47 protein-coding genes and 1 tRNA gene (2 of these 48 only partly in view) are annotated in these 49,495 nt (G+C 57.7%); 23 read left to right on the top strand and 25 right to left on the bottom strand.

Translation table 11 applies throughout. The annotated features are described in order from the left end of the window. Window positions 1–879, top strand: the 3' portion of a protein-coding gene (locus ACR3E6_RS05825) for a GMC family oxidoreductase (protein ID WP_480486254.1). Its footprint begins 741 nt before the window's first position; only the last 879 of its 1,620 coding nucleotides appear in the window; the start codon falls outside the window, past its left edge; the stop codon is at window positions 877–879. A gap of 5 nt (window positions 880–884) precedes the next feature. Here the strand turns inward: ACR3E6_RS05825 and ACR3E6_RS05820 are convergent, their stop codons facing one another. Further along, window positions 885–1,730, bottom strand: a complete 846-nt coding sequence (locus ACR3E6_RS05820) for an SDR family oxidoreductase (protein ID WP_171635245.1) — start codon at window positions 1,728–1,730, stop codon at window positions 885–887. An 88-nt stretch (window positions 1,731–1,818) separates the two neighbouring features. On the opposite strand from ACR3E6_RS05820, the gene ACR3E6_RS05815 reads away from it, so the two are divergent. After that, a complete protein-coding gene (locus ACR3E6_RS05815; protein WP_171635247.1) occupies window positions 1,819–2,451 on the top strand; it encodes a class I SAM-dependent DNA methyltransferase in 633 nt (210 codons plus the stop codon). A gap of 57 nt (window positions 2,452–2,508) precedes the next feature. Here ACR3E6_RS05815 and ACR3E6_RS05810 read toward each other — a convergent pair whose 3' ends face one another. Next, window positions 2,509–3,264: a class II aldolase and adducin N-terminal domain-containing protein gene (locus ACR3E6_RS05810; protein ID WP_171723960.1), complete on the bottom strand. Its 756-nt coding sequence runs from the start codon at window positions 3,262–3,264 to the stop codon at window positions 2,509–2,511. A 112-nt stretch (window positions 3,265–3,376) separates the two neighbouring features. On the opposite strand from ACR3E6_RS05810, the gene ACR3E6_RS05805 reads away from it, so the two are divergent. From ACR3E6_RS05805 to ACR3E6_RS05785, 5 genes are all read left to right on the top strand, one after another. Beyond that, window positions 3,377–4,246: a LysR substrate-binding domain-containing protein gene (locus tag ACR3E6_RS05805; RefSeq protein WP_480486251.1), complete on the top strand. Its 870-nt coding sequence runs from the start codon at window positions 3,377–3,379 to the stop codon at window positions 4,244–4,246. A gap of 108 nt (window positions 4,247–4,354) precedes the next feature. Beyond that, window positions 4,355–6,157, top strand: coding sequence for an adenine deaminase (gene ade / locus ACR3E6_RS05800; RefSeq protein WP_480486249.1), 1,803 nt, complete (start codon window positions 4,355–4,357; stop codon window positions 6,155–6,157). After that, a complete protein-coding gene (locus ACR3E6_RS05795) occupies window positions 6,154–7,617 on the top strand; it encodes an AMP nucleosidase (RefSeq protein ID WP_171635253.1) in 1,464 nt (487 codons plus the stop codon). Before ade ends, ACR3E6_RS05795 begins: the two co-directional genes overlap by 4 nt. A 130-nt stretch (window positions 7,618–7,747) precedes the next feature. Next, the gene (locus tag ACR3E6_RS05790) at window positions 7,748–8,035 is read left to right on the top strand and encodes an HU family DNA-binding protein (protein ID WP_117871130.1); all 288 of its coding nucleotides are present in this window, start codon (window positions 7,748–7,750) and stop codon (window positions 8,033–8,035) included. Window positions 8,036–8,355: 320 nt separating this feature from the next. After that, complete coding sequence (locus ACR3E6_RS05785; protein WP_480486247.1) at window positions 8,356–8,874, top strand: CHAP domain-containing protein; 519 nt, start codon at window positions 8,356–8,358, stop codon at window positions 8,872–8,874. Window positions 8,875–9,075: 201 nt separating this feature from the next. Here the strand turns inward: ACR3E6_RS05785 and ACR3E6_RS05780 are convergent, their stop codons facing one another. Continuing rightward, window positions 9,076–10,272 carry a BCCT family transporter gene (locus ACR3E6_RS05780; protein ID WP_480488099.1) on the bottom strand — a complete coding sequence of 399 codons (1,197 nt, stop codon included), beginning with the start codon at window positions 10,270–10,272 and terminating at the stop codon, window positions 9,076–9,078. A 182-nt stretch (window positions 10,273–10,454) separates the two neighbouring features. On the opposite strand from ACR3E6_RS05780, the gene ACR3E6_RS05775 reads away from it, so the two are divergent. Then, entirely contained in the window at window positions 10,455–11,342 is an 888-nt protein-coding gene (locus tag ACR3E6_RS05775; protein ID WP_171635254.1) for a DMT family transporter, read from the top strand. Here ACR3E6_RS05775 and ACR3E6_RS05770 read toward each other — a convergent pair. Beyond that, complete coding sequence (locus ACR3E6_RS05770) at window positions 11,318–11,839, bottom strand: glutathione peroxidase (protein ID WP_171635255.1); 522 nt, start codon at window positions 11,837–11,839, stop codon at window positions 11,318–11,320. The genes ACR3E6_RS05775 and ACR3E6_RS05770 overlap by 25 nt on opposite strands. 145 nt (window positions 11,840–11,984) lie before the next feature. On the opposite strand from ACR3E6_RS05770, the gene msrB reads away from it, so the two are divergent. Both msrB and msrA read left to right on the top strand, forming a co-directional pair. Continuing rightward, complete coding sequence (gene msrB / locus ACR3E6_RS05765) at window positions 11,985–12,431, top strand: peptide-methionine (R)-S-oxide reductase MsrB (protein ID WP_480486245.1); 447 nt, start codon at window positions 11,985–11,987, stop codon at window positions 12,429–12,431. Beyond that, entirely contained in the window at window positions 12,431–12,943 is a 513-nt protein-coding gene (msrA, locus tag ACR3E6_RS05760) for a peptide-methionine (S)-S-oxide reductase MsrA (protein WP_480486244.1), read from the top strand. Before msrB ends, msrA begins: the two co-directional genes overlap by 1 nt. Window positions 12,944–12,982: 39 nt before the next feature. Here msrA and ACR3E6_RS05755 read toward each other — a convergent pair whose 3' ends face one another. From ACR3E6_RS05755 to ACR3E6_RS05720, 8 genes are all read right to left on the bottom strand, one after another. Then, complete coding sequence (locus ACR3E6_RS05755) at window positions 12,983–14,986, bottom strand: hydantoinase/oxoprolinase family protein (RefSeq protein ID WP_480486242.1); 2,004 nt, start codon at window positions 14,984–14,986, stop codon at window positions 12,983–12,985. A gap of 72 nt (window positions 14,987–15,058) precedes the next feature. Then, the gene (gene queG / locus ACR3E6_RS05750; protein ID WP_171635259.1) at window positions 15,059–16,096 is read right to left on the bottom strand and encodes a tRNA epoxyqueuosine(34) reductase QueG; all 1,038 of its coding nucleotides are present in this window, start codon (window positions 16,094–16,096) and stop codon (window positions 15,059–15,061) included. Window positions 16,097–16,171: 75 nt separating this feature from the next. Continuing rightward, window positions 16,172–16,837, bottom strand: a complete 666-nt coding sequence (gene fzlA, locus ACR3E6_RS05745; RefSeq protein WP_171635778.1) for an FtsZ-binding protein FzlA — start codon at window positions 16,835–16,837, stop codon at window positions 16,172–16,174. A 58-nt stretch (window positions 16,838–16,895) separates the two neighbouring features. Beyond that, the gene (gene mtgA / locus ACR3E6_RS05740) at window positions 16,896–17,630 is read right to left on the bottom strand and encodes a monofunctional biosynthetic peptidoglycan transglycosylase (RefSeq protein ID WP_480486240.1); all 735 of its coding nucleotides are present in this window, start codon (window positions 17,628–17,630) and stop codon (window positions 16,896–16,898) included. 39 nt (window positions 17,631–17,669) lie between these two features. Then, window positions 17,670–18,584 carry a Hint domain-containing protein gene (locus ACR3E6_RS05735; protein WP_209835597.1) on the bottom strand — a complete coding sequence of 305 codons (915 nt, stop codon included), beginning with the start codon at window positions 18,582–18,584 and terminating at the stop codon, window positions 17,670–17,672. Between the two features lie 180 nt (window positions 18,585–18,764). Beyond that, window positions 18,765–23,297 carry a glutamate synthase large subunit gene (gene gltB / locus ACR3E6_RS05730; RefSeq protein ID WP_480486237.1) on the bottom strand — a complete coding sequence of 1,511 codons (4,533 nt, stop codon included), beginning with the start codon at window positions 23,295–23,297 and terminating at the stop codon, window positions 18,765–18,767. Beyond that, on the bottom strand, window positions 23,294–23,731 hold the full coding sequence (locus ACR3E6_RS05725; protein ID WP_152459664.1) for a GFA family protein: 438 nt from the start codon (window positions 23,729–23,731) through the stop codon (window positions 23,294–23,296). Before ACR3E6_RS05725 ends, gltB begins: the two co-directional genes overlap by 4 nt. Window positions 23,732–23,755: 24 nt before the next feature. After that, window positions 23,756–25,189 carry an NAD(P)-dependent oxidoreductase gene (locus ACR3E6_RS05720; RefSeq protein WP_171635269.1) on the bottom strand — a complete coding sequence of 478 codons (1,434 nt, stop codon included), beginning with the start codon at window positions 25,187–25,189 and terminating at the stop codon, window positions 23,756–23,758. A gap of 230 nt (window positions 25,190–25,419) precedes the next feature. Between ACR3E6_RS05720 and ACR3E6_RS05715 the strand changes: the two genes are divergently transcribed. Further along, the gene (locus tag ACR3E6_RS05715; protein WP_480486235.1) at window positions 25,420–26,223 is read left to right on the top strand and encodes an undecaprenyl-diphosphate phosphatase; all 804 of its coding nucleotides are present in this window, start codon (window positions 25,420–25,422) and stop codon (window positions 26,221–26,223) included. On the opposite strand, the gene ACR3E6_RS05710 is transcribed toward ACR3E6_RS05715, so the two are convergent. Beyond that, complete coding sequence (locus ACR3E6_RS05710; RefSeq protein WP_209835594.1) at window positions 26,224–27,207, bottom strand: complex I NDUFA9 subunit family protein; 984 nt, start codon at window positions 27,205–27,207, stop codon at window positions 26,224–26,226. It lies immediately after the preceding gene. A 201-nt stretch (window positions 27,208–27,408) separates the two neighbouring features. Between ACR3E6_RS05710 and ACR3E6_RS05705 the strand changes: the two genes are divergently transcribed. Then, window positions 27,409–27,495: transfer RNA gene (locus ACR3E6_RS05705), tRNA-Leu, on the top strand. Between the two features lie 498 nt (window positions 27,496–27,993). On the opposite strand, the gene ACR3E6_RS05700 is transcribed toward ACR3E6_RS05705, so the two are convergent. Both ACR3E6_RS05700 and ACR3E6_RS05695 read right to left on the bottom strand, forming a co-directional pair. Beyond that, a complete protein-coding gene (locus ACR3E6_RS05700) occupies window positions 27,994–28,896 on the bottom strand; it encodes a class I SAM-dependent methyltransferase (protein WP_480486233.1) in 903 nt (300 codons plus the stop codon). 562 nt (window positions 28,897–29,458) lie between these two features. Continuing rightward, window positions 29,459–30,271 carry a viperin family antiviral radical SAM protein gene (locus ACR3E6_RS05695; RefSeq protein ID WP_480486232.1) on the bottom strand — a complete coding sequence of 271 codons (813 nt, stop codon included), beginning with the start codon at window positions 30,269–30,271 and terminating at the stop codon, window positions 29,459–29,461. A gap of 159 nt (window positions 30,272–30,430) precedes the next feature. On the opposite strand from ACR3E6_RS05695, the gene ACR3E6_RS05690 reads away from it, so the two are divergent. Further along, window positions 30,431–31,132 carry a hypothetical protein gene (locus ACR3E6_RS05690; protein ID WP_480486230.1) on the top strand — a complete coding sequence of 234 codons (702 nt, stop codon included), beginning with the start codon at window positions 30,431–30,433 and terminating at the stop codon, window positions 31,130–31,132. Window positions 31,133–31,447: 315 nt separating this feature from the next. Next, entirely contained in the window at window positions 31,448–32,536 is a 1,089-nt protein-coding gene (locus tag ACR3E6_RS05685) for a hypothetical protein (RefSeq protein ID WP_480486228.1), read from the top strand. A gap of 201 nt (window positions 32,537–32,737) precedes the next feature. Here the strand turns inward: ACR3E6_RS05685 and ACR3E6_RS05680 are convergent, their stop codons facing one another. From ACR3E6_RS05680 to ACR3E6_RS05670, 3 genes are read right to left on the bottom strand one after another with little or no spacing between them, the layout of a single operon-like run. Further along, window positions 32,738–34,231 carry a heme biosynthesis HemY N-terminal domain-containing protein gene (locus tag ACR3E6_RS05680; RefSeq protein ID WP_480486226.1) on the bottom strand — a complete coding sequence of 498 codons (1,494 nt, stop codon included), beginning with the start codon at window positions 34,229–34,231 and terminating at the stop codon, window positions 32,738–32,740. 10 nt (window positions 34,232–34,241) lie between these two features. Further along, window positions 34,242–35,600, bottom strand: coding sequence for a COG4223 family protein (locus ACR3E6_RS05675; RefSeq protein WP_480486224.1), 1,359 nt, complete (start codon window positions 35,598–35,600; stop codon window positions 34,242–34,244). A 54-nt stretch (window positions 35,601–35,654) separates the two neighbouring features. Then, the gene (locus tag ACR3E6_RS05670) at window positions 35,655–36,368 is read right to left on the bottom strand and encodes a uroporphyrinogen-III synthase (protein ID WP_480486222.1); all 714 of its coding nucleotides are present in this window, start codon (window positions 36,366–36,368) and stop codon (window positions 35,655–35,657) included. Between the two features lie 98 nt (window positions 36,369–36,466). Here ACR3E6_RS05670 and tsaD point away from each other — a divergent pair, with 98 nt between their 5' ends. The 5 genes from tsaD to ACR3E6_RS05645 all read left to right on the top strand — a co-directional run bounded on the left by tsaD (window position 36,467) and on the right by ACR3E6_RS05645 (window position 40,691). Next, entirely contained in the window at window positions 36,467–37,564 is a 1,098-nt protein-coding gene (gene tsaD, locus ACR3E6_RS05665; RefSeq protein WP_210093109.1) for a tRNA (adenosine(37)-N6)-threonylcarbamoyltransferase complex transferase subunit TsaD, read from the top strand. Next, window positions 37,561–38,523: an NAD(P)H-dependent glycerol-3-phosphate dehydrogenase gene (locus ACR3E6_RS05660; protein ID WP_480486220.1), complete on the top strand. Its 963-nt coding sequence runs from the start codon at window positions 37,561–37,563 to the stop codon at window positions 38,521–38,523. Before tsaD ends, ACR3E6_RS05660 begins: the two co-directional genes overlap by 4 nt. Before the next feature lies 1 nt (window position 38,524). Beyond that, a complete protein-coding gene (locus ACR3E6_RS05655) occupies window positions 38,525–38,794 on the top strand; it encodes a YciI family protein (protein WP_171116638.1) in 270 nt (89 codons plus the stop codon). Further along, window positions 38,794–39,216 carry an EVE domain-containing protein gene (locus ACR3E6_RS05650; RefSeq protein WP_480486218.1) on the top strand — a complete coding sequence of 141 codons (423 nt, stop codon included), beginning with the start codon at window positions 38,794–38,796 and terminating at the stop codon, window positions 39,214–39,216. Before ACR3E6_RS05655 ends, ACR3E6_RS05650 begins: the two co-directional genes overlap by 1 nt. Window positions 39,217–39,377: 161 nt before the next feature. Further along, on the top strand, window positions 39,378–40,691 hold the full coding sequence (locus ACR3E6_RS05645) for a hypothetical protein (RefSeq protein WP_480486216.1): 1,314 nt from the start codon (window positions 39,378–39,380) through the stop codon (window positions 40,689–40,691). Between the two features lie 217 nt (window positions 40,692–40,908). Here ACR3E6_RS05645 and ACR3E6_RS05640 read toward each other — a convergent pair whose 3' ends face one another. The 4 genes from ACR3E6_RS05640 to ACR3E6_RS05625 all read right to left on the bottom strand — a co-directional run bounded on the left by ACR3E6_RS05640 (window position 40,909) and on the right by ACR3E6_RS05625 (window position 43,960). Then, window positions 40,909–41,250: a DUF2853 family protein gene (locus ACR3E6_RS05640; protein WP_171171577.1), complete on the bottom strand. Its 342-nt coding sequence runs from the start codon at window positions 41,248–41,250 to the stop codon at window positions 40,909–40,911. Between the two features lie 140 nt (window positions 41,251–41,390). Further along, window positions 41,391–42,140: an extensin-like domain-containing protein gene (locus ACR3E6_RS05635; RefSeq protein WP_480486214.1), complete on the bottom strand. Its 750-nt coding sequence runs from the start codon at window positions 42,138–42,140 to the stop codon at window positions 41,391–41,393. Between the two features lie 13 nt (window positions 42,141–42,153). Then, window positions 42,154–43,542 carry an adenosylhomocysteinase gene (ahcY, locus tag ACR3E6_RS05630; protein ID WP_171116646.1) on the bottom strand — a complete coding sequence of 463 codons (1,389 nt, stop codon included), beginning with the start codon at window positions 43,540–43,542 and terminating at the stop codon, window positions 42,154–42,156. 103 nt (window positions 43,543–43,645) lie between these two features. Continuing rightward, the gene (locus ACR3E6_RS05625) at window positions 43,646–43,960 is read right to left on the bottom strand and encodes a hypothetical protein (protein ID WP_171635301.1); all 315 of its coding nucleotides are present in this window, start codon (window positions 43,958–43,960) and stop codon (window positions 43,646–43,648) included. 206 nt (window positions 43,961–44,166) lie between these two features. On the opposite strand from ACR3E6_RS05625, the gene ACR3E6_RS05620 reads away from it, so the two are divergent. After that, window positions 44,167–44,760 (top strand): HD domain-containing protein, encoded by a 594-nt coding sequence (locus ACR3E6_RS05620; RefSeq protein WP_171635303.1) that lies wholly within the window; start codon window positions 44,167–44,169, stop codon window positions 44,758–44,760. 51 nt (window positions 44,761–44,811) lie between these two features. Next, window positions 44,812–45,525: an SGNH/GDSL hydrolase family protein gene (locus ACR3E6_RS05615; protein WP_480486212.1), complete on the top strand. Its 714-nt coding sequence runs from the start codon at window positions 44,812–44,814 to the stop codon at window positions 45,523–45,525. A 78-nt stretch (window positions 45,526–45,603) separates the two neighbouring features. Here the strand turns inward: ACR3E6_RS05615 and ACR3E6_RS05610 are convergent, their stop codons facing one another. The 3 genes from ACR3E6_RS05610 to ACR3E6_RS05600 form a co-directional block, all read right to left on the bottom strand. Beyond that, on the bottom strand, window positions 45,604–45,975 hold the full coding sequence (locus ACR3E6_RS05610; protein ID WP_171635307.1) for a VOC family protein: 372 nt from the start codon (window positions 45,973–45,975) through the stop codon (window positions 45,604–45,606). Between the two features lie 101 nt (window positions 45,976–46,076). After that, window positions 46,077–46,631, bottom strand: a complete 555-nt coding sequence (locus ACR3E6_RS05605) for an ActR/PrrA/RegA family redox response regulator transcription factor (RefSeq protein ID WP_152459641.1) — start codon at window positions 46,629–46,631, stop codon at window positions 46,077–46,079. 80 nt (window positions 46,632–46,711) lie between these two features. Next, the gene (locus ACR3E6_RS05600) at window positions 46,712–47,338 is read right to left on the bottom strand and encodes an SCO family protein (RefSeq protein WP_171723984.1); all 627 of its coding nucleotides are present in this window, start codon (window positions 47,336–47,338) and stop codon (window positions 46,712–46,714) included. A gap of 90 nt (window positions 47,339–47,428) precedes the next feature. Between ACR3E6_RS05600 and regB the strand changes: the two genes are divergently transcribed. Together regB and ACR3E6_RS05590 are read left to right on the top strand one after the other, a co-directional pair. Continuing rightward, a complete protein-coding gene (gene regB, locus ACR3E6_RS05595; RefSeq protein ID WP_171635312.1) occupies window positions 47,429–48,826 on the top strand; it encodes a sensor histidine kinase RegB in 1,398 nt (465 codons plus the stop codon). A 66-nt stretch (window positions 48,827–48,892) separates the two neighbouring features. Beyond that, window positions 48,893–49,495 carry the start of a PAS-domain containing protein gene (locus ACR3E6_RS05590; RefSeq protein WP_480486210.1) on the top strand. The gene runs 906 nt beyond the window's last position, so 603 of the gene's 1,509 nt are visible here — the first part of the coding sequence; it begins with the start codon at window positions 48,893–48,895; the stop codon falls past the right edge of the window.

The following is a 49,495-nucleotide window of genomic DNA, read 5'->3' as shown; positions in this document are numbered from 1 at the left end:
ATCACAATTCGGGCGAAACGCGAAGTCCTGCTGTGCGCAGGGGCCTTGAAAACGCCGCAACTGCTTCAGGTTTCAGGTGTTGGCGCAAAAAGCGACCTTGATCCGCACGGAATCGCGGTTCACCACGAGCTGCCTGGCGTGGGACGAAACTTGCAGGATCATCTGGATTTCGCGTTGATCTTCAAAACCACAGACACCGACAATTTTGGTATCGGCCCGGCAGGGGCAGCGCGGTTGTTGCGACATATTCAACGGTGGAGCAAGACGGGCGTCTCGATGGCGGCTACGCCATTTGCCGAAGGCGCAGCGTTTCTGAAAACCACGCCCGATCTGGAGCGTCCCGACATTCAGCTGCATTTCACCATCGCTATGGTCGATGACCATGCCCGCAAACTGCATTACGGGTACGGGTATAGTTGCCATGTTTGCAAGCTGCGGCCGGAAAGTCGGGGGGCCGTAGGCCTGAACAGCGCAGACCCCACGGCGGCGCCCGCCATCGATCCGGCGTTTCTGTCGGACAAACGCGATCTGGAAACCATGATCAAAGGAGCGCGAATGGCGCGGGATATCCTCAACGCGCCGGCTTTGGCCAAGTACCGGCACAAAGAGCTTTTCGGCACTGATACCGCCCAGACCGATCAGGATTGGGAGGAGCACATCCGCGCCCGCGCCGACACGATCTATCACCCCGTGGGCACCTGCAAAATGGGCGCGGACGAAATGGCGGTCGTCGACCCCCAGCTTCGCGTCCGCGGGCTTGAAGGCCTGCGGGTCGTCGATGCCTCGGTGATGCCGACATTGGTGTCGGGCAATACAAACGCACCCACCATCATGATTGCCGAAAAAGCGGCGGACATGATCAAAGCGGCGGCGATGTAAAGACGCTACTTGCCTTTCATCAGGGCTTCCAGCCCGACACGGTAATTGGGATAGATCAGATCAATACCCAGTTCTTCCTTGATCCGGTCGTTTCGAACCCGCTTGTTTTCGTTGTAGAAACTGCGCGCCATCGGCGTCAGATCGGCGTCGTCGAACCGGACCGCAGGAGGCAGGGGCAAACCCTGCAACTCGGCTGCGTATCCTATGACATCCTGCGGCGGGACCGGTTCATCGTCACATACATTGTAGATGCTTCCCGGATTCGGCTTCATCATCGAGGCTTCCAGGATCTGCGCGATGTCTTCCACATGAATGCGCGAAAACACCTGCCCCGGTTTGATAATGCGCCGCAATCCACCACGCTTGAGCTTGGAAAACGGACCGCGCCCCGGCCCATAGATACCCGCCAGACGGAAGATGTGAACAGGCAGGCCCGGAATGGCCGACCATTGCTCCTCGGCCAGCATACGCCATCTTCCGCGCTTGGCGGTCGGTGTGGGCGGCGTGTCCTCATCCACCCAGCCACCCTGATGGTCGCCATAGACGGCCGTTGTCGACAAGTAGCCCACCCAATCGAACTGACCGGACCGCTTGGCGATTTCATCGCCCAGCACCGCCAACACTGGATCACCCGCTTCATCTGGCGCCGTCGAGATCAGCAAATGGGTCACCCCATCAAGGTTCGGTGCCTCACCCGGCCAGATCAGCGACTCGGCGCCAGAGGCCCGGATTGCATCCGTCCCTTCACGGTCTCGCGTCGTGCCAAATATTTTCCAGCCCTTCGGGGCAAGGTTTCGGGACAGGGCCTGGGCAGAATAGCCATGGCCGAATGAAAAGAGCGTCTTGGTCATGCCCCTTTGATGATCTGCGTCGTACCGGGATGCAAGCGCCGCATGGACGCACTTGAATCGAATCTTCGATTGCGCCTTTCTGTTGGCCATGAGCAAAAAAACACCTGACCTGCATTCGGCCTATGCGCTGAGTTCTCCGGACGAGAACAGACAGCTCTATGCGGAATGGGCAGGAGATTATGATGACGGTTTCGCCGCGCGCGAAGATTATCAGCTTCACACCCACACGGCACGGGCATTTGTCGGCGCGGGCGGTCAGGGGCCCGTTCTGGATGTCGGAGCAGGAACCGGCCTGTGCGGCGCGGTGCTGTCGGCGCTTGGCGTCGGACCCATTGATGCAACCGACATCAGCGCAGAGATGCTGGATCAGGCGATGCGCAAGGATATTTACCGGGACGCGATCGAGGCTGATCTGACACAGGGCATCCCCGTTCCGCGCCACAGCTATTCCGGCATAGTTTCATCCGGCACGTTCACACATGGTCATTTGGGCCCCGAGGTGTTGCCCGCGCTGTTACGCGTGGCCCGGCACGGGGCGCAGTTTGCCCTTTCGATCAATGCGCGCCATTTCAAGGAACTGGGTTTTGCCGACGCTTTCCGTGAATTGGAACAGGATCAGATTCGCAACCTGACCCTGCCCGAAGTCCGCATATACGGAGATCTCGCGGCTGGCCCCAACAAGGATGACACCGCTTTGATCGCTTTGTTTGAACGGGTTTGAAACCGGTTATTCGGATACAATCAGGCCACCCGCCTCGACCATGCGCATCGCTTTGCCTCAGGTCGCGTAGTCCGAACTTTCAGAATCAAGGATCGCTTTGATCTCACGCAGGTGCGCTTCGGCCTGATCGGGATAGTCGTCCAGCTCTTGCGCTGTTTTTTCGGCAATCTCATCCGACAAGACGCGCAGGGGCAGCCCGGTCTGCAAGGCACGAATATAGGTTTCGGCCGCGCGTTCGAAATAATACAGCCTGTTGAAGGCATCCGCAGGGTCGCTGCCGATGACCAGAACACCGTGATTGCCCATGATCATGACCTTCTTCCTGGGATCGGACAGCATCCCGGCGCAGCGCTCACCCTCGCTTTCAAAGGCCAGACCTCCGAATTCTTCATCTACCACGTAACGGTTGTAAAAGGTCGCCGTGTTCTGATCGATCGGCGGCAATGAACTGTCGGCCAAAGAGGCCAGAACAGTCGCAAAGATCGAATGCACATGCATGACGCAACGCGCATGCGGGCAGTGGCGGTGGATTGAACCGTGCAGCCCCCAGGCCGTCGGGTCCGGCGCGCCAGGTTGTTCCATCACATTCGGGTCATTGGCATCCAGCAACAATAGATCCGAAGCACGAATGCGCGCAAAGTGCACCTGATTGGGGTTCATCAGAAATTGCGTGCCGTCATCGTTGACCGCCAGGCTGAAATGGTTGGCAACCGCCTCATGCATGTTCAGCCGGGCAGTCCAGCGGAAGGTGGCGGCCATATCCACGCGCTCGGACCAATGGTCGATATTGGGACGAAGACTGGTGAGGCTCATGCTTGGCTCCTTTCGCGGCTGGTCGTGGCCAAACCTGCATGGGGCCTGGCAGTTTGACCAACGAAAAAAACGCAACTATCCCATTAGCTGAACTTATGCCAAGGTTATGTAGATGCAGAACTCGCTTCCTCCGCTGGGCTGGTTGCGCACTTTCGAAGCCGCCGCGCGCCATCTCTCGTTTACCGGCGCGGCACGAGACCTGAACATGACGCAAAGCGCCGTCAGCCAGCAGATTAAATCTCTGGAAGGGCATCTGGGGCAGCCACTGTTTCTGCGCCGCCCCAAAGCTCTGGAACTGACCGAGGCCGGAATCACCTATCTGCCAGTCGTGCGAGAGGCTTTCCGGACACTGATGCGCGGAACCCGGGCGGTTACCGGTGCGCAACCAAACGCGATTCAAGTGCAATGCAACATCAGCTTTGCCGTCAACTGGCTGGCCCCGCGCCTGCCGGCATTTCGGGCGGAACATCCGCATGTTCAATTGAACGTCTTCACCGAGCTTTGGGAACCGCGCGAAATGGCCGAAGGCGCAGCGGTCGAGATTCGGTTCTCGCTTCGTCCGTCCGACACGGTCCGAACCGAAATTCTGCGCACCGAACACTATTATCCGGTCTGCGCACCAGACTATCCGGTATGCTTGGAAAACCTCCAGGAACAGCCACTTTTCGACTGCTCCAACTTGCTGTCCAACTGGCCAAGCTGGGCGGAAGATCAGGGTCTGAATTGGGGAAATCCGACGATAACCTACGCGACGACCTATCTGGTTTGCCTGTCAGCGGTCATGGCTGGCGGTGGCCTTTGCCTGGCACATGACACGATCGCCAGTCATCTGATCAAGCGCGGTCAGCTGGTCGCGCCGTTCAAGCACCGTGCGCGAATGCCCGAGTCCTACTATCTGCTGCTGTCCCCGCAGGCCGAGGACACACCCGGCGCCGTGGCCTTTGCCAACTGGATGCGGCGTGAGATCGGGTCTGAGGTGTAATAGGAAACGCACGCGCAAGAACCAAAAGACGTGCCCAACATGTATGAGGAATCCCCAACATCGAAGAACCGGGGTTGCACCCGCTGACGCATTCGTGAAAGTTGAGCCATGGAATACACACCTTTCCCAAGCTGGCCCGATGTCGCCCCCAAATTGATCGCAGTTGCAGCCGGACGCGAGGCGGCGGACATGGTCATTCAGGGCGGAGCCTGGGTGAACGTACACAGCCGCGAATTGCTGCCGGATCATTCTGTGGCGATTGTTGCCGGGCGCATAGCATTCGTCGGACCGGATGCCTCGCATTGCGTGGGGCCGGATACGGAAATCATCGAAGCACAAGGGCGCTACATTCTGCCCGGCTTGTGTGATGCGCATATGCATATCGAATCCGGGATGCTCACCCCAGCCGAATTCGCCCGTGCCGTCATCCCGCATGGAACGACCAGCATGTTCACCGATCCGCATGAGATCGCCAATGTGCTGGGTCTGGACGGCGTGCGCATGATGCATGACGAAGCCATGATGCAACCGGTCAATATTTTCACTCAGATGCCATCCTGCGCGCCTTCCGCACCGGGGTTGGAGACGACGGGCTATGAGATCACGCCCGAAGACGTGGCCGAGGCGATGAACTGGCCGGGTATCATCGGGCTGGGCGAGATGATGAATTTCCCGGGCGTGATCCATGGTGATCCCAAGATGCTGGCCGAGATTGCAGCCACTCAACGGGCCGGGAAAACGGTCGGAGGGCACTATGCTTCGCCTGATTTAGGGCCTGATTTTGCGGCTTACGTGGCGGGTGGCCCGGCGGATGATCACGAAGGCACGTGCGAGGCCGACGCCATTGCACGGGTTCGGCAGGGGATGCGCTCGATGATGCGTCTGGGATCGGCCTGGTATGATGTGGAAAGCCAGATTACGGCCGTGACAGAAAAAGGGCTGGATCCGCGCAACTTCATTCTTTGTACAGATGACTGTCATTCCGGCACATTGGTGAATGACGGGCATATGAACCGCGTCGTGCGCCATGCCATTGCTTGCGGATGCGACCCCCTGGTCGCGCTGCAAATGGCCACGATCAACACGGCAACGCATTTCGGGCTGGAACGCGAGATCGGTTCCGTTACTCCGGGGCGGCGGGCGGATATCATCCTCAGCTCGGATCTGGCCGAACTGCCGGTTGAGATGGTGATAGCCCGCGGGCAGGTTGTCGCGGAAAACGGTGCAATCAAAGTGGATTGTCCACATCTGAACTGGCCCGAAAAATCGCGCCATACCGTTCATCTGGGGCATGCGCTGACGTCGGCCGATTTTGAGATCAAGGCACCGGAAGGGGCCAACAAAGTTCAGGCCAACGTCATCGGCGTGGTGGAAAACCAGGCCCCGACCAAGGCGTTGAAGGCCGAATTGCCGATCATAGGCGGGCTGGTCGAGGGCGAAGGCGAGGTGTGCCAGATCGCGCTGGTCGAGCGGCACCGGGCCACCGGGGGCGTCACCAACGCTTTTGTTTCGGGCTTTGGCTATCAGGGAAAAATGGCCATGGCCTCGACCGTGGCGCATGACAGTCATCACATGATCGTCGTCGGTACGGACCGCGATCAGATGGCGCTGGCCGCCAACCGTCTGGCCGAAGTGGGCGGTGGCATCACCTTGTTCCGGGACGGGCAGGAACTGGCGCTGGTCGAACTGCCGATCGCAGGCCTGATGTCCGACAGTCCCGCCGCCGAAGTCGCGGCCAAGGCCGACAGGATGGTGCAGGCGATGCAGGACTGCGGCTGTCATCTGAACAACGCGTACATGCAGCATTCGTTGCTGGCGCTGGTCGTGATTCCCGAGCTTCGAATATCGGATCTCGGGTTGGTCGACGTACGCACATTCGAAAAAATAGAACTTCTGGAACCATTGGCATGACGACACTCCTGACACCACAAGCACCCGCGCCAGAACAGTTTACCGATCCCGCCGCCGCTGTCGCCCGGTTGGAAGAGCTGTACGTGCAGGCGACCAATTTCCTGTGCGACAGCTTTGCGGACGCCATGGAAAATGGGGCACCTGCCGCACGATTCAGAGCCTATTATCCGGAAATTCGCATCAGAACCTCGACCTATTCCCAAGTCGACAGCCGCCTGAGCTTTGGCCATGTGTCTGAACCTGGTGTTCATGCCACGACGGTGACGCGCCCGGATCTGTTCAGATCCTACCTGACCCAACAGATTGCCCTGTTAATCAAGAACCATGGTCAGCCTGTGACAATTGCGGCGTCGGACACACCGATTCCGGTGCATTTTGCCGTGGCAAACAATCCCGATCTGGTCGTGCCTCATCAGGGCGCAGCCGACTTCACCCTGCGCGATGTGTTTGATGTTCCGGACCTGACAACCACCAATGATGACATCGTCAATGGCGTGCATGTCCATGAGGATGCTGTTGGGCCCTTGTCCCTTTTCACCGCCCAGCGCGTGGATTATTCGCTTGCCAGATTGGCGCACTACACCGCCACCGATGCAGGTCACTTTCAGAATCACGTGTTGTTTACGAACTACCAGTTCTATGTCTCGGAATTCGAAAACTACGCTCGAGAACAATTGGCGGACCCTGCCAGCGGCTATACCAGCTTTGTTTCAACCGGCAATGCCGAAATCACGGACCCCAAAGCACCTATCGAACAACCGTTGAAACTGCCGCAAATGCCGACCTATCACCTGAAGCGCAAAGATGGTTCGGGGATTACTTTGGTGAACATCGGTGTTGGCCCATCCAATGCAAAAACCGCCACCGACCATATCGCCGTTCTGCGCCCGCACGCGTGGCTGATGGTTGGCCATTGCGCCGGGTTGCGCAATACGCAGGCATTGGGCGATTTCGTTCTGGCCCACGCCTATCTGCGCGAGGACAAGGTCCTGGATGACGATCTGCCCGTCTGGGTGCCGATCCCGCCTCTGGCAGAAGTTCAGGTGGCGCTGGAACACGCCGTGGCCGAGGTGACGGAACTGGAAGGGTATGAGCTTAAACGGATCATGCGGACGGGCACTGTGGCCTCGGTCGACAACCGAAACTGGGAATTGCGTGATCAGTCCGGCCCGGTCCAGCGACTCAGCCAATCCCGGGCAATCGCGCTGGATATGGAAAGTGCCACCATTGCCGCGAACGGCTATCGGTTCCGCGTTCCGTATGGCACTTTACTGTGCGTGTCGGACAAACCCCTGCACGGAGAATTGAAGCTGCCGGGCATGGCGTCTTCGTTCTATACCACTCAGGTCAGCCGACATCTGGCCATCGGCATCAAAGCGATGGAGCATCTGCGCGGCATGCCGTTGGAGCGTTTGCACAGCCGGAAACTGCGCTCCTTCGACGAAACGGCCTTCCTCTGACGCAAAAAAGCAACGTTTTCCCCATATTTTTAGGGGTTTCAGCGCTACTATTCGTTGTGTTTGGCCACAATATCCCGTTACAGTTACGCGGTGAGGCCCAATAGATCGGGCACGTTAAGGAGACCAAGAAATGGCAAAGCCTATGACAAAGACTCAGCTGGTTGCTGCTCTCGCTGAGGAAATGGGAACCGACAAGAAATCCGCAAACTCTGCGCTGGAGGCCATCACCGGCCTGATTACCCGCGAAGTTTCGGCCGGTGGCGCAGTGACCCTGCCCGGCGTCGGCAAAATCTACTGCCGCGAGCGGCCCGAGCGTCAGGTCCGCAACCCGGCCACTGGTGAAACCTTCACCAAGGAAGCCGACAAGGTTGTGAAAATGACCATCGCCAAGGCACTGAAAGACAGCGTAAACGGCTGATTTCAACTTTTTAGCCAACGATAAAGGGCCGCCTTTGGGGGGCTCTTTTTTCTATCGTCTTGAATATTCTGTGCCTGCGGGTTTTGAACCCGTTTCGCACAACATATTTCGGCCCGGTATTCGCCACCAAGGTGAGAATGCGCCTTCAAGGGCAGCCATTGACCTGAACCTGGGTCAGAGAACTGGCAAAATCTTGCCGTGGTGTTTGCGGGCCTCTTTTCAAGACTTGTCTGATCACCTTACAACTTCGTCAGTCTTCGAACCGGCAATGAAATATCTTGCAAAACAGCGTCTGTAAAAAGAAAACAACTTGGCCGCGCTTGTCCGGCAGCGCCCGTTCCGCGATTGCGGTGGGTCTTATCACTCTTGTCTCTGCCTGCGCGCAAAACACCACCAATGCGAATCTCGACCCTGAACGCCAGTTGATGGCGCTGCAAGAGGTCTCGAAAAAGCGGGCCAGAGGGCAAAGAGTATGGTGCGTGCCCTACGCCCGAGACCTCAGCGGTATTGAAATTCGCGGCAATGCGAAAGACTGGTGGGGACGGGCGCAGCAAGTGTTTGAGCGCGGCAAGGAACCGGTTGTTGGTGCGGTTATGTCGTTTCGGGCGACCCGAGGAATGCCCCTGGGCCATGTGGCTGTCGTATCCGATATCGTCACCGACCGGGAAGTCATCGTGAATCATGCCAACTGGCACCGAAACAAGGTGTCGTTGAAGATGGGCGTCAGGGACGTCTCCAAAAACAATGACTGGACGTTGGTTCGGGTTGAAAGCCAACCGGGCCACTACGGCAATCCCTACCCGGTAAACGGGTTCATCTATCCGGCGGTTGACGAATAGCCTTGCCCAACTTCATTTCACGGGCGAGTTGATCGCAGCGCGGGCAACATTCCTTTTGATCGTACCGTAAAGGCAGCCGCCGCCCGGGTTGGGATGTCGCGCGGTTGAAAAGCCCGCAGATTGTCCAAAGCTGCGATATTGTCGGTAAAAATAGAAACGGGCACCAGAGGTGCCCGTTTCTGTTCCGTGTCTCTGGTCCGGTCAGTGGACCGTTTCAACCTTGTGGAAGTCCAGATCACGATCTTCTGGCATCGAGTCGATGCTCAATACCTCTTGGCGTTTGGTGATCAGGATATAGACGACGCAAGCCAGATACAGTCCAACCACGACTGCTCCGATCCACTGGATTTGCAGCCATTGGCTTTGGAACAACAGGGTCAGGACAAACAGCAGTGCGACGTTGCCCGCCACGTAGATCGCCTTTCCGAACCGCTCGACGGTCAGGTTCAGGTTGTCTGTGTACAGACGAATCAGCGAGTCCAATGAGTTGATTACGAACGTCACACCCACGATCACCATCGCAATGTTGGTGATGCCAGCGGTACTGATGCCGTTCAGGTGGTAATAGTAAAGAACGGTGAACCAGATCCCCAGCGGGATCGACGGGAAGATCAACAGCGCCGCCAGCAACTGCCACGTGGTCAGGCCACCCACAAAGCGCGACGTAAACTGTCCGATCATGATCGACCATGCAAACCACCAGAACAGGTAGAACGCGTGATAGTCGGTCAATGGCAGGACGAACTTGTGCAGGTTGGCGAAATAGGCGCCGATATTTCTGCCGGTTTCCACAAACCCGGTCACGCCCATACCTGCGGCTGCCCACATGCCCAGAATCAGGGCAAGGAACAAAAAGGTCGAACCGACGGACAGGATGCGAACGTATTTCAGATCGGTCGAGGAATAGGCCGCCGCCAGAATGACGACAAACACGATGATGTAGAAGGTGGTAACGACGGATTCACCATCGCCGACCTCGGGCAGATAGCCGGGCAGGTAGATCAGGAACAGGCTGGCGGTGAAGGCACAGGTGCCAATGATCACCACGTTGTTGATCAGCTTGACCAGCGGGATCTCAAAGAACTTCACGCGGGGTTCGATCACGCAGAAGTAGAAGGCCGTCAGGAAATAGAAGGCCCAGATCAGAAAACCCCAGAATCCGAACTCGATCGCCAGCGGGTTGGCAAAGGCATAGGCCGGGTCATCGGCGTATCCTCCGAATTCGGTCAGTGGAAACATGATCAGGCCGACATCCAGGCCGGATGTGAACAGAATCGCGATGAACGTGAACAGATGAACCGGTGTCACGCCGACACAGCGCAGGTTCCACCATTTCACGACGAAGAAAGCGACCAGCCCCAATGCCAGCAGGACGCCGAACGATAGAATGTACTCCAGAAGCACCGACAAACCTCCCTTGATATGTCAGGTCCTGCCGCCGATATCTTTAATTGGCTAGTCAATCAATATAAACATGCGCAAGACTTTTCTTGCATCACGCATGTGTCTTTTTTGACGCGCACCGCTTGCGACCGATCCCAAAATCAGGAACAGTCCGCGCAAAGTGACAGGGGGTCTCCATGGATCTGCGCGCCATAACCATGGGGCTGACATTTGCCCTGATCTGGTCATCCGCCTTTACCTCGGCGCGTATTATCGTGGCGGATGCGTCCCCCCTGTTTTCGCTGGCCTTGAGGTTTCTGATCTCTGGTGTTCTGGGGGTCATGATTGCCCGCGCGATGGGGCAAAGCTGGCACCTGACCCGAAACCAGTGGCGCGCAACGATATTGTTCGGGATCTGCCAAAATGCCCTGTATTTGGGTCTAAATTTTTATGCGATGCAAACGGTCGAGGCTTCGGTCGCGGCCATAATCGCATCCACCATGCCCTTGTTGGTGGCGCTGGCGGGGTGGTTGATTTTCGGCGAAAAGCTGCGGCCACTGGGTGTTTTGGGTCTGTTCGCCGGTTTCGCCGGAGTCGCCCTTATCATGAGCAGCCGGATCAGCGCGGGCGTTGATATGTTCGGCGTCGCGCTTTGCGGTGTGGGTGCTCTTGCCTTGACCTTCGCAACGTTGGCCGTTCGCGGTGCAACATCCGGCGGGAATTTCATGATGGTCGTTGGCCTGCAGATGCTGGTTGGTTCAGCCGCGCTGTTTGCGGCTGCTCCGGTCTTTGAAACCATTTACATCCACCCGACGTTGCCACTGGCGCTGGCCTTTACCTACACAACCCTTTTCCCCGGTTTGCTGGCGACATTGATCTGGTTCCTGCTGTTGGACCGGATCGGAGCCGTACGAGCCGCCACCTTCCACTTTTTGAACCCCGTGTTCGGGGTCACCATCGCGGCGATCCTGCTGGGCGAGAAACTCGGCGCCATGGATGCGGTTGGCGTCACCGTTACAACCCTTGGCATTCTTGCGGTTCAGCTTTCACGCCAACCCGTTCAAGGCAGCAAAGCCTCGACCTGAGACAGCAGTTTGCGGGAATCGGGTTTGACATTTGACCCGAAGGTCGCTGCGACCTCACCCTCAGAATTGATCAGGATCTTGTTGAAGTTCCACTTGGGCGTGAACCCGGTCTGCGCGGCAACGGCCTTGTAGAACGGGTGAGCGTCAGCCCCTTTGACCGGAGTGATATCCGTCATCGGCAGGGTCAGCCCATAGTTCATCTCGCAGAACTGTTTCACCTCTTCCGCGGACCCAAGTTCCTGATTAAACGAATCCGACGGAACCGCAAGAACGACCAGCCCTTTGCCGGAATAGTCCTCATGCACCCTTTGCAGAGCCTTGTATTGCCCGGTAAACCCACACTGGGACGCGGTGTTGACCACCAAGATGGGTTGGCCGCGCCACTCTTCGATGGCCAATGTGCCTCCGTCGATCGAGTCGAACTCACCGGTCAGCGGCGCCGCCTGAACGGCGCGGCCCAGCAATATCAGGGCAGTCAAAAGCAGCAATCTCATCATGTCTTGTCCTCCCTTTTATTCAGATACGCGTGACTTTGTTGTTCAGATCACTTGCACGACTGCGAGAGCGGTTTGAAATATCGCTTTGCTTTCCACCCCGCAGCCCCCAGATAATGGCGCAAACACTATTTCAGCCGGAGGATCCATGACTCGCTATACCAAAGACCCCACGGCCATTGCTGCGCTTTCGCCCGAAGAGTTTCACGTCACCCAGCGCAGTGGTACGGAACGTCCGGGCACCGGGAAATACCTGAACAACAAGGAACCCGGCATTTATGTGGATATCGTATCGGGTGAACCGCTGTTTGCCTCGACCCACAAATACGAATCCGGGTGTGGCTGGCCCAGTTTCACCAAGCCGATCGTGCACGAACATGTCGAAGAGTTCCGCGATACCACGCATGACATGATCCGGACCGAGGTTCGTTCGAAACACGGCGACAGCCACCTGGGGCATGTCTTCCCGGACGGTCCGCGTGAACATGGCGGTTTGCGGTACTGCATCAACTCTGCCTCGCTTCGGTTCATTCATCGGGATGAGATGGAAGCCGAAGGTTATGGCGAATACCTGACTCATGTGGAGGATATCTGATGACCGAGCAACGCGCTGTACTGGCCGGGGGCTGCTTCTGGGGGATGCAGGACCTTATCCGCAAAATGCCTGGCGTGTCGCGTACGCGTGTCGGCTATACCGGCGGTGACGTGCCCAACGCGACCTATCGCAATCACGGCACCCACGCGGAAGGGATCGAGATCTGGTTCGATCCGTCTCGGATCAGCTATCGCGACCTGCTGGAATTCTTCTTTCAGATCCATGACCCGACCACGGTCAACCGTCAGGGCAACGATATCGGCATGAGCTATCGATCTGCGATCTACTACGCGGATGACACCCAGAAACAGGTGGCCTTGGACACCATCGCCGACGTAAATGCCAGCGGCTTGTGGCCCGGAAAAGTCGTGACCGAGGTCGAACCTGTCGGAGACTTCTGGGAAGCCGAGCCAGAGCATCAGGATTATCTGGAGCGGATTCCGAACGGCTATACCTGCCACTTCCCGCGTCAGGATTGGGTCCTGCCCAAACGCTCAAGCGCAGCAGAATAAAGCACCACCTGCCCGGCCCCTCTGAAGCTTTAAGGGGGGCTAGCCTGCGGCCACCCTCGGGCGCCCGCTTGCCTCGACCGTGATCAGGGCCTCGACAAAAACGTCCTTTGCCTCGACTCGCGCGGTTTTGATGTCACGATCCACGATCACGCGAATGTCTTCTGCGCCGGCTTCTCGTACTGCGCCCTCTGCTTCGGACATCAAAACCTTTTCCAACAGGGCCAAGGCGTCCTCTGACGCGGCGAAGTCCTTCGGGCCATCCTCCAGATGCACACGATATCGCCCTTCCGCCGGGGATGTGACCGTGCCCGAGCGACGCAGGGTCAGCCGCCCCACGACAGCACCAATCGCATTGGCCACGCCCGCATGTTCCGGCAGGATCATTCGGCAGTGCAGCCGTTCACCCACCGCAGGGTAATAGCTGGGGGCCGACGCCCCAAGGCCAACCACATCCACATTCAAAGCAGCGCTCAGCGACAGCAACCCACGGTGTTGTGCCAACCCGCGCTGTGTCAGCACATGACGCGCCAAGTCTTGCGAAGGCAGACCAAAACCAACCTGCTCTTCGTCAAAAGCAGCCTCTAACAAGGTCAAACTGGTCTGTTCCGTCAATTGATCCACGATCATCTGTGCCAACGCTTCGGGAGAGTTTGCCAACATATCCCCTGACCCGACCCGTTGGCGTGCCATCAGTTCCAATGCCTTGCGCGCCGCATCGACATCCCAGGCACGAACCCGCCCCAACACGTGGCTGGCATCAGATGGCGTAACCCCAGACACCTGGATGATTCCGCGATCGACCAGGCGCATCAGCGCCCCGTTCTCCATCCGCGACCGCAGCAAGGCGCTCAGGGGCAGAACGCGATCTCCCAGCCTCTCCAGCAGGCTTTCTTCCCGCGCACCGACTCCTTCGGCATGGATGCCGGGCACGCGGCGGGCAAAACGCGTATCATGCTCGCCCACAGTCGTGGCCCGCAATTGTTCATCCAGTACTGAATGCACAACGTCGGGCGCTTCTGACGCGATCAGCGAAACGGGCAACACGCGACGCGGGCCCAGGAACACACCGCCCCGCAACCCTTCGGCCACAACATGCACCTGGCTGTCACCGCCCAGACCGTGGGTTCGCATCGCCACGGCTTCGACCATGGTGCGAAACCCACCTACCTGCGCCCCGGCCGGATCGATCGCGGGCTTTCCGTCCCGGATAAGCGCCACATCAGTGGTCGTTCCCCCGATGTCCGAGACCAGCGCATTGTCCGCTCCGGTAAGCCATCGCGCCCCGACGATAGAAGCCGCAGGCCCGCTCAGAATAGTCTCGATCGGCCGTTCCCGGGCCTGTTCCGCACTCATCAGGGCGCCATCGCCGCGCACCACCATCATCGGCGCCGAAATTCCCAGCGCATGCAGTTGATCCTGTGCACGCCCGATCAATCGGTCGATCATCCCGATCAGCCGCGCATTCAGCACAGCCGTCACCGCGCGTTTCGGACCATTGAGCTTGGCGGACAAGTGATGCGAACAGGTCACCGGCGCCCCGGTCCTTTCCGAGATTATGCGCGCCGCTTCCAACTCATGCACCGGGTTGCGGGTGGCGAACTGAGCAGCAACCGCGAATCCGGAAATTCCCTTATGCGAATCCAAAAAGGCCTCAAGCGCTGCGACATCCAAGGCGGCAGCTTGCCCACCGGAATGGGTATGCCCACCGGCAATCACCAGGGCGGGATCGCCCTTCAGCGCCTCTTTGAGCCCGTGTTTTTCAAGATCACTGTCCTTGAACCCGATATAGATCAACGCGACACGGCCACCCTGCCCCTCGACCAGAGCATTCGTGGCCAGCGTCGTCGACAATGACGCCATCGAGATCTGATCCGCCGTGACCTGCGCCTCTGCCAGCACAGACGAGATCGCCTTGCCCACACCAATCGCCAGATCCGCCCGGGTGGTCAGCGACTTGGCCGAGGCGATGACCTCTTTCTCATCCCTGATCAACACCGCGTCGGTATAGGTCCCGCCCGTATCTACCCCCAAAGACAACGTCATCGGGTCCTCCTGTCTGTTCGCTGTGGATGGGTTTAGCGGTTATGCACGACACGTCCAGCCTGTTTGCGGCAATTATGACAGTTGTTCCACCGCCCAGCGCGCCGCCTCTGCCACGGTCTCATCCGGGTCCTCCAACAGACGCTGAGCCACTGTTTTCAGTTTTGGCTGTCCCGAGTTTCCAATGGCATACAGAACATTGCGCACGAACCGGTCCCGGCCGATACGTTTGATCGGCGAGCCCGAAAACTTTGCGCGAAAAGCGGCATCGTCCAGCGCCGCCAGTTCTTCCAAGCCGGGCGCTTTCAGATCGTCACGGGCGGCATAGCGCATATCGCTCGCTGCGACGGCAAACTTGTTCCATGGACAGGCCGCCAGACAATCGTCGCAGCCATAGATCCGATTGCCCAACTTACCGCGCAGCTCATGGTCCACCGGGCCCTTATGTTCAATGGTCAGATATGAAATGCACCGTCGTGCATCCAGTTGATACGGGGCCGGAAACGCATCGGTCGGGCAGCTGTCCAGACAGGCGCGGCACGACCCGCAATGATCGATCTCTGAATTGTCTGTCGGCAGGTCCAGAGTAGTGAAAACAGACCCTATAAAGGCCCAATTTCCCCATTCGCGGCTTACAAGATTGGTGTGCTTGCCCTGCCACCCCAATCCGGCGGCATATCCCAGCGCCTTCTCGGGAACTGGCGCGGTATCGACAAATACTTTCACCTCGCCTCCGGCTTCGGCAATCAGCCATCGCGCCAACCGCTTCAGCCGCTTCTTGACAAGATCATGATAGTCCTTGTTCTGCGCATAGACGGAAATTGCACCACGATCCGGGTGATTCAAGATCTCCGTCGGGTCATGTTCCGGCGTATAGCTTTCGGCCAACATGACCACCGATTGCGCCGCGGGCCAAAGGGCGGCAGGATCGCCACGCCAATGCGTGCGCTCGGCCATCCATCCCATTTGCCCGTGGTACCCGGCGTCCAGATAGGCCCGCAATCGTTTCGGCACCTGTGGAACATCCCAAGGGCGGCACACGCGACAGGCAACAAACCCCTCTGCCTGGGCTTGTTGCACCAGTTTTTCCTTAAGATCCGATCCGCTCTTCATCTGGCCAAAAATATCCTCGGGGGGAATCGCGCCCATGGCGCGATGGGGGGCAGACAGCCCCCCTTGCGCACCCTATCAGAAATCCAGATCAGCGTAATGGGGCGGCGGTCGGAACCCTGGCACCTGATCCGCCAGTATTGACCGAAATGCCGGTCGAGACTTGATCTTGGCATACCAGTCCTTGACCACCTGGCTGCGGTTCCAGTCCACGTCCGAGATGTAATCCAGCGAAGACAGATGTGCCGCGGCCGCAAAATCCGCCAATGTCATCTGATCCCCCGCCAACCAACGGCGGTGATCCAGCAGCCACGCCATGTAATCCAGATGGTATTTGATCGCCTTGGCACCCTGTTTGACATTCTTGCTGTCCGGATACCCCTGTCCTGTCACTTTTTTGTTCACTCGCTCATACAACAGCTTCGATGTCACCTCGTGGTGAAATTTGTCGTCGAACCACCCGACAAGGCGTCTTACTTCGAATCTGGCTTCGGGGGTTTTCGGCATCAAAGGTGGCTCTGGGCGGGTTTCTTCGATGTATTCGCAGATAGCCGCGCTTTCCGACATGATCTGCCCGTCCAGACGCAATACGGGCACTTTTCCCGCCGGGTTGCGCCGCAGAAAATCAGGATCCTGTTCCCAGTATCGCTCTTCTACCAGCTCAACCTCGATCTTCTTCTCCGCCAGCGACAGACGGACCTTACGACAATACGGAGAGAGGGGAACGTGAAACAGACGCGCCATGAACTTCCATTCGAACCAGTGAATACCCGACAGATTTAGCCTTGGCAGATAGCGGGTTTCAATCCTCGAAACAATCTGCGCGACCATCTGCGCGGATGGTGGCCGCCCCATCGAGGATCGAAGCCGCCCGTCTGCGGGTGCGCGCAGTCGGATCCGTGACCGATCGGTTGCGCGGGGACGGCAGGATTGCCGCAATCCGCGCCGCTTGAACCGAAGTCAGCTTTGCCGCGCTGGTGTTGAAATAGCGTTGCGCCGCAGCTTCGACCCCGAATACGCCATTTCCGGTTTCGGCGACATTCAGATACACCTCAAGAATACGCTGTTTGCTCCAGAATATTTCAACCACCGGCGTGATCGAGGTTTCCAAAGCCTTGCGCACCCAGCTGCGACCCTGCCAGAGGAACACATTCTTCACCACCTGTTGCGTGATGGTCGAGGCACCACGATTGCCGCCATCCTCAAGCGCATCGCGGATGGCTTCGACGTCAAAGCCCCAATGCAGGCAGAAATTTGCGTCCTCGGCTGCAACAACTGATCTTGCCATGATCGGTGCCATGTCTTCGATCGGAACCCATTCGCGTTCAACCTTTCCCAGCCGGCGCCATTCCGTCCAGATGGTGTGGGTGACAGGAGGGTTCACCACCGAATAAATCAGGACCAGAGCAACCACGAGGCCCAGAACCGCCATGACCGCTCGCGTTGCCCAGCGGCGAATCTGCCGCGCCACTGGTTCCTTCTTTCTGGATGCCTTGCGTTTTTTTCCGCCGGATTTGCGGGCTGCTTTCTTCGCCATGTCTCAGCTATACGACGCAAGGTTCCGGTTTGAAACGGCCTAAATCGCGAAAGCGCGCGCCTCGCGCGGATGAACGATCGGGCGCGCGGTTTTCAGCGACATCGGATCAAGCCCGGTCAACTCGGGAAACAAGTGCAGCACTTCGCTTTGTGTTTCGCGATCCGAAGCCGACAACGCGTGCCCGGGATAATAGCTTTCGCTTTTCGCTCCGTTGGCGAAAACGATCTCATGCTGTTTGAACAACAGATGGAAATATTCAACCTCACCGCCCTCGACCCGTGTCACGGTGTCATCGTTGACCATAGTATGCGCCGGAACCAGCGCTTCGGTATGGCCGAACAGAAAGGACGCCTGCCAGTCTTCGATCAGCATCCGGTGCTGCGGTGAAACCAGCAAGGGGCGATCCAGACCGAACACCCCGGCATCGAAACGGATTGGAGCCAGTTTGCCTTCGGCTGCGACGGTTGTACACCCAACCCAGATCAAGGGTTGTGGTCCGTGATCCACCGTGATGACCAGATCACCAACCTTCAAATCCTCAACCGCGCGCTCACCTTCCGGTGTGGCGATCATGGTCCCGGCCGTAAAGCACGGCGGCCCAAGGTTACCGACATTCAGCGGGCCTGACGTGTTAACAAAAGTGGTCGACACCAGCGTTCCGGGCTGCAGCACCTGGCCGTCTGTGGGGGTGAAAGCCCGAGACCCATCGGCCAGGTAGAAAGTGGTTCCTGTATAGGTCACGTTCCCAACGCCTGACACGTTGATCGTTACAGTATCGCCTGGCCAGGAATTTGTAACGTCTTGCCCGTTGACCGTGTCACCACTGGGTGCGTCAATAAGATTGTCATCATTCGCATCAGTCAGGGTGAAATTGCTGACCGCGACGGCCGTCCCCGCTGGTGGCGGGCTTGCAGGATCAAAGGTGAAGAACTGATCGCGATATGTCGTTGGCATCCTGTTTCCCCTACTCTGTCACCATTAGAAACCGAAACAGGCCATGGCTAACACTACAAGGTGAAAAAAGCATGGCGAGATTCGGAAGAGCAGGCAAGAATTCCACTGAAACCTCACAATAATCAGGGCCCCGCGTGCTGTAAATGGCACGCGGGGCCAGTATTTTGATGGAATTTAGGCTTACTCGGCCGGAACTGCCGTGACTTCTTCGCTCAGCGGGTGGCTGAGTTTGTTGAGCATTTCTTTGGGACAAACCTGTAGGAAGTTGCCCTTTTCCACGTCCCAATGCTGGAGAATATCCGCGGCCTTGCGGCTGTAGGTCTCCTCGGCGTGACGCGTGATCAGGGCTTTCAATTGATCCACCCAATGGTCCACGGTGACCGGGCAGGTCACAAGCGTTTCCTTGTTCATCAACGCTTCGGCCTTGCCTTCGGGATCATACAGATATGCCATGCCACCGGTCATCCCGGCACCGAAATTGGCCCCGATGTCACCAAGTATCACGGCCACGCCGCCGGTCATGTACTCACACCCGTTCGAGCCACATCCTTCAACCACAACTTTGGCACCCGAGTTGCGCACGGCAAATCGTTCACCCGCGCGGCCAGCCGCGAACAGATGGCCGTCAGTTGCACCGTAGAGAACCGTGTTGCCGATGATCGTGTTGTCGTCCGCCTTCAGCGGGCTGACCTGCGGCGGGCGCACAACGATCGTGCCGCCAGACAGGCCCTTGCCAACATAGTCATTGGCATCCCCCGACACTTCCAGCTTCAGACCCGGAGCCGCGAAAGCCCCCAAGGACTGACCGGCCGAACCCTGAAGTTTCACGTGCAGGTGGTCATCCTGGAACGTGTTCCGCATGCCAAAATTCTGCACAATGTGGCTGGAAATGCGGGTTCCGACGGTGCGGTGCGTGTTCTGGATGGCATATGACAACTGCATCTTCTCGCCATCCTTCAGGAACCGCGCCGCATCGCGCACGATCTCGGCATCCAGCGTGTCGGGCACGGCGTTCCGATCCTTGTCGCGATTGTACACGATGTTATGCGCACCATCGACGGTGATCAGCAGCGGGTTGAGATCCAGATCGTCCAAATGCGCCGAACCCCGGCTAACCTGCGCCAGCAGATCGGCCCGACCGATGATTTCATCCACGGAACGCGCGCCAAGGCTGGCCAGCAGCTCGCGCACTTCCTGCGCGTAGAAGGTGATCAGGTTCACCACCTTGTCGGCGTTGCCGGTGAACTTGGCGCGCAGGGATTCGTCCTGCGTACAGACACCAACCGGGCAGGTGTTCGACTGGCACTGACGCACCATGATACAGCCCATCGCGATCAGGGCGGCGGTGCCGATGCCGTATTCCTCGGCCCCCATCATCGCCGCCATGACGATGTCGCGCCCGGTACGCAGGCCGCCATCAGTGCGCAGAGTCACCCGGTCGCGCAGGTTGTTCATCGCCAGAACCTGATGCGCCTCGGTCAGGCCCATCTCCCATGGCAGACCGGCATATTTGATGCTGGTCGCGGGTGAGGCACCCGTACCGCCATTGTGCCCCGAGATCAGGATGATATCGGCCTTCGCCTTGGCCACACCGGCAGCGATCGTGCCAACGCCGGAAGACGCCACCAGTTTCACCGTCACCTTGCAGCGCGGGTTGATCTGTTTCAGGTCATAGATCAGTTGAGCCAGATCCTCGATCGAGTAGATGTCATGATGCGGCGGCGGCGAGATCAGCGTAACGCCCTTGGTCGAGTGCCGCAGACGCGCGATCAGGTCAGTGACCTTCATGCCCGGCAGCTGACCGCCCTCGCCCGGTTTCGCCCCTTGGGCAACCTTGATTTCCAGCTCTTCGCACTGGTTCAGATATTCGGCGGTCACACCAAACCGGCCCGAGGCCACCTGCTTGATTTTGGCCGAGGGGTTGTCACCATTCGGCTCCGGCACGAAATGCGCCGGGTCTTCACCCCCTTCACCACTGTCGGATTTCGCACCGATCCGGTTCATCGCCACGTTCAGCGTCTTGTGCGCCTCAGGCGACAGCGCGCCCAGCGACATGCCCGGCGTGACAAAGCGCTTGCGGATCGAGGTGATCGATTCAACCTCTTCGATCGGCACCGGTTTACCCAATGGTTTGAAATCCATCAGGTCGCGCAGATGGATCGGCGGGTTCGATTGCATCTTGGCAGAATACTGTTTCCACAGCTCAAAGGACGCCTTGTTGCACGCCATCTGCATCATATGCATCGAGGTCGCTTCCCACGCGTGGGTTTCACCCGATTTCCGTGCCTTGTAGAAACCACCGATCGGCAACACGTCCAGACCACTGTTCCAGCCCTTGGCGTGGATTTCTTCGGCCTTTGCCTGGATACCCTTGACGCCGATGCCGGAAATACGGCTGGTCATACCCGGGAAATACTCGGCCACCATCGCGCGGCTCAGGCCAACAGCCTCGAAATTCAGACCGCCGCGATAGGACGAGATCACCGAAATCCCCATCTTGGCCATGATCTTCAACAGGCCCTGGTCGATGGCTTCGCGATAGCGCGCGACATTTTCGGTCAGGGTACCGTCCAGCAGCCCACGATCGATACGATCGGCCAGCGAGTCTTCGGCCAGATAGGCGTTCACAACGGTCGCGCCACAGCCGATCAGAACCGCAAAGTAATGCGGATCGACACATTCAGCCGAGCGTACGTTCAAGGAACAGAACGTCCGCAGGCCCTGACGGGTCAGGTGTGAGTGCACTGCGCTGGTGGCAAGGATCATCGGCATCGCCACCCGATCTTCACCCGAGTTCATGTCGGTCAGCACCAGATGCCCGGCGCCAGACCGTACCGCCTCTTCAGCTTCGGCTCTGACACGGGCCAAAGCAGCGCTCAGCGCACCTTGACCGGGCTCAAAGCTGCAATCGATCTCGGCCAGCGGAGCGTTGAGGTGCCCAACCAGTTCATTCCATTGTGCGTTTCCGACAAAGGGGCTTTCCAGAACGATGATCTCGGTCTGGCTGCTGTCCTCATCCAGCACGTTCTTCAGGTTCCCGAACCGGGTTTTCAAGGACATGACGCGGTATTCGCGCAAACTGTCGATCGGCGGGTTTGTGACCTGACTGAAATTCTGCCGGAAGAAATGGCTGAGCGGGCGGTATTGCTTGGACAGAACCGCCGAGGGCGTATCGTCACCCATGGACGCCAGCGCCTCTTTGCCGTCTTCGGCCATGGGCGCAAGAATCTGCTCCAGCTCTTCGACCGAATAGCCTGCCGCGATCTGGCGTTTGCGCAGATCTTCGCCCGAGAATATCGGCTTTTCGGTCACACCTGCCAGCGCCTCGTCCAGATCGTTGATCTTGCCGACCCACTCGCCAAACGGCAATGCGCTCGCCAGCTTGTTCTTGATCTGGGTGTCGCGATACAGCTTGCCCTTTTTCATGTCGACAGCCAGCATCTGACCGGGGCCCAGCGCGCCTTTTTCGGTCACTGTGGACTCATCAATCGGCACCATGCCGGCCTCGGATCCCGCAATGACAAGACCATCGCCAGTCACGACGTAACGCATCGGACGCAGGCCGTTGCGGTCCAGTCCAGCACAGACCCAGCGGCCATCCGTCATGGCCAGCGCGGCGGGGCCGTCCCACGGCTCCATCACCGAGTTGCAGTAGGAATACATGTCGCGCCAGGCCTGCGGCAGTTCCACCGCCTGTTTCGACCAGCTTTCCGGAACCAGCATGGTTTTCGCCATGGGCGCCGAGCGGCCCGCGCGCACCAGAACTTCGAAAACCGAGTCCAATGCGGCCGAATCCGACGATCCTCCGGCGATGATCGGCTTGATATCCTCGGCATAATCCCCAAACGTCGAGGACGCCATGCGGATCTCGTGGCTTTTCATCCAGTTGATGTTGCCTTTCAGCGTGTTGATCTCGCCGTTATGGGCCAACATGCGGAACGGCTGCGCCAGCCACCATTGCGGGAAAGTGTTGGTGGAATAGCGCTGGTGGTAGATTGCGAAGGCGGATTCAAACCGTTCGTCCATCAGGTCGGGATAGAAGACGGCAACCTGCTCGGCCAACATCATGCCCTTGTAGATGATCGAACGGCACGACAGCGACGCCAGGTACAGCCCGGAAATACCGGCAGCTGAGGCGGCCTTTTCAATACGGCGACGAATGACATAGAGCTCGCGCTCGAAGGTCTCTTCGTCCACACCTTTGGAATTCGAGATCAGGATCTGCTCGATCTCGGGCCGGGTGGCGTTGGCTTTTTCACCCAGACAGGTGACATCGACCGGCACGTGACGCCAGCCATAGATGTAATAGCCCATGCGCAGAACTTCGCTTTCCACGATGGTCCGGCACTGTTCCTGTGCGCCAAAGTCGGTGCGCGGCAGGAAAACCTGACCAACAGCGATCAGTTCGTCCAATTTGGGCTCGTGGCCTGTGCGCCGGATCTGATCGTAGAAAAACGAGACCGGAATCTGCACGTGAATGCCCGCGCCATCACCGGTCTTGCCGTCAGCATCAACCGCGCCGCGGTGCCAGATCGCCTTGAGCGCGTCGATACCGGCGTCCACAACCTTGCGCGAGGCTTTCCCATCCACGGACACAACAAGACCCACACCGCAGGAAGAATGCTCTTCTTCCTCAGAATAGAGACCATTTTCAGCCATCCATTTGCGCTTGGCTTCTTCGGCCCGCACCCAATCGGCATCATATTTGGTCATTGGCTGTCTCCTTCGTCAGAGGGGGCGTACATGGCTTCGACCTCGGCTTTGGTCATCTGCCGGCGTTCGCCTGCGAACGCGTAGCCCTGGGGCTTTTTGTCGATGTAAAGTTCAAGTTTCAGCGGGTTGCCTGCGGCGTTGTCAAACAGACCTGCCGCCATTTGCGTCTGGCCGTGCATCTCGCCCGGGAGCGTGATCCGATACCAAAGCGCCGAGCCGCAATCGGCGCAAAAGGCGCGCTCGGCCCAGTCAGAGGAAGTGAAAGTTTTGACCGGTCCAAGCGCGGCATAGCCTTCTTCGGCCTGAAACGTCACCAGCATGGAACTGGTCCAGCGCCGGCACTGGTCGCAATGGCAGGCCCCCAGCGCATCCCGCGCCGGAGTTGCCGTCACCGTAACTGCGCCACACATGCATTGGCCTTGCAATTCAGGCATTTCGAAGCCTCCTGATCGCCGGGATTATTCGGCCGCAACGGCAGATTTAGCATTGAAGCGTTCGATGATCGCATCAGCGCAGTCACGACCGTCCCGGATCGCCCAGACCACCAGCGAGGCACCGCGCACGATGTCACCGATTGCATAGACTCCGTCCATTTCGGTCTCGCCGGTTTGGAACGCCGCCTTGATCGTACCCCAGCGGGTGACTGGCAGATCAGGTTGTCCGAACAGCGTCGGCAGGTCTTCAGGTTCGAATCCAAGCGCCTTGATCACAAGATCGGCGTCTTCGACATAGTCCGCGCCTTCAATCACTTCGGGGGCCTGACGACCGGATGCGTCTGGCTGTCCCAAGCGCATCTTCTGAACGATAACACCCTTGACCGTGTCTTCACCCGTGAACCCTTTGGGTGCGCTGAGCCATTCGAAGATGACGCCTTCTTCTTCGGCATTCTGCGTTTCACGCTGTGACCCCGGCATGTTGGCCCGGTCCCGGCGATACAGACATTTGACAGAAGTCGCGCCCTGACGGATCGAAGTACGCACGCAATCCATCGCAGTGTCACCGCCGCCAATCACGACGACTTTTTTGCCGTCGGCGTTCAAGCGACCGTTGTCGAATTCTTCGACCTCGTCGCCAAAGCTTTTCCGGTTCGAGGCTGTCAGGAAGTCGATCGCCTTTTCGATCCCGGCCAGACCGCTGCCCGGCATTGCCAGGTCGCGCGACTTGTAGACACCGGTCGCAATGATAACGGCATCATGCTTGGCCCGGATTTCTTCGAACTTGGCCGCATCCACGTCGCAATTCAGAACAAACTCGACCCCACCATCAGCCAACAGGTCATTGCGGCGCTGAACAACGTCTTTTTCCAGTTTGAACCCCGGAATGCCATACATCAGCAGGCCACCGGCCCGGTCATAGCGGTCGTATACCGTGACCTGGATACCAGCCTGGCGCAGCATGTCCGCAGCGGCCAATCCACCAGGGCCTGCACCAATGATACCTACGCTTTCAGCGCGTTCGGCCGATGGAGCAACCGGCTGGACCCAGCCTTTTTCCCATGCGGTATCCGTTATGTATTTCTCGATCGAACCAATCGTGACCGTTCCATGGCCCGACTGTTCGATCACGCAGTTGCCCTCGCACAGGCGGTCCTGCGGACAGATGCGCCCGCAGATCTCAGGGAAAGTATTGGTGGCCTGACTTACCTGATAGGCTTCTTCCAGGCGTCCGGTCGCAGTCAGGCGCAACCAGTCGGGAATATTGTTGTGCAACGGGCAATGCGACTGGCAGTAAGGAACACCGCATTGGCTGCACCGACTCGCCTGCTCGGCTGCTTTTTCAGCGGCGAACTCGGAATAGATCTCGTCAAAGTCGTCCTTGCGGTCATTGGCAGCACGCTTTTCCGGCATGACGCGGTCGATCTGCACAAATTTCAGCATCGGTTGCTTGGCCACGGGTCAGACTCCATGAATTGGCTAGGTTCCGTTTCTTTACGGGATGCGCTTTTGGATGAAAAGTCAATTATACTGACCTAAATTGAAAAAATGCAGCGTGCCTTCAAGAAAAGTGGAAAATAATTGGAAATTTTAGATCCGATTCGGACCTATATGCGCGCTTTCCTTTTTTTCATCGCCCTTATACCCATAACCCACAAAGAACACGTGGCAGCAGCACGGCAGGGCAGATGAGTTTGTTTCACCTGATTCTCGTAGCAATCATTCAGGGAATCACTGAGTTTTTGCCCATATCCTCATCTGGTCACCTGATCCTGCTGCCCAACCTGTCGGGGTTGCAGGACCAGGGTCAAGCCATTGATGTCGCGGTGCATGTGGGAACCCTGGGCGCCGTGGTGCTGTATTTCCGGTCGGATGTAAAACAGGCCCTTTCCGGTGTGCCGCGCGCGTTGACCGGGCGGGGCGACACACCGCAGGCCCGGCTTGCTCTGGGCCTGATCGTTGCAACTGTTCCTACCGTGATCGCGGGCCTCATTCTGCATGTCACCGGGTTGAGCCAGGCCATGCGCTCGATCACGGTCATCGGATGGACAATGCTGGGTTTCGGTCTGCTGCTGTATTGGGTGGATCAGAAGGCTCCTGAAACCAAAGGGGCCGAAAACTGGGGAATACGCGACGCGCTCATCATGGGTCTGTGGCAGGTTCTTGCCCTGATCCCAGGCACGTCCCGTTCCGGGATAACCATAACCGGCGCGCGGCAATTGGGATATACCCGTGAAGACGGCGCGCGGATCGCGATGTTGATGTCGATCCCGACAATCCTGGCGTCGGGCACACTGCTGGCACTGGATGTGGTGCGCGACGCCGATATGCAACTGGCCCGGGATGGGGCCGTTGCAGCGCTGTTTGCCTTTCTTTCGGCCCTGCTGGCGCTCAGCCTGATGATGCGGCTTCTGCGCAGCGTCAGTTTCACACCCTACGTCATCTACCGCGTCATTCTTGGCGTGATACTTTTGATCATGGCCTACAGCTGATCAGATACGCAGGTTTTTGGCCGAGTTCTGAATGTCGTCATACTGACCCGAGGGGCGGAATTTCCACAGGTATTCCGGCAACACCGATTCCAGCGTGGTCGGCACGATCCCAAGGTCTGCAAAAGACTTTGCGCCCTCGGCGACAACATTGTCGTGACGCAGGTTCTTAAGCTGATCGCGCGTCAGAATGTTGTTGGGGAACAGCTGGAAGCTGACAAATTTAACGATATCCAGCACACCCGCCATAATCCGCGCGGCAAAGAACGGCAGGCCGATGATGACGCGGCGACGGTGAATCACTTCAAGCATCTGCTGCATCAAGGCACGAAAGGTCTTAACCTCGGGGCCACCAAGCTCGTAAATACCCGGCTCTGCCTGCCCCAGAACGCCTTTGACGGCAGCTTGCGCCACATCGTCTACGTAAACCGGCTGGAATTTTGTGTCGGCCCCGACCAGAGGCAGGAACGGTCCCATGCGGGTCATTCCGGCGAAACGGTTGAAGAACTGGTCTTCGGTGCCAAAGATCACCGAAGGACGCAGGATCACGGCGTCTGGCATATGTTTCAACACGCTCGCTTCACCATGTGCTTTGGTCCGGGAATACGCGCTGGCTGAATTCGCATCCGCACCGATGGCCGAGATATGAACCATCCGCTTGATGCCCTGCTCGGCCGCCAAACGCGCGATGCGTTCAGCTCCTTCGGCCTGCACGGTATCAAACCCGTTCTTGCCAAGTTCGTTCAGCACACCCACGCAGTTCACAACCGCATCGGCGCTCTGCATCGCCAGCGCCACCGAGGCGTCATCCCGAATATTGCACAGCACCGGTTCGACCTGACCCACGGCACCATAGGGTTTGACGAACATGGCCTCGTTCGGACGACGTACAGCCACCCGGACACGCCACCCCTCTTTCGCCATGCGCCGCGCGATGTAGCGACCGACAAATCCCGATCCGCCAAAAATCGTCACCAGTTTCGACATGAGAGGGCTCCTGCTGAGAAATTGCGCCCTAGAACTAGCGCCCGCAGGCCAGTCAAACAAGGCGCTAATTCGCCGCGACAGTGTTGAAAACCATGCGCGAAAAACACCGGCCGGGAACCGAACTCAAAAAACTTTAAAAAATCTCACCGAATCTGGTTGACGCCCCCCGCGACTAGGCTTAAACGCCCCTCCACGACACCTGCCCAGGTGGCGGAATTGGTAGACGCGCTAGCTTCAGGTGCTAGTGTCCGTATGGACGTGGAGGTTCGAGTCCTCTCCTGGGCACCATCTCTTCCGAACATAGATGGCCGTAAACGCTCAATTTCATTGAGTGTTTTACCGATTCTCGGTTATCGCCCGGAACGTGGTGGAACGCTCGATACCCGCAGAAAACACGACATGTGAGGGTTTGGTTGGGGCTTTACCTCAAAAACACGAGCTTGATGCCCCCAATGGCACTTTCCGATCTTTAGATTCGAACGGCATGGCGAAGTCCAAAGCCATTCAAATTGGCTGATGCTGGCGGCTTGTTCGCATTGGCGAAACCAAGTGGCTCAGAACTATGGGAATGGAATTATCGTCATCTGGGGATTTGTCGAACGCATGGCAACGTCTTGCCGCACCAGCAGCCGGTTTACCGGTCAGGAGGCCTGGGCGAATGCCTGCAACGCGGGACAACGCCGAAGATTGTTTTCTCGGCAATTGCTTTTGCGCACGCGTTGAACGCTGCAACCCGGGATCTGACTGCTTTGTCCGGATCGAAAACCTGTGTGAATTGCTTGGCGTTCAAATCCGTTTGAGCGTGATGACCGATTGAGCAAACCTGGATTTGTCATCTATGACGTCAACAACTTTGAAGTCCGGGGCCCAGTTCTCCTCGATATAGGAAACGGGCACGATCGCATCGCCGTAAGTCTTGTTGCCATCGGTACCTTCCATGAAGACCAGTTCGCCGCTGTCATAACGCGCGGCAAACTCGGGCACCCTGTCTGCGGACTCTGCGAGTAGCTTGTGCCAAGCGTTCGAACCTCTTCGTTTTCCAAGTTGGAATTGACGAAGCAAACCTATTCTGTTTCCAAGTATTCTCGGGCCCAATATTTCGCGTCCGCGATTTTCAATGTATCTCAGGAACCGCCTCGGCTGGACCGTGATCACCAGTACAGCGCCGGGTTTGGTAACGCGCGCCAGCTCGTTACGCCAATGCAAATGAACATCCTCTGGCAGATGCGTGAAAACTGAATACGCCATTGCAGACGAAATCTTGCCGTCGGGCAGCGAAAACGCGCCCAATGGCGAAATTTGCATGAACTCGCCTGGCAGATCTCTTTTCCGGCACTCATCAATGATGTTGGCATTTACATCCGCCGCGAATACTGATCGACTTGGATAATCTTTAGAAAACAGGCGAATATACCGTCCCCAACCACATCCGAAATCCAAAAAGCAATCGTTCTTGCTCGGGTTTTCGCCGTGCGTTGAAAACATCTGCTTTGCGTGCACGTAAAAACCATACGCTTCTCTGATTGCACTGGAAAGCGCGCTTCCGACATATTCGACTTGAATATCATTTGGAGGAAAGTCGGGCAGAGCGCTTGCAAGCTCGCCTCCTTTGTTTTCAGCTTTAGCCAGCCATAGCTGAAGCCAATCGGCATCGGTCAGTTCGTTGAAGCTTTCATGCAAGTCTCTCATACCGGCTGCCCCGCATCTGGAATGATGCCCTTTGAATACGATACGAAATGCGCGATTACAATTGATTGAGTTTCTGGCCTTCAGTCGACGGGCCAGGTCTTGCCAAGGCTCTTGGCGCGAGCAGGTGCACGTTGAATGCCTGAGCCGAAAGATCAACCGCTTTGTGGTCAGCACGACGGTGCGGGACTTCAGTGGATAGAGTTCTGTGTTGGCCAAAAGTGGCGCCACAGCACCTCCGTCATGGGCTCGAAGCATTCATCTGACGGTTTTGGCAGGTTGATCCGGTTCGAAGAACGGTGAAACCGGACAAACCCACCTTTGCTGAGGCGTCAATGCCAACCCATCATTTGCGCGCAGATTCAGCAGCTTGGTCGCCGCTGACGGGCTGAGAAGATAAGGAACGCATCACATCTGCCGTTATCTGTCGGGTTAATTGCTCAAGCAGAACGCGCATATTGCCGGCCATAAACCCGGCCGCGTTTGACGGCCCTGTCAGCCTCCGGAAGCTTCCCAATCACCTTGTTTACATCCTTAACGCTGCAATTCTTCTGCATCGAAAAGCTCATCGATAACGGTTGGCGAAACCGAACGCCGAGAATCCGGCGGACTCCAAGGCCGCACCCGGCCCAACATCCAGTATGGGTCTGCTGTATCGGTACCCTTCCTTCAGGGCATCATTGTGGTTCTGAAAAAAACGGCCCCTGGGATCAATCATCAGGTACGACTTCAGCATGTCTGCGTTGTCTTCAACGCGTATGATGTCCGTCAACGAGCGGTGCCTGTGCACAAAGGCCCGGAACTGCTCATCCGTCACCATGCCGGCCGTGGTTGTCATTGGCAGCGCCCGGAGGATCTTCCACTTGTGGGGTGACAGTCGCGCAATGACTCGAGTCAAGTCCGCCTCGTGATTCTGAGAACTCACAACCGTATTGATCTTCAGCTTCAGGTCAGGGTTGTTTGAGCGTGCCGTTGCGACGCTGTCCCTCAAAGCCTCTGGATCCAACTGCCGAGAGCGACGATCTTCGCGGCCGATCGCCTTGTTCGTGCGCATGTCAGCTGCATCCAGGCTTACTCCAAGCCAATCGAGATGCGGCGCCAGGGCAGACATGGTTTCTGAATCAAGCCTGCTGCCGTTGGTAATGATCGAAACATCAAACCCGATCTGGGCGGCCAGCTCAACGGCACGGATCAAGTCAGCGCGACACAACAATGGCTCACCCCCTGCAAAATTGAGACGGACACGCCGCCAAGTCAAAGTGTCCTTCAAAGGGTTCTTCAAATTTGCAGGATCAAAAAAGCCCAGAGCGATCTCAGCAAATTGGCTGTGTTTTCCGGTTGGCGGATCACGTCGCGCACTGAAGGCGGTCGTTCCCACTTGGCATAGCAATACACGCACCGGTAGTTGCAAGTTTCGTTGACGTGCCAATTGATGACCATTTGGTCGACGCTGTGTTTCAGGGAAGTTTCCACGTCAGGTTCTCCATGTTCATTACATGATTCGAACCTGCCATCGGCGCGCTTCAAAATATCTGACATGAAGCGTGCAAACCAATTTTCCGGAATTACACTACTAAATAATAACATTTTTTGCCAAATATTTACGCTGATTACGAGGGTTCTCTTGGCACTTGTACCTCCACCAGAAGCCATCTTTGTCGAACTGTCCCGGTCTTTCTTTGGCTCAGTAATGGGCAAGCGCGAAAAGACGCGCCTTCTTCGGCGAGAGCTTTCGATGAAGCAGATCGAAAAAGAGCATCGTAGAAGTTGTAGGGAGCTCTTTGTTGCTCTTGAGTTTGATGAGAGCGCGGTCCGGGATGCCGAACAAAATATCTGGGTAGTGGTAATGTTCTTTTGGCGGATCGAGCAGGAGCTTTGGGCATTCGATACGCCGATCCAACATATAGTCTGGGAGCTTTTGATTCACCTGTACGTGCCGGGCGCTGCCCGACGGGCCGCATTCTGGATGATCGACGACCGTTCGGATGACGGTTTGCCGGACGGGCGGTTTTGGTTTTTGCCGGAACCGGATCCCGCAGACCCATCAAGGCTTCGGCTTCCGGTTCAACAGGTTCTGGATTGGGCCTTCGATCTGATCGGTCTGTCAGTTGAGGGCTACGCTGTTCGTTTGGCGGAAGATCATATCGAAAATGGAATCTGCAACCCGGACAAATACCCCAAAGCAAAAATCGCGCGGGCCCTTTATCGCTGGCAACAAGGCATGGCTCTTCCTGACTAGGACAGTATCACACGCACATTTCCCGACAGGTTGACTAAGTCCGGGGATACAGGACCAAACCTGGGATCCCGACTACCGTTTTCCGGATGCTGGGAATACGACACGGGCCAAGATCTGGAATACAACTACCAGTCGGCCCGGAATTTCATTCAGGCCCGGAATCTTACCATCCCACGGTTGCGTTTTGACCTGGACATTTCAGAAGACGCCCTGAGCCGCGCCCTGAATGGGCATCCGCCGGAGGACGAAAAGGCAAGATTTACCTTTCTTGTAAGTCGGCGCTTCGCGCGGCGCAGCATGAAGACCATTCGCCAAATGTTGTTGTTCGCGCGCGCGATGCAGGACGGTTACCTGCGCCTTCTCAAACTGCTTTGCCCGGATGTTCAGCCCACATGCGCCGATCCCCGTGAAAACCGCATTCTGGAACTGACCCACATCTTCAAGCTGGTCTACAACCTGACGCTGGAAGCCCATCGCAACACGACTGGGGAGGGAATATGGGCTCAGGACCAACGTTTCGAGGCCAAACTGAAGGCTTGCGTTCCTTGGATGGTGAGTGCGCTTGCGACAATCTTGCCCTCGAATTTCCAGTATCCGGATGCAACACGCGCAGGTATCTGTGAACGCCTGAGCCGACGCTTTTCCGAGATACAAGACGGTGATCGACTACAGGCTTACATCCCCGGTTCCGGGGATCGCGACGCGTTCAGAAAAATCTTTGAACGCGAAAACCAGTCATTAAAAAACGTCGTGACCGAATTTCAGGATCACCAGTGGCATTGTGAAAGACTGGATCGTCAGGCTGCCGTGGAAGAAATAGAAAGGGAAACGCGCCTTTGGTTTCTGAACAATCTTGCGCAGGATGCGAACGTTCCTGACGTGATCCGGGCCGCCTCGACGAACCGACTCGCGGCAATCGCAAAGGGAACTGCGCTGGAGGGCGTTTGGTTCCGGGACGCGCTTGAAGCGACTCGTCAGAAGGGCGACAAGGCACGCGTCGACAAACTGCTGAGTGAGACGAAAGAGCTTGACCCTTCGGACCGCTGGCGTCCGGTTTGGCTTCACCAAAAAGCGCGGCACCACATCAATCTCAATGAATGGAACCAGGCAAAAACATGCTTGAAGGAAGCAATCGAACTGACGCGGATACAAAGCTTCGGCCCGACACGCGGCCTTCTCTCACTTGACCTGCTTGGGCTGGAATTGACGAAGTCAGCATACAATCAGCGAAATCACGGCGGGTTGGTAAGAGATGTGATCATGTTCGGAGTCGTGGACGTCCCGCCAACGGACAAGTGGGTGGTTGTCACGGCGGAAACCCATTTTTGGGAAGAGCTGTATCAACCCTACGCAGGGACGACGCGGCGAAAGAGGGCGCGCAATCAGCGCAGCCAGAGGCGCTGACTACGAACAAATGCACGTACCGTCAGGATCTGGGCCGAAAACCGCGAAAGACCGGCGAAGAGGCACCAACACTGTCAATGGCACCGCTGTGGCGGATCATGTGTTTTGCCCAGAAATGCCTGACGGCCCGACGCCGTCACCAACATCCTGACCCTTGGAATGCGGAGGATCAGGCCGGCTGCAAAAAAGGCGTTGCAGGGCTCAGGCCTGCTTTTGAACCTCGCCTTCGTCTGCCATCTCTGCCGACTCTGGTGTCACTTCGACCACATCATCCTCGTCCGCGGGCTCCATGACTTCTGGCTCTTCGGATTGATCTTCGAGCGCACCAACGATCAAAGGCAACATATGTACGCCGGTCGCGCTTGCGATTTCGGGTGTTCGTGGTGTCTGCCAGCTGAGCGTGTCGAAGCTGCCACAGTTCTGGCAGACCGGTCCCCATTCAGGTTGGATATCATGGCAATTGGTGCACACCCATTGCGGACCACGCGGCGCATTCAGCGCTTTGGCCAACCAGCCTTGCACAATGGCGTCCGAGGCCCCCTCGCCCCGTTCGATAGCGGCCATCAACGTATAGGCGCGCGCATCTCCCTGCGTTTCGACCACATCGCCCAGCGCACGGCGGGCTTCTGGGAAGTCCTCGGCCACGATGTTCAGTTCGGCCAATATCAGACGCGTTTCCATGTTTTCGGGGTGAATCCGGGTCAGCGCGGTGAACCGCTTGATCCGTTGATCAGGGGTTTCATCCGGCACGATGTCGGCAAAGGCATGGGCCAGATCCGGATGCGGCTGAGCCTCCCATGCTTTTTTCAGAATCTTGGTTGCGGCCCGGGGTTTGCCTTTGGCGATATACGCGCGGGCCGCCATGGCAGCGGCTGGCACCAGATCAGGCGACAGGCGATTGGCTTCAATCGCGCGTTCCTGCTGTTCGACCGTCGCACCTTCGTCCAGAATTCCCTTGGCTTCGGACAAGGCCAAAACCGCGTCACGCCGTTTGAAGACATCGCGCGGCAAGTACCCGGCCTTCAACTTGGCCGTCAGGGTCGAACGTGCACCGGCCCAATCCTGCGCCTTGGTTTGCAGGTTCAGCAGCACGTCCTGCGTTTCTTCATGACGTGGTTTGATCGCCAGGGCCTTCTCGGCCAGTTTGCGGGCCGTTTCATCATCACCTTCGGCCAGCTTCTGCTTCATGATCCCGCGCACGCCAACGAAACGGGTGGCGCTGTTGGTCACCAGTTTTTTATAAGTGTCCGATGCCTTTTTCGTGTCCCCGGTCATCTCGGCGGCCTGTGCCACCAGCAGGTCGGTAAGCTCGGGCTTGTTCAGCAGTTTTTCGGCCTTGCTGGCTTTGGTCATCGCCACGCGCCCTTCGCCCGAGGCCAGCGCCAACAGACCATCAGCCAGCGCCTGGTATCCCTTTTGCTGGCGACTGCGGTCAAAATACCGGGACAAGGCAGTTTCGTCACCGTTCAGGAATTTCAGCGTTGCGATCAGCAGGCTGAGCAACTTGAAAAACAGCCAGACCGCAAAAACCAACACAGCCAGCGCGATCACTGACTGAAGCGGCCCGAGCGTGAATTCCGTGCCCGCGACGGTGATCTGAACCCCGCCACTGGTTTGCATCAGGAAGTGACCGCCCAACGCCAGCAGGCCGATAATCGCAACAAAAACGAGGATCTTAAACAGTGACCACAGCATGGCAGGTCCTTCAGTTCGAGTTCAGGCTGGAAGCCTGTGTATTCGCCGCATCGACGGCGGCGACCCGTGTTTTGGCCGCCTGCTCCCAATCGGACATTGCAGCCTGTGCCGCTTCGGGAAGTGATTTCAGTTCGCTCAAGGCTTTGGCCAGGTCTCCGTCCGCAAGCGCAGCCTGTGCCCGTGACAGGATGGCATCTGGTCCATCCCCTTCCTGTGGCGTGACCGAGCGTGCACCCGTTTGACGTTGCAGGAATGCGATCAGGCCGGTGCCCTTGTCGGCTTCACGGGCTTGGGCCAGCGCGGTTCGGGCCGCAGGCGCGAAACTATCGCGCAGAGAAGAGAGTGTTTCAACACCCTTCTCAGCCGGCCCGGACAGGGCATCCGGTACATCCACACCGCCTGCTTTCAGTTCTGCAACCAGATCGGAATAGGGTTGACCCGCATCCAGTTGCCCATGCAAGCGGGACAGAACAGCGGCATTGGCCGCAGCCTGCGCATCGGCTGTTGCTTTCGCCTCCAGCGCCTGAGCGTCGGAAACCATTTTTTCAACCTCGGCCCGTTGCGAGGCCAGAGAGTCCTGAAGCTTCTTCAGCTCAGCTTCGAAGGCGGCCATGGATTCGGGCGACACGCTGGATTCGATCGGGGTTTTCTCAAGCGTCGCAATGCGCTCTGACAATGGTCCGATCTGGCCTGACAGCGTATCCACTGTGGATTTGATCGCGCTCAGGTCACTTTCCACGGGTGTCAATTTGTCGGACAGCGCTTTGACCTGATCCGTCAAACCAGCAACATCCGGACTGTTTGCAAGCGCCTGAGACAGCTTGGCAATCTGGTCGGACTGGTCTGCCAGTTTGGATTCCAACGCTGCCAAGGTATCCGAGCTGTCCGAGCCAGTTGACAACAACCCGCCATTGCCCAGCGCAAACCCGACGGCGGCAGCGATGGCACCGCCCAGCAAAGCGGGAACAAATCCGCCACGCTTTTCAACGACACGCTCGACCACTTTTTCTTCGACCAGGGCAGTATCTTCAGTCGACGCTTCGGCTTCGGCTTCGGCTTCGGCTTCGGCTTCGGCTTCGGCTTCGGCTTCGGCTTCGGCTTCGGCTTCGGCTTCGGCTTCGGCTTCGGCTTCGGCTTCGGCTTCGGCTTCGGCTTCGGCTTCGGCTTCGGCTTCGGCTTCGGCTTCGGCTTCGGCTTCGGCTTCGGCTTCGGCTTCGGCTTCGGCTTCGGCTTCGGCTTCGGAAAGTTCTTCTTCTACGGCCTCAGTCGGGTCAACAGGTGTATCTTCCTGTTGCAGTTCGGGTTCGACGACGTCATCTGCCTTGGGGGTTTCCACCGGCTTTTCTTCGGACTTTTTCTTACCAGCCACCGCAATATTCCCCTTATCGAATCCAAATTCAGATGAATAACAGCCCCACTCAAGTTAATCGGGGACCGCGCCGCCCTCAACCCGCAACGCATGTTTCACAAGCTTTTTGACAGCCTTACGCATTTTCTTTGGTGTCGGCTTCTTTGCGATCTTCAGGCGCGCATAGTCCAATGAATAAAGGGGATCCGCCGTGGCCTGACTGATTGCGGCCAACCACAAAGGCGCGGATCCGGTCCAAATATCGGCAAAATGTCGCGCCGTTCTTGGTGAAAAAAGCGGTGCGATTACCGGCGAATCCAGAGCTGCCACCCGGGTCGCTTCGGATGTTAGCGGCAACAGCAATTGCTGGTAGACTGGCAGTTCCCCCACGGTCAAGCCGGATTCGGTCAGTCGACCGGCAACATTGCCGCGCGTGTTCTCACCCCTCAAATGCAACAGCGGGCTTTTGGGCCTCCGCTTCAGCAGATGTCCCACCAGTTCTTCCGCCGTGGCCCCGACCATTTCGGCCTGCCAGCCGCAACCCTTCGCTGTGCTGGTCGTTGTCGGTCCGACGCAGAAGGCGGGCAGGTTGCGGTCCACACCTTTCAGGGCCGCCGCGTTCACCGCATTGGCCGACGTGAAAATCAATCCCTGCACACCCTCGGTCTCAACCTCGACCGGCAGCGGCCGGATTTCCATGATCGGAGAATAGATGACCTGAACCCGGGATTTGGTGCGGGTCGGCAGCTGCGCGACGAACCGTTCAGAGGCAGCGCGCGGGCGGGTCATCAACAAATACAACGTGCGGCCCCTTGGCCCTTCAGGATTGTTTGCATCCGCGCAGGGTGATACCCCGCCGTTAGATCATGATGCAACGGATCAGGGTGATGGTGCAAACACTTACCGTACTGGGATTGGAAAGCAGCTGCGACGATACCGCCGCGGCCATCGTGCGCCAAACGACGGGCGCCAAGGCCGAAATCCTGTCATCCGTGGTGCATGGCCAAACCGAACTGCACAGTCCTTTTGGTGGCGTCGTGCCCGAGATCGCGGCCCGGGCGCATGCGGAAAAGCTGGATGTCTGCGTTCTGCAAGCGCTGGACACCGCTGGTCTTTCCCTGAAGGACGTGGACGCCGTTGCGGTCACCGCCGGGCCGGGTCTGATCGGAGGGGTCATGTCAGGCGTCATGTGCGCCAAGGGGATCAGTGCGGCAACCGGTCTGCCGCTGGTGGGTGTCAATCACCTTGCCGGTCACGCGTTGACACCACGACTGACGGACAACATTGCCTTCCCCTACCTGATGCTTCTGGTGTCTGGCGGCCACTGCCAATTCCTGATCGCCCACGAGCCCGAACATTTTACCCGCCTTGGCGGCACCATCGACGATGCACCAGGCGAGGCCTTCGACAAAACCGCCCGCCTTCTGGGCCTGCCGCAACCTGGTGGCCCTTCCGTCGAAGCCGAGGCGCGCGCCGGTGATCCCAAACGCTTTCGATTTCCCAGGCCGCTTCTGGACCGACCCGGTTGCGATCTGTCCTTTTCGGGATTGAAAACGGCCTTGATGCGGATGCGCGACCAGATCGTGAACGAAAAGGGTGGCTTGACGCGCCAGGACCGCGCAGATCTGTGCGCTGGATTCCAGCAGGCGATTGTGGACACGTTGGCCGAAAAGACCCGGCGAGCGATTGATCTGTATCTGGAAACCTCTCCGTCTGAACCCGTGATTGCCGTTGCCGGAGGGGTTGCCGCGAATTCGGCCATTCGGTCTGCATTAGAGTCTGTTTGTGCTGAAAAGAACACCAGATTCACCGCCCCCCCGTTGGCGTTGTGCACGGACAACGCGGCGATGATAGCCTATGCTGGCCTGGAACGCTTTCGTACCGGCGCGCGGGACGGGCTGGACCTGACCGCCCGCCCTCGCTGGCCTCTGGATCAGCACAGCCCGGCCATGCTGGGCGGCGGCAAGAAAGGGGCCAAGGCATGAGTGTATCCATTCTGGGCTCCGGTGCGTTTGGCACTGCTCTGGCTATCTCACTGGCAGGCAACGGGCCAGTGACACTGTGGTCAAGAAACGCCGATCAGGCGCAGCAGATACGCGAGACGCGCGAAAATGCAACCCGGCTGCCCAACATAACCTTGCCCAAGGGCATCACCGTGACCGCGGATATCGCCGAGGCGCTCAGGGCTGACACGCTTTTGTTAGCCGTCCCAATGCAGAAATTGCGCAGCGCTTTGCAGGATCACGCCCCGGCCCTGCGCGGCAAGACTCTGGTGGCCTGCTGCAAGGGAATTGAACTGACCTCGGGGCTTGGACCTGTCGCGGTCATCAAAGAGGGCGTGCCGGACGCCCGCGTCGCGCTGCTGACCGGGCCCAGTTTTGCAGATGACATTGCACATGGCCTGCCCACCGCTTTGACGCTGGCTTGCGAGGATACGGAACTAGGCCAGGCGCTTCAGGCCGAACTGACGACAGCGAACCTGCGCCTCTATCGCACCACAGACACGATCGGCGCTGAACTTGGCGGCGCACTGAAGAATGTCATGGCCATTGGCTGCGGTGCCGCCATCGGCGCAGGTCTGGGAGACAGCGCCCGGGCGGCCTTGATGACCCGCGGGTTTGCTGAGATGCAGCGCTTTGCCGCGATGCGCGGCGCGCGCACAGACACCCTGATGGGTTTGTCCGGACTGGGGGATCTTGTGCTGACCTGCTCTTCCGAACTGTCCCGAAACTATCGTTTTGGCCTTAGTTTGGGTCTGAATCGACCCTTTGACAGCCAAACAACGGTTGAAGGCGTCGCCACCGCTCGTGCCATGTCGGACATTGCCGCCAGGGAGGGGCTGGATATGCCCATCAGCGCCACGGTGGCGGACCTGAGCCATGGCGCCTACAGTGTCACCGAAGCCATTCAAAACCTGCTAAATCGACCCCTCAAGGAGGAATAACATGCTGATCGCCCTCATCGCTCGTGACAAACCAGACGCGTTGCAAACCCGATTGGACAACCGCTCGGCCCACCTGGCCTATATCGAAGAAACCGGCGTCGTGTCACAGGCCGGACCGTTGCTGAACGGTGACGCCATGATCGGTTCATTGATAATCCTCGATGTGGAGGACCTGGCCGCAGCACAATCATGGGCCGACGGCGACCCTTACGCAAAGGCAGGATTGTTCCAATCGGTTGAGCTGATCCCGTGGAAAAAGGTGATCGGTTGATGGCCTATTGGTTGTTCAAGTCAGAACCGTCGACCTGGAGTTGGGATCAGCAAGTCGCAAAGGGCGACGCGGGCGAGGAATGGGACGGAGTGCGAAATTATCAGGCGCGCAACTTCATGCGTGAGATGAAGATCGGGGACCGGGGGTTCTTCTACCATTCGCAAAAGGACAAGTCCGTTGTTGGCATTGTCGAAGTCTGTGCCGAGGCCCATCCCGACAGCACCACTGATGACGAACGGTGGGAGTGTGTCGACATCAAAGCCGTGCGGCCCTTTTCCAAACCCGTAACGCTGGACCAAATCAAGGCGGACGAGCGTCTGGCCAACATGGTGCTGGTGAAGAACTCTCGCTTGTCGGTGCAACCCGTGACTGAGGATGAATGGCGGGTGATTTGCATGCTGGGTGAAACCCAGCCTGATTGAACGGGAAAGTGGCACCGGGCGCAGAACTTCTCAAAGCTCTGGCAAGATGCTATCTTTCCATGGGCTTTGCCGGTTGAGATCATGTCGGTCGCGGTTTTATGCGATCGAAATTGCCGGGTGGTGTTCGAATAAAGATCGGTCTTTCTTGAAAGCAAAAACCCATGTCTGACGACGAAGGCGGCAATGGGATATTCGAAGACGCCGTTGCTGCGAAGAATTCAAAAAACTGGGAAGCGCGCCTGAAAGAGGCGCGTGAAAAGCGTGCCAGAGTGCTCAGCGGGGCGCAGGGTGAAGCGCAGGAAAAACCCGCCCTGAAACCTTCCGAGACAGAGCACCTGCCCCGGCCAGACGAAACCAAAATCGAAGAGATCGTATCAGACCGGGTCCGTTCCCTGCATTTGGAAGAACCAAAAACCAGGAAAAAACCCTTGGTCAGAGCAGGTATTATTCTGGCCGCCTTGGTTTGCGGCGCGATCCTGCAATGGGCGGTCACACATATTGCCGGAACTTGGCGCTCCACCGGTGGAACGCCACCAGCCAGCCTGGATGCGGCGACTGAAACTCTTCCTGAAATCGAGGAGCTGCTTTCAGACAGAGCGCCCACCGTCAGAATCGCTGAGTCACCGGCCCCACGAGACACACAAGCAGCCGAGGACCTCGCCGATTCAGCGTCTTCCGAAGTCGCGCCCGTTTCCAACCCGGTAATCATCGAAGAGGTCGAGGATGCGATCACAGGCGCAACTCTCGACCAGAGCGTCTCGGTTGAAGCGATCGTGACGCCACCCGTTCCTGCCGAAGGCATTTCGGCTGCGGATGACCAAGACAGGGTGGAACCAAGACCCCCAACCCCAGAAGCGGAACCGGTCGTGTCTTTGTCCCCGCCAGCCATATTCATTCCGCCACAGCTCGAACCCATCTTGGCCACCGCTTCTTCTGCGGATTTTCAAACCCTGTTTCCAGCTTCTGCCGAACCTCCGTGGCGCCACACCAACCGGTCGAACAAAGACAGCTTTTCGCAGACGTCCTTGATGGTTTTGGACCCTGTCCAGCAAGAGATCACTTTTTCTGCAGCCCCGTCTTATGCAGAGGTTAAACCGCTTTCGCCCGCACAATCCCCCATTGATCTGGAAGTCTCGCTTTTTGTTCCCTTGAGAGTGTCACAAGACGCCAGCAGCCGGGCTTTGGAACTGCTTACACAGGGCCGCGCGACGGTTGTGTCAACAGACCGCGTGGGTTTTCGGGTCAGAGAAACACAGGTTCGTTTCTACCATCCAAGCGACGCTGAAAACGCGGCGCTGGCAGCTGATGCTCTTGGCGGAATATTGAGGGACTTCACGAATTCGGGCAGCAAGACCCGTCCGGGGCGGATAGAAGTCTACTTGGCAGGCAGCGGTGGCGCGTCATCTAGGAATTCGGACCCAAGGCCCACGGCATTCGACAATTTCATTGCGCGTATTCTTGGCGAACTCAGATAAGAAACGAGGGAAGGCTCTGACGATACAGAACCTTCCCTACCCCCGCGTGCTCCCTACTCACCACACGCGTATGGAAATATCTGGTTCTGACCGTCCTGGTCACAGGTTGAACTTAGCGCAACCGCACCCTTGGTTTCAAATGCCAAGTCTTTAAATTGAAACTCAAATTAAGTACGCCCGCCAGAATCTCGGCGGGCGCTTGGCAGAATCGACCGGGTCAGCTGTAAACGGATTCTTTTCCGAAATGCTTGGTCAAAATATAATAGACAACGGCACGGTACTTGTTGCGCTCGGACATGCCATAGGTTTCCATGGCTTTGTTGATCCCTTCCATCAGCTCGGGGCCATCTGCCAGACCCAGCTTTTTGATCAGGAAGTTGTTCTTGACGGTTTCCAGTTCCGAGTCCTGGCTGGCCGCGACAGTTGCCGCATCTGCGTCATAGATCGCCGGACCACAACCGATGGTGACCTTGGTCAGCAGGTCCATATCGGGGTCCATCCCGCATTTGGTTTTCAGGTCTTCTGCGTATTTGGCGATCAGCTCGTCGCGCTTGCCCATATCCTAGTCTCCTTGATCCGTTTACCCGGCACCTTTTACCGATGATCGAAAGACTAGCCGCGTCGCAGGCTTTTCCAAAAGGAAAAAAATTTGCGATTTCTCCCCCTTGGTCGCAGCCTGCACGTTTCTTGCTGAAAAGCCTAGCGGCAATAGCCCCACCCCGGGCCTTGCAAGTGGAAATGATCCGCGTGCAAACGATTGAAATCGGGTCCAAGAACCACGCGAAACCAACCGCAGGCCCCGCGCCAGATCCGTCGAAAAAAGGCGCCTTCCGGTCCGGAGCCCTGCCAGTTTGACAACAAGGTCAGCGTCCGACCGTCAACGGTATCCACACCGACGATATCTATCGAATCCGCGCGGGCATGGCTGCTCCACCCACCGTTTTCACCCTGCGCAGTGCGCATGGGGCGGCAATTGTAACTGCCGATGTGGCGCAATCGGGAAACGTTGGACCCAAGCAGATCGCGTGCGGCGGGCTGCACGACGTGGTATTCCCACATGGTCAGGCGCAAAGCCGTGGCGCAACTGGTTTCAACATCCTCGATCCCTGATGTCACCAATTTGGTCAGACGACCCCGACCAGCGATGCCGCAATTCTGATCGACAACCAGGTCCGCCATCGCCTCAAACCGAACACCTGCGTCTTCCAGAGCGGCCCGGCACTGTGCTTCGCTCGCCAATGCGCGGTTCAGTTGGAGCTTGGTGACGGGTGTGATCGGGGCGGTTACCTTCAGATCACGCAACGGGTTCCAATGTGACGGTATCGGCGTTTCGGGATGCGCCAACACCCACCAGACACCACCGCCCAAAAGGATCACAACAACCGCCAGCCTGAAAAAGAAAGACGCCGCCAGGTACAAATACCGGCGGCGCCCAGATTTCTGCGTCATACCCAGACTGCGATCAGTAGCGGTAGTGTTCCGGCTTGTACGGACCTTCCGGTTTGACACCGATGTAAGCGGCCTGATCCGCATCCATCTGGGTCAGCTTCACGCCGATGCGATCCAGATGCAGGCGGGCCACTTTCTCATCCAGATGCTTGGGCAGGATGTAGACCTTGTTCTCGTACTGGTCACCCTTGGTGAACAGCTCGATCTGGGCCAGAACCTGGTTGGTGAACGAGGCCGACATCACGAAGGACGGGTGCCCGGTGGCGTTGCCCAGATTCAGCAGACGGCCTTCGGACAACAGGATGATGCGGTTGCCCGAAGGCATCTCGATCATGTCCACCTGTTCCTTGATGTTGGTCCATTTGTGGTTTTTCAGGCTGGCCACCTGAATTTCGTTGTCGAAGTGGCCGATGTTGCCGACGATGGCCATGTCCTTCATCTCGCGCATATGCTCGATGCGGATCACGTCTTTGTTGCCGGTGGTTGTGATGAAGATATCCGCGGTGGCAACTTCGTCTTCCAGCAGGGTCACTTCGAACCCGTCCATCGCGGCTTGCAGGGCGCAGATCGGGTCGACTTCGGTGACTTTCACACGGGCACCAGCACCGCGCAACGACGCGGCCGAGCCTTTGCCCACATCACCGTAACCGCAGACCACTGCAACCTTGCCGGCCATCATCGTGTCGGTGGCGCGGCGGATACCGTCGACCAGCGATTCCTTGCAGCCGTATTTGTTGTCGAATTTCGACTTGGTGACACTGTCATTCACGTTGATCGCCGGGAACGGCAGATGCCCTTCCTTGACCAGCTGATACAGGCGGTTCACACCAGTGGTGGTTTCCTCGGAAACACCCTTGATCTGATCCCGCATCTTTGTGAACCAGCCCGGGCTTGCCGCCATACGCTTGGCGATCTGCTTCTTGATCACCTCTTCCTCTTCCGAACCCGGAACAGGGATGATGTCCTCACCCGCTTCGGCACGGGCACCCAGCAGGATGTACAGTGTCGCGTCGCCGCCATCATCCAGGATCATGTTCGGGCCTTCCTCGAACAGGAAGGATTTGTCCAGATAATCCCAGTGCTCTTCCAGTGTCTGGCCCTTGACGGCGAAGACGGGAATACCCGCCTCGGCAATCGCGGCGGCGGCGTGGTCCTGGGTCGAGAAGATGTTGCACGACGCCCAGCGCACATCCGCACCCAGCGCCACCAGCGTTTCTATCAGAACGCCCGTCTGGATGGTCATGTGCAACGACCCGACGATACGCGCCCCTTTCAACGGCTTGCTGTCGCCGTATTCCGCGCGCAGGGACATCAGGCCCGGCATCTCGGTTTCGGCTATGTCCAGCTCTTTGCGGCCAAAGCCAGCCAATGAAATGTCTTTAACGATATAGTCCCCGGCCATCAGGTGCTCCATTTTCCGGTAAATCACAGTCCCGGCTGCCCCTAGCATTCCTTGGGGCAGGTGGCAACTTTGAAGACTGTGATCGGAAACGATATGGCCAATATCAGCTTGGTGTGCCTTCAATTTCGATCTTTGGTATCGCTTCAAAAAAATCGGTGCCAACGGCAACAATACAGCTGATACCGTTCGCATTGGTTACCAAAACGGTATAACTTCCCGTTTCTTTCGAGGTCCAAACCTCCATCACCGATTGCGCGCCGCGTGTTTTTTGCAGGCCGCCAAAGGCCAATTCCTCGGCATAATTCTCCTGCAATCTGGATATGATGTGATCCCGTGCCGCACAATTCTGGGCAAAGGCAGGCGGCGCGGTGGCGGCCATTCCGAAGGTCAGTGCGATTGCGAATAAACGTTTGAACATAGGGTGCTCCTTTCGATACGTGTTTCAGTTCGAGAGGGGCACACTGGGAGGAGAATGCACCCCCCTCAGTCTTTAATGTCGGGATCATACCGCGCCGTTTCAAAGCACGAACGCTCAAGAAAATGTTGGCAGCGTGTGATCCAGACAGGTACATCATACCATAAAAACGCGAATTGAACGTGTCCAACTTCACAAGGCATGGCAGAATGGCAACACAACCCAGAGCGTGGCAAAGGATGCTGTCGGGTCGCAGGCTGGACCTGCTGGACCCGACACCGGTGGATATCGAGATTGAAGACATCGCACACGGCCTTGCCTTTGTCGCTCGTTGGAACGGTCAGACAAACGGCGATTTCGCTTATTCCGTGGCCGAACATTCCCTGCTGGTTGAAGAGATTTTTGGCCGTATTGCCCCAAAAACACCCATGAAATGGCGTTTGGCGGCCCTGTTACATGACGCGCCCGAATATGTGATCGGCGATATGATCTCGCCCGTGAAATCCGCCGTCGGCCCAGATTATGGCGCGTTGGACGACCGGCTGGCGGCAGCAATCCATATACGGTTTGGACTTCCGGCTGAGGTGCCGAAAACGGTGAAACGCCAGATCAAGAAGGCCGACAAGATCAGCGCCTGGATGGAGGCGACACAGATTGCCGGGTTTTCCGAGGCCGAAGCCACGAAATTCTTTGGTCGCCCGGAGAGGGGGATCATGGCGGGTTTACAGATCAGGCTGCGCCCCCCGGTCGAGGTGCGGCACGCCTTTACGGCGCGGCACGCAGAATTGATCGCTCAGATCTGAGAGGCGCTTTCCGAATGCGGTGAGTGGTACGGGGGAACTGGTGGAAGAAAGATGAAAACAAAGACCGGAACCCGAGTTTTGCTTGTCGTCAACGTCGTGCTGACTTTTGGTCTTGCGGCGGCGTTGGTCGAAACCGGGTGTGTCTCGAAGGCGCTCAGAAAAATCTCGGGCACATATGTCCCGGTCACGGAAACCGATCACTACAAGCTCATGGTCTGGCTGCACGAGCGGCCGATTTCTCAGGCGCTCGCCTCACCGGATATTCAGATCGCTTTCATCGGCGATTCCATAATCGAAGGGTGGTTGACCAGCAACGTCCTGCCCAACGCGCTGAACCTTGGGATCAGCCGCGACACCACCCCGGGCCTGATCGCAAGAGCAAAACCGGAACTGATTGCCCATGTCCCGACATGGTATCTGGGAATCGGGGTCAATGACGCTCTGACGGCCACACCGCCAGAGAAGATTGCAGGCTATGTCGCACAGTTGAAGGCCCTGTTCATGCCTGCTGACAGGTTGATCTGGCGTGCTGTGTTGCCCGTCACCGGTGCTAACTGGACCGCGGAACAAGAGGCGTTTCGAACGGCCTTCAATTCGGCTGCACAACAGGCCTGTCAGGATATGGCGAACTGCACGTTTCTGACCCCGCCGGACGGGTTCGCCGAAAAAACCGCCGACTGGACATCGGACGGGTTGCATCCCAACGCAACCGGATATCGTCAGCTGGCGCGGCAGCTCTGCGCAGAAATCTCCTGCTCACCCTGAAGCTACTGAATGGGCACGGTCAGCTCCGCTGCCCGCAGACCTGTCTGAAACTTGGGCAGGGTTTGTGTTCGCCCTGTTTCAGCCAAAGACGTAGAAGCACAGTTTGTTGCCATCCGGGTCACGCACATAGGCACCATAGAACCTGTCGGGCACTCGTTGACCAGGTTCGCCTTCGTCCACCGCACCCAGGCTGATTGCCTTGTCATACAGTTCCTTGACCTCATCCTTGGAGTCGGCTGCAAAGGCGACCATGTTGCCATTTCCGGCGGCGCAGACATTGCCGTCATAGGGCTCGCACACCGCCAGCATCGGCGCGTCGGGTTTGTTGCCGATGAACGCGATCCGGCCTGCGTCTATAACCACTTTCGCGCCCTTGTCCGCGAAAAGCTTGGTATAGAAGTCCTTGGCGCGCGCCATGTCCGAAACGCCAACGGTTACATATCCGATCATAAAGTGGTCCTGTTCTGACAAAAGATTCCAGATGTGCCGAACAGTCCTCGACAGGGTCCAAGGTTACAAGTCACTAAACCGTCATCGAGCGGCCGGCAGACCTAACGCGGGCTGCGTTTCGCCAGTATCCGCTGCAACGTCCGCCGATGCATATTCAACCGTCGCGCGGTTTCGGAGACATTCCGGTCACACAGCTCATAGACGCGCTGGATATGTTCCCAGCGCACACGGTCCGCGCTCATGGGGTTTTCCGGCGGCGGGGGCATCTCGTCACCCTTTGCCAGCAAAGCGTTCGTGATGTCGGTGGCATCCGCAGGCTTTGACAAATAGTCGGTCGCACCGATCTTGACTGCCGCGACGGCGGTCGCGATCGCACCATATCCGGTCAGAACAACAACACGGCTGTCGGGGCGTTTTTCCCGCAATACCTCGACAACGTCCAATCCGTTGCCATCCTCCAACCGCAGATCGACGACGGCATAAGCCGGGGGCCGGGCGGTGGATATCGCGCGCCCTGCCGCGACGGATCCTGCTGTCTCAACCTCGAAGCCACGCTTTTCCATGGCCTTGGCCAAACGTCTCAGAAACGGCTCGTCATCATCAACCAAAAGCAGGGATTTGTCAGGGCCGATGTCAAGCTGAGAAGTGTCTGCCATATGTTAGGTCTTTCGCTATTTCATGCCTTTGGCTCGAACATGAGTAATAGCAGCGCGGGAACAAAGGTCAAACAACCTTGTTACGACGCGGCCTGTTCCAGGAAGCATGCAACCTTGTCCGCCATCTGTTCGGCCGTGTCTTCGCGCTTGAAGAACTCCAGAAATCCATTTTCGGGTGTAACCAGATACGTAAAGGTGGAATGGTCAACCAGATAGAATTCATCGCCTTTGTCGTGCGCCTTGTAATAGGTCTTGTAGGCCTTGCTGGCCGCCTTGACCTGTTCGGGCGAGCCGGTCAGGGCGATCGTCTTGCCCCCGAGATTGAAAGCATAGTCGGCCATGACTTCGGGCGTATCGCGATCCGGGTCAATCGAGATGAACAAAGGTGTCACCGACAGCCCGCGTTCAGCCAGAATATCGACAGCCTCGGCGTTGCGGGACATGTCGAACGGGCAAACGTCCGGGCAGAACGTGTATCCGAAGTAAACCAGCGTCGGTTCGGTAATCACATCTTTGTCCGTAACCGTCTCGCCTTTACCGTTCACCAGTTCAAATGGTCCACCAATTGCGGCGGCACCCCCGGCGATCTGGCTGGACCGACATTGTGCGAACTTGTCATCGGACCCGCCACCCCGTGTCAGAATCCACATGGCCCCAAGTCCGATAGCCAGAACAAGAGTTGCGAGAATTGCGAGAAGGCGGGTCATTTCGATTATCCGGTCTCAGGGGGTTGTTGATCGTTCCGGCCGGGACACCTATCAAGATGACCAGCCGATGCAACAGGACATAAGCGACCGATGGCAGAATCCAATCAGACTTTTTGGCGCGGCCAGGAACGCAGCAGCTGGATTCGCCTGCGAACCCTGATCCTTTTGCGATGGGTGGCCATCATCGGCCAGCTCACCGCAATCACGGTGGCCCAGCGATATTATGACGTGCAGCTGGAACTGGGCCTGTGCTACCTGGCCATCGGAATCTCGGTCATGGGCAACCTGACCGCCATTTTGCTGTTTCCGCAAAACAAGCGCCTGACCGAGTTTGAAAACTTCCTGATGGTTCTGTTCGACCTGCTGCAATTGTCAATTCTGCTGTACTTGACCGGCGGGCTGAACAATCCGTTTGCGCTGCTTCTGCTGGGCCCGGTCACGATTTCAGCCAATGTCATGAGCACACGATCAACCCTGATTGTCGGCGCCGTCGCAATCGTTCTGACAACTGTGCTGGCGGAATTTCACCTTCCGTTGCGGACAAGTCTGGGGCTTGTTCTGGATATCCCCGATATCCTTCTGTTTGGAAACTGGGCCGCGATCATCATCGCCATCGTCTTCATCGGCGCCTATTCCCACCGCGTCAGTTCCGAAGTCCAATCCATGTCCGAAGCGCTGGCCGCCACGCATATGGCGCTGGCGCGCGAACAGAAGCTGACCGATCTGGGCGGCGTCGTCGCCGCTGCCGCGCATGAACTGGGCACGCCTCTGGCGACGATAAAACTGACCAGCGCGGAACTGATCGAAGAACTGGACGACCGCCCGGACCTGAAAGATGACGCCGCTTTGATCCGCGAGCAGGCAGACCGTTGCCGTGACATTCTGCGCGACATGGGGCGGGCGGGCAAAGATGATCTGCACCTGCGGCAGGCACCGCTTTCGACAGTGGTGAACGAAGCGGCCGAACCACATGTCGGTCGCGGCAAAGAGGTTCATTTCTCTGAAGGCCCCGCGCAGGACGGGGATGTTCAGCAGCCCTCGATCCTGCGCAAACCCGAGATCATTCACGGTTTGCGCAACCTGATTCAGAATGCCGTGGATTTCGCCCGCGCAAATGTCTGGGTCGAGGCCGAATGGACCGACAGCAGGATCACCGTCAGCATCATGGATGACGGGCGGGGATATCCGCCCCACATGATCGGACGCATCGGCGATCCGTTCATGCGCCGAAGACGGGCAGAATCCGATCAGAGAGCACGCCCGGAATACGAAGGGATGGGCCTGGGATTGTTCATCGCCAAAACCCTGCTGGAACGCAGCGGCGCCGAACTGGAATTCGCCAATGGTTCGGACCCCTACCAGCATCTGACCGACAATCCTGAACGGCGCGGGGCAATCGTCAAGGTGACCTGGCCACGCAAACTGATCGATGCACAGAAGGGTGACACCCCGGTCCCGTCGGGATCCAACACGCGCATCCAGGTGTGAATTAAGAGACCGTTAACCAATCCCACGCATAGTCTGTCCTTGTATCGTTCAGGCTTGGGGAATTTGATGGCCGATTGGATTATTCTGGCCGCGATCAGTCTTGTTTCGTGCTGTTTCGCCGTTCTGTGGCTGTTGCCACGCCGGGCTCAGCGCGACAAGGCTTTTGGTTTGTTTTCGAACACCTCGCTGTTTGATGCCGTATTCCTGTTCGATGGCAACCAACTGATCAGCCATTCTGATTTCGCACTGGCCGGGTTTGAGCATATTGAAAACTGGCTGGACCTGCGGCGCTTGTTGCAAAGGGATTTCCCCACCTTTCCCGAAACTTCCGACAAAGTGCGCGATCAGGGCAAAATCTCGGTATCGGCCATTGACTGCACGATTGAACGAGAAGTCGTGTGTGAGTGGATCGACGGTATCGTCCGCGTTCGACTTTGCGAATGCGCCAGGACCTCCTCGGCCGGATCGGTTACCCCAGGCGAACCGACTCGTCTGGCAATGGATCTGGCCCCTTACCCTGTATGGTTGGCGGATAACGACAATCGGGTGCAATGGTGCAATGCCGCCTATGTCGCACTTGTTCAAAAGGCGCGTGATCAGGACGCCGATCTGACTGCGCCGCTTTTTGAAAGCCCGGAGGATGCCACAAGACCTACCGGAAAAACCCGC

The organism is Ruegeria sp. AL3 (genome assembly GCF_056536065.1).
The sequence above is the reverse complement of the archived record's forward strand: the minus strand, read 5'-3'. Positions and strand labels throughout refer to the sequence as shown.

What these genes read in the sequence shown, in the direction of transcription:
- ACR3E6_RS05820 (WP_171635245.1), bottom strand. Translation starts at nt 1,730, where the DNA reads ATGACCAAGACGCTCTTTTCATTCGGCCATGGCTATTCTGCCCAGGCC.
- ACR3E6_RS05815 (WP_171635247.1), top strand. Translation starts at nt 1,819, where the DNA reads ATGAGCAAAAAAACACCTGACCTGCATTCGGCCTATGCGCTGAGTTCT.
- ACR3E6_RS05810 (WP_171723960.1), bottom strand. Translation starts at nt 3,264, where the DNA reads ATGAGCCTCACCAGTCTTCGTCCCAATATCGACCATTGGTCCGAGCGC.
- ACR3E6_RS05805 (WP_480486251.1), top strand. Translation starts at nt 3,377, where the DNA reads ATGCAGAACTCGCTTCCTCCGCTGGGCTGGTTGCGCACTTTCGAAGCC.
- ade (WP_480486249.1), top strand. Translation starts at nt 4,355, where the DNA reads ATGGAATACACACCTTTCCCAAGCTGGCCCGATGTCGCCCCCAAATTG.
- ACR3E6_RS05795 (WP_171635253.1), top strand. Translation starts at nt 6,154, where the DNA reads ATGACGACACTCCTGACACCACAAGCACCCGCGCCAGAACAGTTTACC.
- ACR3E6_RS05790 (WP_117871130.1), top strand. Translation starts at nt 7,748, where the DNA reads ATGGCAAAGCCTATGACAAAGACTCAGCTGGTTGCTGCTCTCGCTGAG.
- ACR3E6_RS05775 (WP_171635254.1), top strand. Translation starts at nt 10,455, where the DNA reads ATGGATCTGCGCGCCATAACCATGGGGCTGACATTTGCCCTGATCTGG.
- ACR3E6_RS05770 (WP_171635255.1), bottom strand. Translation starts at nt 11,839, where the DNA reads ATGATGAGATTGCTGCTTTTGACTGCCCTGATATTGCTGGGCCGCGCC.
- msrB (WP_480486245.1), top strand. Translation starts at nt 11,985, where the DNA reads ATGACTCGCTATACCAAAGACCCCACGGCCATTGCTGCGCTTTCGCCC.
- msrA (WP_480486244.1), top strand. Translation starts at nt 12,431, where the DNA reads ATGACCGAGCAACGCGCTGTACTGGCCGGGGGCTGCTTCTGGGGGATG.
- ACR3E6_RS05755 (WP_480486242.1), bottom strand. Translation starts at nt 14,986, where the DNA reads ATGACGTTGTCTTTGGGGGTAGATACGGGCGGGACCTATACCGACGCG.
- queG (WP_171635259.1), bottom strand. Translation starts at nt 16,096, where the DNA reads ATGAAGAGCGGATCGGATCTTAAGGAAAAACTGGTGCAACAAGCCCAG.
- fzlA (WP_171635778.1), bottom strand. Translation starts at nt 16,837, where the DNA reads ATGGCGCGTCTGTTTCACGTTCCCCTCTCTCCGTATTGTCGTAAGGTC.
- mtgA (WP_480486240.1), bottom strand. Translation starts at nt 17,630, where the DNA reads ATGGCGAAGAAAGCAGCCCGCAAATCCGGCGGAAAAAAACGCAAGGCA.
- ACR3E6_RS05735 (WP_209835597.1), bottom strand. Translation starts at nt 18,584, where the DNA reads ATGCCAACGACATATCGCGATCAGTTCTTCACCTTTGATCCTGCAAGC.
- gltB (WP_480486237.1), bottom strand. Translation starts at nt 23,297, where the DNA reads ATGACCAAATATGATGCCGATTGGGTGCGGGCCGAAGAAGCCAAGCGC.
- ACR3E6_RS05725 (WP_152459664.1), bottom strand. Translation starts at nt 23,731, where the DNA reads ATGCCTGAATTGCAAGGCCAATGCATGTGTGGCGCAGTTACGGTGACG.
- ACR3E6_RS05715 (WP_480486235.1), top strand. Translation starts at nt 25,420, where the DNA reads ATGAGTTTGTTTCACCTGATTCTCGTAGCAATCATTCAGGGAATCACT.
- ACR3E6_RS05710 (WP_209835594.1), bottom strand. Translation starts at nt 27,207, where the DNA reads ATGTCGAAACTGGTGACGATTTTTGGCGGATCGGGATTTGTCGGTCGC.
- ACR3E6_RS05700 (WP_480486233.1), bottom strand. Translation starts at nt 28,896, where the DNA reads ATGAGAGACTTGCATGAAAGCTTCAACGAACTGACCGATGCCGATTGG.
- ACR3E6_RS05690 (WP_480486230.1), top strand. Translation starts at nt 30,431, where the DNA reads ATGAAGCGTGCAAACCAATTTTCCGGAATTACACTACTAAATAATAAC.
- ACR3E6_RS05685 (WP_480486228.1), top strand. Translation starts at nt 31,448, where the DNA reads ATGTTGTTGTTCGCGCGCGCGATGCAGGACGGTTACCTGCGCCTTCTC.
- ACR3E6_RS05680 (WP_480486226.1), bottom strand. Translation starts at nt 34,231, where the DNA reads ATGCTGTGGTCACTGTTTAAGATCCTCGTTTTTGTTGCGATTATCGGC.
- ACR3E6_RS05670 (WP_480486222.1), bottom strand. Translation starts at nt 36,368, where the DNA reads ATGACCCGCCCGCGCGCTGCCTCTGAACGGTTCGTCGCGCAGCTGCCG.
- tsaD (WP_210093109.1), top strand. Translation starts at nt 36,467, where the DNA reads ATGGTGCAAACACTTACCGTACTGGGATTGGAAAGCAGCTGCGACGAT.
- ACR3E6_RS05660 (WP_480486220.1), top strand. Translation starts at nt 37,561, where the DNA reads ATGAGTGTATCCATTCTGGGCTCCGGTGCGTTTGGCACTGCTCTGGCT.
- ACR3E6_RS05655 (WP_171116638.1), top strand. Translation starts at nt 38,525, where the DNA reads ATGCTGATCGCCCTCATCGCTCGTGACAAACCAGACGCGTTGCAAACC.
- ACR3E6_RS05650 (WP_480486218.1), top strand. Translation starts at nt 38,794, where the DNA reads ATGGCCTATTGGTTGTTCAAGTCAGAACCGTCGACCTGGAGTTGGGAT.
- ACR3E6_RS05645 (WP_480486216.1), top strand. Translation starts at nt 39,378, where the DNA reads ATGTCTGACGACGAAGGCGGCAATGGGATATTCGAAGACGCCGTTGCT.
- ACR3E6_RS05640 (WP_171171577.1), bottom strand. Translation starts at nt 41,250, where the DNA reads ATGGGCAAGCGCGACGAGCTGATCGCCAAATACGCAGAAGACCTGAAA.
- ACR3E6_RS05635 (WP_480486214.1), bottom strand. Translation starts at nt 42,140, where the DNA reads ATGACGCAGAAATCTGGGCGCCGCCGGTATTTGTACCTGGCGGCGTCT.
- ahcY (WP_171116646.1), bottom strand. Translation starts at nt 43,542, where the DNA reads ATGGCCGGGGACTATATCGTTAAAGACATTTCATTGGCTGGCTTTGGC.
- ACR3E6_RS05625 (WP_171635301.1), bottom strand. Translation starts at nt 43,960, where the DNA reads ATGTTCAAACGTTTATTCGCAATCGCACTGACCTTCGGAATGGCCGCC.
- ACR3E6_RS05620 (WP_171635303.1), top strand. Translation starts at nt 44,167, where the DNA reads ATGGCAACACAACCCAGAGCGTGGCAAAGGATGCTGTCGGGTCGCAGG.
- ACR3E6_RS05615 (WP_480486212.1), top strand. Translation starts at nt 44,812, where the DNA reads ATGAAAACAAAGACCGGAACCCGAGTTTTGCTTGTCGTCAACGTCGTG.
- ACR3E6_RS05610 (WP_171635307.1), bottom strand. Translation starts at nt 45,975, where the DNA reads ATGATCGGATATGTAACCGTTGGCGTTTCGGACATGGCGCGCGCCAAG.
- ACR3E6_RS05605 (WP_152459641.1), bottom strand. Translation starts at nt 46,631, where the DNA reads ATGGCAGACACTTCTCAGCTTGACATCGGCCCTGACAAATCCCTGCTT.
- ACR3E6_RS05600 (WP_171723984.1), bottom strand. Translation starts at nt 47,338, where the DNA reads ATGACCCGCCTTCTCGCAATTCTCGCAACTCTTGTTCTGGCTATCGGA.
- regB (WP_171635312.1), top strand. Translation starts at nt 47,429, where the DNA reads ATGGCAGAATCCAATCAGACTTTTTGGCGCGGCCAGGAACGCAGCAGC.